54 protein-coding genes and 2 pseudogenes (2 of these 56 cut by a window edge) are annotated in these 57,011 nt (G+C 52.0%); 42 read left to right on the top strand and 14 right to left on the bottom strand.

Annotated elements, in window-relative coordinates:
* On the bottom strand, window positions 1–887 hold the 5' portion of the coding sequence (hmpA, locus tag ACX9GT_RS18590; protein ID WP_473188148.1) for an NO-inducible flavohemoprotein. Its footprint begins 304 nt before the window's first position; only the first 887 of its 1,191 coding nucleotides appear in the window; it begins with the start codon at window positions 885–887; its stop codon lies beyond the left edge, outside the window.
* Window positions 888–1,193: 306 nt separating this feature from the next.
* Here hmpA and glyA point away from each other — a divergent pair, with 306 nt between their 5' ends.
* Both glyA and ACX9GT_RS18580 read left to right on the top strand, forming a co-directional pair.
* Window positions 1,194–2,447 (top strand): serine hydroxymethyltransferase, encoded by a 1,254-nt coding sequence (gene glyA / locus ACX9GT_RS18585; protein WP_473188147.1) that lies wholly within the window; start codon window positions 1,194–1,196, stop codon window positions 2,445–2,447.
* A 160-nt stretch (window positions 2,448–2,607) separates the two neighbouring features.
* Window positions 2,608–3,750, top strand: coding sequence for a 3-phenylpropionate MFS transporter (locus ACX9GT_RS18580; RefSeq protein WP_473188146.1), 1,143 nt, complete (start codon window positions 2,608–2,610; stop codon window positions 3,748–3,750).
* Here the strand turns inward: ACX9GT_RS18580 and csiE are convergent.
* Window positions 3,747–5,000: a stationary phase inducible protein CsiE gene (gene csiE / locus ACX9GT_RS18575; RefSeq protein ID WP_473188145.1), complete on the bottom strand. Its 1,254-nt coding sequence runs from the start codon at window positions 4,998–5,000 to the stop codon at window positions 3,747–3,749. The genes ACX9GT_RS18580 and csiE overlap by 4 nt on opposite strands.
* Before the next feature lie 178 nt (window positions 5,001–5,178).
* Between csiE and ACX9GT_RS18570 the strand changes: the two genes are divergently transcribed.
* Both ACX9GT_RS18570 and ACX9GT_RS18565 read left to right on the top strand, forming a co-directional pair.
* Entirely contained in the window at window positions 5,179–5,814 is a 636-nt protein-coding gene (locus ACX9GT_RS18570) for a DUF1007 family protein (RefSeq protein WP_473188144.1), read from the top strand.
* Window positions 5,805–6,815, top strand: coding sequence for a nickel/cobalt transporter (locus ACX9GT_RS18565; RefSeq protein WP_473188143.1), 1,011 nt, complete (start codon window positions 5,805–5,807; stop codon window positions 6,813–6,815). The genes ACX9GT_RS18570 and ACX9GT_RS18565 overlap by 10 nt, the downstream gene beginning before the upstream one ends.
* Before the next feature lie 48 nt (window positions 6,816–6,863).
* Here the strand turns inward: ACX9GT_RS18565 and cnbZ are convergent, their stop codons facing one another.
* The 3 genes from cnbZ to suhB form a co-directional block, all read right to left on the bottom strand.
* Entirely contained in the window at window positions 6,864–7,628 is a 765-nt protein-coding gene (gene cnbZ, locus ACX9GT_RS18560; protein WP_473188142.1) for a 2-amino-5-chloromuconate deaminase CnbZ, read from the bottom strand.
* Window positions 7,629–7,665: 37 nt separating this feature from the next.
* Window positions 7,666–8,952, bottom strand: a complete 1,287-nt coding sequence (locus tag ACX9GT_RS18555) for an MFS transporter (protein WP_473188141.1) — start codon at window positions 8,950–8,952, stop codon at window positions 7,666–7,668.
* Between the two features lie 528 nt (window positions 8,953–9,480).
* Entirely contained in the window at window positions 9,481–10,284 is an 804-nt protein-coding gene (gene suhB, locus ACX9GT_RS18550; RefSeq protein ID WP_473188140.1) for an inositol-1-monophosphatase, read from the bottom strand.
* Between the two features lie 117 nt (window positions 10,285–10,401).
* On the opposite strand from suhB, the gene trmJ reads away from it, so the two are divergent.
* The 22 genes from trmJ to ACX9GT_RS18440 all read left to right on the top strand — a co-directional run bounded on the left by trmJ (window position 10,402) and on the right by ACX9GT_RS18440 (window position 30,729).
* Window positions 10,402–11,136 carry a tRNA (cytosine(32)/uridine(32)-2'-O)-methyltransferase TrmJ gene (gene trmJ, locus ACX9GT_RS18545; protein WP_473188139.1) on the top strand — a complete coding sequence of 245 codons (735 nt, stop codon included), beginning with the start codon at window positions 10,402–10,404 and terminating at the stop codon, window positions 11,134–11,136.
* Between the two features lie 195 nt (window positions 11,137–11,331).
* On the top strand, window positions 11,332–11,826 hold the full coding sequence (gene iscR, locus ACX9GT_RS18540; protein WP_473188138.1) for a Fe-S cluster assembly transcriptional regulator IscR: 495 nt from the start codon (window positions 11,332–11,334) through the stop codon (window positions 11,824–11,826).
* 55 nt (window positions 11,827–11,881) lie between these two features.
* On the top strand, window positions 11,882–13,096 hold the full coding sequence (locus ACX9GT_RS18535; protein WP_473188137.1) for an IscS subfamily cysteine desulfurase: 1,215 nt from the start codon (window positions 11,882–11,884) through the stop codon (window positions 13,094–13,096).
* A gap of 24 nt (window positions 13,097–13,120) precedes the next feature.
* Entirely contained in the window at window positions 13,121–13,507 is a 387-nt protein-coding gene (gene iscU / locus ACX9GT_RS18530; protein ID WP_004952090.1) for a Fe-S cluster assembly scaffold IscU, read from the top strand.
* Between the two features lie 88 nt (window positions 13,508–13,595).
* Window positions 13,596–13,919, top strand: coding sequence for an iron-sulfur cluster assembly protein IscA (gene iscA / locus ACX9GT_RS18525; protein WP_024913153.1), 324 nt, complete (start codon window positions 13,596–13,598; stop codon window positions 13,917–13,919).
* A 68-nt stretch (window positions 13,920–13,987) separates the two neighbouring features.
* On the top strand, window positions 13,988–14,509 hold the full coding sequence (hscB, locus tag ACX9GT_RS18520; protein ID WP_473188136.1) for a co-chaperone HscB: 522 nt from the start codon (window positions 13,988–13,990) through the stop codon (window positions 14,507–14,509).
* 28 nt (window positions 14,510–14,537) lie between these two features.
* A complete protein-coding gene (hscA, locus tag ACX9GT_RS18515; protein WP_473188135.1) occupies window positions 14,538–16,388 on the top strand; it encodes a Fe-S protein assembly chaperone HscA in 1,851 nt (616 codons plus the stop codon).
* 2 nt (window positions 16,389–16,390) lie between these two features.
* The gene (fdx, locus tag ACX9GT_RS18510) at window positions 16,391–16,726 is read left to right on the top strand and encodes an ISC system 2Fe-2S type ferredoxin (RefSeq protein ID WP_473188134.1); all 336 of its coding nucleotides are present in this window, start codon (window positions 16,391–16,393) and stop codon (window positions 16,724–16,726) included.
* A 157-nt stretch (window positions 16,727–16,883) separates the two neighbouring features.
* Entirely contained in the window at window positions 16,884–17,084 is a 201-nt protein-coding gene (gene iscX, locus ACX9GT_RS18505; protein ID WP_006327336.1) for a Fe-S cluster assembly protein IscX, read from the top strand.
* A gap of 85 nt (window positions 17,085–17,169) precedes the next feature.
* On the top strand, window positions 17,170–18,465 hold the full coding sequence (gene pepB, locus ACX9GT_RS18500; protein ID WP_473188133.1) for an aminopeptidase PepB: 1,296 nt from the start codon (window positions 17,170–17,172) through the stop codon (window positions 18,463–18,465).
* A gap of 71 nt (window positions 18,466–18,536) precedes the next feature.
* Complete coding sequence (sseB, locus tag ACX9GT_RS18495; RefSeq protein ID WP_473188132.1) at window positions 18,537–19,373, top strand: enhanced serine sensitivity protein SseB; 837 nt, start codon at window positions 18,537–18,539, stop codon at window positions 19,371–19,373.
* A 193-nt stretch (window positions 19,374–19,566) separates the two neighbouring features.
* On the top strand, window positions 19,567–19,992 hold the full coding sequence (gene ndk, locus ACX9GT_RS18490; protein WP_004952077.1) for a nucleoside-diphosphate kinase: 426 nt from the start codon (window positions 19,567–19,569) through the stop codon (window positions 19,990–19,992).
* 230 nt (window positions 19,993–20,222) lie between these two features.
* Window positions 20,223–21,404, top strand: coding sequence for a dual-specificity RNA methyltransferase RlmN (gene rlmN, locus ACX9GT_RS18485; RefSeq protein WP_473188131.1), 1,182 nt, complete (start codon window positions 20,223–20,225; stop codon window positions 21,402–21,404).
* 97 nt (window positions 21,405–21,501) lie between these two features.
* Complete coding sequence (gene pilW / locus ACX9GT_RS18480) at window positions 21,502–22,245, top strand: type IV pilus biogenesis/stability protein PilW (RefSeq protein WP_473188130.1); 744 nt, start codon at window positions 21,502–21,504, stop codon at window positions 22,243–22,245.
* A complete protein-coding gene (gene rodZ, locus ACX9GT_RS18475) occupies window positions 22,235–23,227 on the top strand; it encodes a cytoskeleton protein RodZ (RefSeq protein ID WP_473188129.1) in 993 nt (330 codons plus the stop codon). Before pilW ends, rodZ begins: the two co-directional genes overlap by 11 nt.
* 47 nt (window positions 23,228–23,274) lie before the next feature.
* On the top strand, window positions 23,275–24,396 hold the full coding sequence (gene ispG / locus ACX9GT_RS18470) for a flavodoxin-dependent (E)-4-hydroxy-3-methylbut-2-enyl-diphosphate synthase (protein ID WP_473188128.1): 1,122 nt from the start codon (window positions 23,275–23,277) through the stop codon (window positions 24,394–24,396).
* Window positions 24,397–24,536: 140 nt separating this feature from the next.
* Window positions 24,537–25,811, top strand: a complete 1,275-nt coding sequence (gene hisS / locus ACX9GT_RS18465; protein WP_473188127.1) for a histidine--tRNA ligase — start codon at window positions 24,537–24,539, stop codon at window positions 25,809–25,811.
* 13 nt (window positions 25,812–25,824) lie between these two features.
* Complete coding sequence (locus tag ACX9GT_RS18460; protein ID WP_473188126.1) at window positions 25,825–26,445, top strand: YfgM family protein; 621 nt, start codon at window positions 25,825–25,827, stop codon at window positions 26,443–26,445.
* Window positions 26,446–26,456: 11 nt separating this feature from the next.
* Entirely contained in the window at window positions 26,457–27,638 is a 1,182-nt protein-coding gene (bamB, locus tag ACX9GT_RS18455; protein ID WP_473188125.1) for an outer membrane protein assembly factor BamB, read from the top strand.
* A 200-nt stretch (window positions 27,639–27,838) separates the two neighbouring features.
* Window positions 27,839–29,329, top strand: coding sequence for a ribosome biogenesis GTPase Der (gene der, locus ACX9GT_RS18450; protein WP_473188124.1), 1,491 nt, complete (start codon window positions 27,839–27,841; stop codon window positions 29,327–29,329).
* 202 nt (window positions 29,330–29,531) lie between these two features.
* Window positions 29,532–30,488, top strand: a complete 957-nt coding sequence (locus tag ACX9GT_RS18445; RefSeq protein WP_473188123.1) for an AEC family transporter — start codon at window positions 29,532–29,534, stop codon at window positions 30,486–30,488.
* Window positions 30,489–30,504: 16 nt separating this feature from the next.
* Window positions 30,505–30,729: a zinc ribbon domain-containing protein gene (locus ACX9GT_RS18440; protein ID WP_473188122.1), complete on the top strand. Its 225-nt coding sequence runs from the start codon at window positions 30,505–30,507 to the stop codon at window positions 30,727–30,729.
* An 8-nt stretch (window positions 30,730–30,737) separates the two neighbouring features.
* Here the strand turns inward: ACX9GT_RS18440 and ACX9GT_RS18435 are convergent, their stop codons facing one another.
* A complete protein-coding gene (locus ACX9GT_RS18435; RefSeq protein ID WP_473188121.1) occupies window positions 30,738–31,820 on the bottom strand; it encodes a LacI family DNA-binding transcriptional regulator in 1,083 nt (360 codons plus the stop codon).
* A gap of 350 nt (window positions 31,821–32,170) precedes the next feature.
* On the opposite strand from ACX9GT_RS18435, the gene ACX9GT_RS18430 reads away from it, so the two are divergent.
* Together ACX9GT_RS18430 and ACX9GT_RS18425 are read left to right on the top strand one after the other, a co-directional pair.
* Window positions 32,171–33,478, top strand: a complete 1,308-nt coding sequence (locus tag ACX9GT_RS18430) for an MFS transporter (RefSeq protein ID WP_473188120.1) — start codon at window positions 32,171–32,173, stop codon at window positions 33,476–33,478.
* Window positions 33,479–33,489: 11 nt separating this feature from the next.
* Window positions 33,490–35,856: a glycoside hydrolase family 31 protein gene (locus tag ACX9GT_RS18425; protein ID WP_473188119.1), complete on the top strand. Its 2,367-nt coding sequence runs from the start codon at window positions 33,490–33,492 to the stop codon at window positions 35,854–35,856.
* A gap of 194 nt (window positions 35,857–36,050) precedes the next feature.
* On the opposite strand, the gene xseA is transcribed toward ACX9GT_RS18425, so the two are convergent.
* Complete coding sequence (xseA, locus tag ACX9GT_RS18420; protein WP_473188118.1) at window positions 36,051–37,427, bottom strand: exodeoxyribonuclease VII large subunit; 1,377 nt, start codon at window positions 37,425–37,427, stop codon at window positions 36,051–36,053.
* Between the two features lie 169 nt (window positions 37,428–37,596).
* Here xseA and guaB point away from each other — a divergent pair, with 169 nt between their 5' ends.
* From guaB to ACX9GT_RS18405, 3 genes and pseudogenes are all read left to right on the top strand, one after another.
* On the top strand, window positions 37,597–39,060 hold the full coding sequence (gene guaB / locus ACX9GT_RS18415; protein WP_473188117.1) for an IMP dehydrogenase: 1,464 nt from the start codon (window positions 37,597–37,599) through the stop codon (window positions 39,058–39,060).
* A 100-nt stretch (window positions 39,061–39,160) separates the two neighbouring features.
* On the top strand, window positions 39,161–40,738 hold the full coding sequence (gene guaA, locus ACX9GT_RS18410; protein WP_473188116.1) for a glutamine-hydrolyzing GMP synthase: 1,578 nt from the start codon (window positions 39,161–39,163) through the stop codon (window positions 40,736–40,738).
* A 168-nt stretch (window positions 40,739–40,906) separates the two neighbouring features.
* Window positions 40,907–41,068, top strand: a pseudogene (locus ACX9GT_RS18405) (Arm DNA-binding domain-containing protein); the annotation flags it as partial.
* Between the two features lie 80 nt (window positions 41,069–41,148).
* Here ACX9GT_RS18405 and ACX9GT_RS18400 read toward each other — a convergent pair.
* A pseudogene (locus tag ACX9GT_RS18400) lies at window positions 41,149–41,258 on the bottom strand (IS5/IS1182 family transposase); the annotation flags it as partial.
* A gap of 61 nt (window positions 41,259–41,319) precedes the next feature.
* Between ACX9GT_RS18400 and ACX9GT_RS18395 the strand changes: the two are divergent.
* Both ACX9GT_RS18395 and ACX9GT_RS18390 read left to right on the top strand, forming a co-directional pair.
* Window positions 41,320–41,616: a type II toxin-antitoxin system RelE/ParE family toxin gene (locus tag ACX9GT_RS18395; RefSeq protein WP_473188115.1), complete on the top strand. Its 297-nt coding sequence runs from the start codon at window positions 41,320–41,322 to the stop codon at window positions 41,614–41,616.
* Between the two features lie 3 nt (window positions 41,617–41,619).
* A complete protein-coding gene (locus tag ACX9GT_RS18390) occupies window positions 41,620–41,910 on the top strand; it encodes an addiction module antidote protein (protein WP_431225399.1) in 291 nt (96 codons plus the stop codon).
* Window positions 41,911–42,149: 239 nt separating this feature from the next.
* Here ACX9GT_RS18390 and ACX9GT_RS18385 read toward each other — a convergent pair whose 3' ends face one another.
* The gene (locus ACX9GT_RS18385) at window positions 42,150–43,409 is read right to left on the bottom strand and encodes a type II toxin-antitoxin system HipA family toxin (protein ID WP_473188114.1); all 1,260 of its coding nucleotides are present in this window, start codon (window positions 43,407–43,409) and stop codon (window positions 42,150–42,152) included.
* Window positions 43,402–43,719, bottom strand: coding sequence for a helix-turn-helix domain-containing protein (locus ACX9GT_RS18380; protein WP_473188113.1), 318 nt, complete (start codon window positions 43,717–43,719; stop codon window positions 43,402–43,404). The genes ACX9GT_RS18385 and ACX9GT_RS18380 overlap by 8 nt, the downstream gene beginning before the upstream one ends.
* 272 nt (window positions 43,720–43,991) lie before the next feature.
* Between ACX9GT_RS18380 and vapB the strand changes: the two genes are divergently transcribed.
* Both vapB and vapC read left to right on the top strand, forming a co-directional pair.
* Window positions 43,992–44,222: a type II toxin-antitoxin system VapB family antitoxin gene (gene vapB, locus ACX9GT_RS18375; protein ID WP_473191635.1), complete on the top strand. Its 231-nt coding sequence runs from the start codon at window positions 43,992–43,994 to the stop codon at window positions 44,220–44,222.
* On the top strand, window positions 44,222–44,626 hold the full coding sequence (vapC, locus tag ACX9GT_RS18370) for a type II toxin-antitoxin system tRNA(fMet)-specific endonuclease VapC (RefSeq protein ID WP_473188112.1): 405 nt from the start codon (window positions 44,222–44,224) through the stop codon (window positions 44,624–44,626). Before vapB ends, vapC begins: the two co-directional genes overlap by 1 nt.
* A 55-nt stretch (window positions 44,627–44,681) precedes the next feature.
* Here the strand turns inward: vapC and ACX9GT_RS18365 are convergent, their stop codons facing one another.
* Entirely contained in the window at window positions 44,682–45,890 is a 1,209-nt protein-coding gene (locus ACX9GT_RS18365; protein WP_473187481.1) for an IS256 family transposase, read from the bottom strand.
* A gap of 355 nt (window positions 45,891–46,245) precedes the next feature.
* Between ACX9GT_RS18365 and ACX9GT_RS18360 the strand changes: the two genes are divergently transcribed.
* From ACX9GT_RS18360 to ACX9GT_RS18350, 3 genes are read left to right on the top strand one after another with little or no spacing between them, the layout of a single operon-like run.
* Window positions 46,246–47,391 carry a transglutaminase-like domain-containing protein gene (locus tag ACX9GT_RS18360; RefSeq protein WP_473188111.1) on the top strand — a complete coding sequence of 382 codons (1,146 nt, stop codon included), beginning with the start codon at window positions 46,246–46,248 and terminating at the stop codon, window positions 47,389–47,391.
* Window positions 47,363–47,725: a mercuric transporter MerT family protein gene (locus ACX9GT_RS18355; RefSeq protein WP_473188110.1), complete on the top strand. Its 363-nt coding sequence runs from the start codon at window positions 47,363–47,365 to the stop codon at window positions 47,723–47,725. The genes ACX9GT_RS18360 and ACX9GT_RS18355 overlap by 29 nt, the downstream gene beginning before the upstream one ends.
* The gene (locus ACX9GT_RS18350; protein ID WP_473188109.1) at window positions 47,722–48,012 is read left to right on the top strand and encodes a heavy-metal-associated domain-containing protein; all 291 of its coding nucleotides are present in this window, start codon (window positions 47,722–47,724) and stop codon (window positions 48,010–48,012) included. Before ACX9GT_RS18355 ends, ACX9GT_RS18350 begins: the two co-directional genes overlap by 4 nt.
* On the opposite strand, the gene ACX9GT_RS18345 is transcribed toward ACX9GT_RS18350, so the two are convergent.
* Window positions 48,001–48,435, bottom strand: coding sequence for a GNAT family N-acetyltransferase (locus ACX9GT_RS18345; RefSeq protein WP_473188108.1), 435 nt, complete (start codon window positions 48,433–48,435; stop codon window positions 48,001–48,003). The genes ACX9GT_RS18350 and ACX9GT_RS18345 overlap by 12 nt on opposite strands.
* 444 nt (window positions 48,436–48,879) lie before the next feature.
* Here ACX9GT_RS18345 and ACX9GT_RS18340 point away from each other — a divergent pair, with 444 nt between their 5' ends.
* The gene (locus ACX9GT_RS18340) at window positions 48,880–49,893 is read left to right on the top strand and encodes a Fic family protein (protein WP_473188107.1); all 1,014 of its coding nucleotides are present in this window, start codon (window positions 48,880–48,882) and stop codon (window positions 49,891–49,893) included.
* 70 nt (window positions 49,894–49,963) lie between these two features.
* Here ACX9GT_RS18340 and yiaA read toward each other — a convergent pair whose 3' ends face one another.
* Together yiaA and ACX9GT_RS18330 are read right to left on the bottom strand one after the other, a co-directional pair.
* Window positions 49,964–50,413, bottom strand: a complete 450-nt coding sequence (yiaA, locus tag ACX9GT_RS18335; RefSeq protein ID WP_473188106.1) for an inner membrane protein YiaA — start codon at window positions 50,411–50,413, stop codon at window positions 49,964–49,966.
* Between the two features lie 974 nt (window positions 50,414–51,387).
* Window positions 51,388–52,104 carry a hypothetical protein gene (locus tag ACX9GT_RS18330; protein WP_473188105.1) on the bottom strand — a complete coding sequence of 239 codons (717 nt, stop codon included), beginning with the start codon at window positions 52,102–52,104 and terminating at the stop codon, window positions 51,388–51,390.
* Between the two features lie 232 nt (window positions 52,105–52,336).
* Between ACX9GT_RS18330 and ACX9GT_RS18325 the strand changes: the two genes are divergently transcribed.
* The 3 genes in view from ACX9GT_RS18325 to ACX9GT_RS18315 are tightly spaced (each overlapping or abutting the next) and all read left to right on the top strand, a layout consistent with a single transcriptional unit that may run on beyond the window.
* Entirely contained in the window at window positions 52,337–53,605 is a 1,269-nt protein-coding gene (locus tag ACX9GT_RS18325) for a DNA cytosine methyltransferase (RefSeq protein WP_473188104.1), read from the top strand.
* Window positions 53,602–56,574 carry an ATP-binding protein gene (locus ACX9GT_RS18320; RefSeq protein WP_473188103.1) on the top strand — a complete coding sequence of 991 codons (2,973 nt, stop codon included), beginning with the start codon at window positions 53,602–53,604 and terminating at the stop codon, window positions 56,572–56,574. Before ACX9GT_RS18325 ends, ACX9GT_RS18320 begins: the two co-directional genes overlap by 4 nt.
* Window positions 56,567–57,011: the 5' end (the start) of a response regulator receiver domain gene (locus ACX9GT_RS18315; RefSeq protein WP_473188102.1), read on the top strand. The gene runs 1,355 nt beyond the window's last position; 445 of the gene's 1,800 nt are visible here — the first part of the coding sequence; it begins with the start codon at window positions 56,567–56,569; the stop codon falls past the right edge of the window. Before ACX9GT_RS18320 ends, ACX9GT_RS18315 begins: the two co-directional genes overlap by 8 nt.

Raw genomic sequence — 57,011 nt, 5'->3', positions numbered from 1 at the left:
GCGGCATGCAGCCAATGAATCTCGCCCTGATGCTGATTTTTGTGCAGGCTATTGAGCATGCCCAGCATCGGGGTCTGGCCAACGCCAGCGGAAATCAGCGCCACCGGCGTGGTGGGCTCAACTTCCAGGAAGAAATCACCGTGTGGCGGCGCGATATGAATGATGTCACCTTCTTTGGCCTGCTGGTGCAGGAAGTTGGAAACCGCGCCCTGATCCTCACGTTTTACCGCGATACGGTAATATTCGCCGTTTGGCGCAGCGGTCAGTGAATACTGGCGTATTTCCTGATGTTCCAGGCTGGCATCGTTGATATACACCGCCAGATACTGACCCGGTTTGAAATCTGCCACCTTGCCACCGTCTACCGGTGCCAACATGAAGCTGCAAATCACCTCACTTTCCGGCTGCTTTTTGACGATGCGGAATGCACGCAGATCGCGCCAGCCGCCGTTGCTGTTTTCACTTTCCTGGTAGATCTGGCCTTCGCGCTGGATAAAAACGTTCGCCAATACGCCATAGGCTTTGCCCCAGGCGTCCAGCACTTCCTGGCCGGGGCTGAGCATTTCGTCCAACGTTGCCAGCAGATGGCTGCCGACAATCTGATACTGATCCGGCTGAATGTTGAAGCTGGCATGCTTCTGCGCAATGCGCTCTACCGCTGGCAGCAGTGCCGCCAGATTTTCCAGGTTGCTGGCGTAGGCGCAGATGGCATCAAACAAAGCCTGGCGCTGATCGCCGTTGCGCTGATTGCTCATATTGAAAATATCTTTCAATTCAGGGTGATGGGAGAACATACGATCGTAGAAGTGGGCGGTGAGTTTCGGGCCGGTTGCGACAAGTAGAGGGATGGTGGATTTTACGGTGGCGATGGTTTGGCTATCCAGCATGGAATCGCTCCTTGGGGTGATTTTAAATGATGCATTTTAAATGCATGTTATTGGTTTCAACCAGGCTTGTAAATACCCGTGTTTATCGGCGATTCACCGAACATGAAAAAACCGCACAATCATGATGAGTAAAAGTCCGTTGCCAATAAAGGGGTATTTAGTGGCGCAAAGCCTTGTGCCGCCTAAAGCCAATCGTTTGCGTAAAAACCTCTGTCAAGACCTATCCTCGGTGGGGGGAAACAGTTTACACTGTTGCCCAGAACCCAAACGGGTAGTTATTTGGTGATTTAAGTCAGGAGATGCCGGATGTTAAAGCGTGAAATGAACATTGCTGATTATGATGCCGAACTGTGGGCAGCCATGGAGCAGGAAGTGGTGCGTCAGGAAGAGCATATTGAGCTGATTGCGTCTGAGAACTACACCAGCCCGCGCGTGATGCAGGCTCAGGGTTCCCAACTGACCAACAAATACGCAGAAGGCTATCCGGGCAAGCGCTATTACGGCGGTTGCGAATATGTGGATATCGTTGAGCAACTGGCGATCGATCGTGCCAAAGCGCTGTTCGGCGCAGATTATGCCAACGTCCAGCCGCACTCCGGCTCACAAGCTAACTTTGCGGTTTACACCGCGCTGCTGCAACCGGGCGACACCATTCTGGGGATGAACCTGGCACACGGTGGCCACCTGACTCACGGTTCACCGGTTAACCTGTCCGGCAAACTGTATAACGTGGTGCCTTACGGCATCGACGAAAAAGGGCAGATCGACTATGACGATCTGGCCAAGCAGGCGCAGACTCACAAGCCAAAAATGATCATCGGTGGCTTCTCCGCGTTCTCCGGCATTGTTGACTGGGCAAAAATGCGTGAAATCGCCGACAGCATCGGTGCTTACCTGTTTGTGGATATGGCGCACGTTGCTGGCCTGATCGCGGCCGATGTCTACCCTAACCCGGTTCCTCACGCGCATGTTGTGACCACTACGACCCATAAAACCCTGGCGGGCCCGCGTGGCGGCCTGATCCTGGCGAAGGGCGGTGATGAAGAGTTCTACAAGAAGCTGAACTCTGCGGTGTTCCCTGGCGGCCAGGGCGGCCCGCTGATGCACGTGATCGCTGGTAAAGCGGTAGCGCTGAAAGAAGCGATGGAGCCTGAGTTCAAGGTGTACCAGCAGAAAGTGGCAACCAACGCTAAAGCGATGGTAGAAGTATTCCTGGCACGTGGCTACAAAGTGGTTTCCGGTGGTACCCATAACCACCTGTTCCTGCTGGATCTGGTGGACAAAAACCTGACCGGTAAAGAAGCCGATGCCGCGCTGGGCCGTGCCAATATCACCGTTAACAAAAACAGCGTGCCAAACGATCCGAAGAGCCCATTTGTGACTTCCGGTATCCGTATCGGTACTCCTGCGGTAACCCGCCGCGGCTTCCAAGAAGCCGATGTGCGTGAGTTGGCTGGTTGGATTTGCGACGTGCTGGACAATATCAACGACGAAGCCACCATCGAACGCACCAAGAAGAAAGTGCTCGATATCTGTGCGCGTCTGCCGGTTTACGCATAATTACGCTGAGCTGCATACTGAGAAACCCGCTGCGGCGGGTTTTTTTACGCTTATTGCCAGCAAACTGTGAACTACTTTGCACTCCAATCCTTTGAGGGTGAATGAGGATTGCTACAGTGTGTGAGCTCTGTCAAAGTATCGCCCTCACCCCGGAGGGAACATGGTTCTGCAATCAACGCGTTGGCTCGCTATCAGCTATTTCACTTATTTCTTCTCTTATGGCATTTTTCTTCCGTTCTGGAGTGTCTGGCTAAAAGGTGAGGGCATCCCGCCGGAAACTATCGGCATTTTGCTGGGGGCTGGGCTGGTGGCTCGTTTCCTGGGGAGCCTGCTGATTGCACCGCGCGTCAAGGATCCTTCCCATTTAGTCACCGCACTGCGCCTTTTAGCCCTGCTGACGCTGGCATTCGCCATTGGCTTCTGTTTTGGTAACGGCTGGGCCTGGCTGATGCTGGTGATTGCCGGTTTCAACCTGTTCTTCTCACCGCTGGTACCCTTGACCGATGCGCTGGCAGCTACCTGGCAGCGGCAGATCACGCTGGATTATGGTCGGGTGCGGCTGTGGGGATCGCTGGCCTTTGTGATCGGTTCGGCGCTGACCGGCAAGCTGGTGTCCGTTTGGGGTCATAATGCGATTTTGTACAGCTTGCTGCTCAGCCTGTTGGTAATGTTGCTGGGGATGCTGCTGAAACCCAGCGTGATGCCGCAGGGTGAGGTGCGTGCCCAGAATGAAACCAGCCGCTCCTGGCGTGAGTTGCTCAGTGAAGGGCCGGTATGGCGTTTTCTGCTATGTGTCACTCTGCTGCAAGGGGCGCATGCCGGTTACTACAGTTTTGCTTCTATCTATTGGCAGGAGGCGGGATATTCTGCCGCGACCATTGGTTACCTGTGGTCGCTGGGCGTAGTGGCCGAGGTGATTATCTTTGCCAGCAGTAATTTCCTGTTCCGCCGCTGGAACGCGCGCAACCTGCTGCTGCTTTCGGCAGTGTGCGGCCTGCTGCGCTGGAGCCTAATGGCGTCTACCACCGAACTTACCGGCTTGCTGTTGATGCAGGTGCTGCACTGCGGCACTTTCACCGTTTGCCATCTGGCGGCGATGCGCTTTATCGCTGCATGTCAGGGGGCGGAGGTGATCCGCTTGCAGGCGGTTTATTCTGGATTGGCGATGGGGGGCGGTATCGCGATCATGACCGTGTTGGCCGGTTTCCTGTTTGAGCATTTACAGGGTGGGGTATTCTGGGTAATGGCCGCAGTGGTGGTGCCCGCGCTATTTATTCGTCCACCGGCGGCTAGCAGTCGTTAAGGCTTTTCCAGCAGCGCACGAAGTGCCTTGCGCTGCTGGCGTGCCAACGGCAGTTCGATATAAATCAGCGATGGCTCTTCCGTTGCATAGGGGCTGAGCACCAGAGTGACTCCCGGTGGCGCGCCAGAGTGCAGATAATCCGCCAGCGGCAGGTACTTGATATTAAGCGGTAACAGCGTCAGTTCGCGGAGCTGATATTCTACTTCTTCTTCCAACTGTGGGTCATCCTGCGTTAGCAACAGCAGCTGTTTTTCCTGCAAGGTATTCCCCTGCATGAGCCAAGCGCCAAAGCTGATGGCGACCAATCCCGCTTCTTCTCGTGAAAACCGAAGGCCATATTCCCGTTCAAACGGCACCAGTGCTTCTTGCGTGGTGCGCATCAAACGTGGGTACTTACGTACCACCTCTTCCAGCAGCAGATTGTCGATGCCGATAGCAAAACGGCAGCGCTCAATGGCCGGAGCCAGATGGGCGAACAGTTGGCTGATGAGTTCTTCCCTGCTGCTGAAGTTCATGCCGGAGAGTTGTTGAAACCGTTCCACCATGCGCTCAATGGCGGCCATCAGACGCCGATCTTCCTCCGAGTCACTGCTGCTATAGCTGTGGTTTTTCATCATGACCAGCATCAGCACCAGAAAATCGCGTTCGCAAGTCTCTGCAGGCAGGTTGAACAACCGGCTCAGCGCTTGATGCAGTTCATGAGCGGCAGGTTGCTCCGGCTTGCACTGTAGCCACTCATGTTGGGTTCGGTCGAAATCGGGGTGATGCTGGTGTTGGCTATCCCAGGCGCAATAGCAGAGATAGTGCTGCAAGAGTTGCCTATCGCGTTGGTCGAAACAGCGGTTAAGCCATTGCTCACACTGGTTGAGGCACAATTCCAGCGCCGGTATTTGCTGGTGATTGAGAGAGATGGCCTGCTGAAGCTGCGGGCCAAAATGCTGTTCGACAAATTCCGGGCTGCAACGTAAAGCCCGCCGCAGCCAGTGCAGCAGGCAAAGGCGCTGGTTGAGCGTACTCCCTAGAATCTGGTAACCACTAGCAGGATTACCGCCGATTTCCAGGTGGTGGAAACGCTGGATTTCACTGGCAACCTCGGCTATATCTTGCCGGGCAGTGGGGAGGTCGACGCCATTGATTCGGCTGATAGTCTCCAGTTGTACCACAGGCACCGGCGTGTACAGCATCAGTAGCAGATTGCAGCGCCGTTGTTGACCGGAGAGCTCAGGCACAGAAGAAGTGTCTAGGCTCATATCACCTTCTGGAAGGTTATGTTTAAATTCTGCTTAAGCATAGCAAAAGGCATCGTGGCGGCACGGCTGTTGCCTCTGGTTTTATTTAGGCTTACAACTTTCGTCACAGTTCTTCTGTGCTTCACGGTTGGTTGAAGCGTGGTTTATGTTACTTTATAACAATAATGAGTATGATTTGATGATGAATCTACGTGGCCCGTTGGCCGGCTTATTAGGTTTGTTCTGCGTGGGGGCTAGTGCCCATCCACACAGTTTTATCGATATGAACACCACCTTTGTGGCGAAAGATCAGAAATTGATCGGTTTGAAAATGGTTTGGGTTATGGATGAAATGACCTCGGCAGATCTGCTGTATGACGCAGAGAATGCCAAAAGTGACTCGGAAATCTGGAAGAAATTGGCGGCGGAGGTGATGGCCAACGTGCTCGGGCAGCATTATTTCACCGATATTTATCGCGACGGCAAACCGGTGAAGTATCTGAATCTGCCAACTGAATATCATCTTTCTCGCCAGGGGCATAAAGCAGTGCTGGAATTTGTGATGCCACTGGCCGAACCGCAGGCGCTGGCCGGTAAGCCGTTTGAGATTTCTACTTACGATCCCACCTATTTTGTCGATATGGCCTATCAGGATAAAAAAGCGCTGCATCTGCCGCCAGAAATGGCGCAGCAATGCAAGTTCAGCCTGGTTACGCCGAAACCGGATTCATCATTGCAGGCTTATGCATTGTCTCTCGATAAAAATGATTCACCCGGCGAGGACATGGCGCTGGGGCAGCAGTTTGCACAGCGGGTAACGCTACAATGTCAGTAAACCTTGTGGGGAAGAGGCCTTGGCTATTCAGCCTGTGGCCATTGTTGCTGCTGTTTATCGCTTTGGCAGTGGGAGCGCAACTGGTGTGGCACTACTGGCCGCAGTTGTTGATGCAAAGCGTGCTGTGGCAAAAAGAGCTGCATCAGCAAATGGCTGCACTGCTGCAACAGGTCAAGGCTGCACCGCAACAAGCCGGGTTGGCCTTGATGCTGTTCAGCCTGAGTTACGGCGTGCTGCATGCGCTCGGGCCGGGCCACGGCAAGGTGGTGATCGCCACTTATCTGGCGACTCATCCGGCGCGGCTGAAAAGTAGTTTGCAACTGACGTTTGCCGCTTCGCTGCTGCAAGGGCTGGTGGCGATTGCTTTGGTCACGCTGGTATTGGTGGTGTTGCAGCTCTCTTCCCGCCAGTTGCATCAGAGCAGCTTCTGGCTGGAGAAGGGCAGTTTTGTTCTGGTGATGTTGCTTGGTGCATTGCTGACCTGGCGGGCGCTGAAACGTTTATATCAGGCAGTGAAAGCCATGCGGCCAACGCCGACGATGCGTATTAACCGTGTGCAACCGCTGCCAGCGGATCATGTTCACAGTGCCCACTGCGGTTGCGGGCATCGGCATTTGCCCAGCGATGCCGAATTGCAAGCAGGCAGTGATTGGCGCATCAGAACGGCGATCGTGCTGGCAATGGGCATGCGCCCCTGTTCTGGGGCGATTCTGGTGTTGCTGTTTGCCAAAGTGATTGGTGTGTTTACCTGGGGTGTTCTTTCAGCGCTGGCGATGGCATTGGGGACTTCGTTGACCATTTCTGCACTGGCGCTGTTTGTACATTACAGCCGCAAACTGGCGGTGCGCATCAGCCGCCAGCGTGCGCCAGCAGCCTGGAGCGGGCTGGCCTGGGGATCGCTGGCGTTGGTCGGGGGGCTTATCCTGTTGTTTGCCGGGGTACTGCTCTACGTTAGCGCACAGCCGGAATTGGGTGGTGGCATTCGTCCTTTTGCTCGCTAGTGGGCATAAAAAACGCTGCATTTGCAGCGTTCAGGCTGTCAACACACCCTACAGCGTTTTTAGCCATTGGCGGGAAACACGGCGTGCATCAATTTCGATTTCAATATCGATAATCGGCGGTGAAGCCCAGTGCCAGCGCAAGCCACTGCTCAACGCTCCGCGCATCAGTAACTCAGGGACAATGGTGTGAAACAGATTGTGCGTGCTGTAGAGGTGCATATCCGACACGTCTTGCCATTGCACATTCATCGTCTGGAGGCGGGATTGCAGATCGCCGATGGCAAATCTGATTTTTTCCTCCAATGCCGCAGGTGAAGTCTCCCCAAGTCTGACAATATATTGCCGGTAGTTGGGCCGATCGGGGCACTCTGCGGCGCCGGAGGTCACAAAGTCTGGTGGTGTTCCGGCGTTATCACAGGGAACCGTATAACAGAAGGCATAAAGGCTGGGGACGGTAGGCGGATCTAGCAGGGGAATGAGATTGCACCGGGCAACAGGATTAGTTTCATCCTTGAACAACCCCCATTCGGCCAGCGTGGCAACATAGTGACGATTGAAGGTAACAAATTCCGCTTCATTCACTGCTGCCGGGGAACGTAACTCACAGGCACAGAGGGCGGTGAGTGGCCGACCAATAGACTGAAGATGTTGGCGAATAAAGGCGAATCCTGCTGAGAGAGAGGGGAGATCGTGCAGCCTGACTCGTTCTATAACATAACCTGGTTTGGCCATTACGGCAGCCGAATATTGAAAGCCGCCGGGAATGAAGCTGTAGCCGCCCGGCAAGAAATCGACCAAAGGCTTTAATTCCATGATGTATTCTCCTGATATGTGGAAAGCGGTTGCTCATTTATTGCTGTGGGAGTGGCCGGGGATAGCGTGCAGAGCGCTCCAGCCACCAGAGGATTGAACCACCCGTTAATACAACCAGTTGTGTACCGATAAGCAGACTGAAGCCGAAGAAGAATCCTGCCGTTGCCCCCTCTGTGGCGGTCGTAAGAAGCGCAATAACCCATCCCATCAGCGCGGGCATCAGGCCCGAAACCAGTGCGCTGATGCCATTCACTACGCCATAGGCGCTTGCCGTGTGCTCTGGCCGAGAGTAGTACTGAATGGTGCTGGGAATGGCGACGCTCTGCGCGCCCCAGAAAAAATTAGCGGCAATCAGGCAATAGGCGGCAATAAAACGATGCGTTGTATTGATTGCCAGAAATATGAAAAGTGCGACAGCAATGCTGGCAACAACGAAAATCAGCGGCACATGGCGGCGTGGCAGCCGATCGTGTACCACACTGCCGAGTAAAACGGCGATGACGATGGCGTATTGCGGCAGTGAAGCAAGCCAACTCATTTCCTGAGTAGAGAATCCGCGCGCTTCTTTCAAATAGGCTGGCAGCCAATTGCTGGCTCCCCAGATATAAGAAAGAAAGGCGGAGGAAATGACCGTCATCAGCCAAAGATGGCGGGTTTGCAGTGCGCCACTAAAAAGTTCTTTGAGCTGCCTGCTCGCTTCTCCCAGTGAATGGGGTTTGAGTAGGAGTTTGCTATAGCTCGTGGGCATATGAATAAACGCCAGCACCAGCGGGATGCCGAGAGCGATATTAATGATGCCGAGTGTATAAAACGAGAACTGCCAGCTCTGGGCTAACAGAAGAAAACCGATAAACGGGTAGCCTATTGCCAAACCCAGCCCGGCTCCCATGCTGATGAACGCATTGGGTTTACCGTTAGCATGGCCGTCAAAATGCGCTTTGATATAAGAACCGGCAAGCGCTAATAGTGGCCCTTCGGAGATACCGAGTATCAAACGTGAGGAAAGCAGGAGTTCGTAGCTTTGCATATAGGGGGATAAGAACGTGATACCACCCCAGAAAATGAGCCCAAATAGCAGACTACGCCTCACGCCGAAGAGGGCGGAGCAGAATGGCGTCAGCACAAGTGAGGAAAAGCCATAACCCAGCATAAAGGCGGTGGCCAATATGCCCTGATGAGTACGATCCTCGGGGGCCAAGCCGATATGTTGCAGGAACTCATGGTCCGTTATCAGTACCGAAATATTGATACGATCAACATAGGAAATCATAACGATAATAAATAAAGTGATTACGCCATACCAACGTGCGTGATTTTTTCGCATACTCTCAATCCTTTTTGAATGAGATATCTTAATGAGCTAATGCGTACCTATTTAATGGTAGAGAATGTTTTCTGTATATAAGAGTGGGGAAATATTGCAATTAATTAACTGATAAAAATATCTGTATTATTATTAACGATTTCGATTAGTTGAATTTTATCTTCAGCCGATTGCTTCACTTTATTTGTTTCGCAGATGAAACTTTCTCATTTGCGATCAGCTGGTTAGGAGTGTTGTTGCAAACTGATTTTCTGTCAAGGTGATTTTATTATTCACGTTGCTATTTTTTTAAATTACTTGAGTTGTTTCAGTTTTTATATCGATATTTATTTTACTTAATGTAGAGATTGATATCGTTATATTTTCTCGAGATGGTATTTTTTATCAGGAATTTGGGAGTTTGCGTTTATAAAATACCGAGTGTGGTTCAGTATTATTATATTGGTTGGCATTGATGGTTTTTAACCAGAGAAAAGCGCTGCATGTGCAGCGCTTTTCCTGAAAGTTCAGCAGGTTGAATCGGTAATCTTAGCGCTTCAGCGCTTCACTCAACTCTTCACGCATGGCAGAAAGCAGAGATTTCACCACGCGCGGGTTACCGGCAACCACGTTACCTGAACTTAGGTGGTTGTGGCCGCCAACAAAGTCGGTCACCAGGCCGCCAGATTCACGCACCAGCAGTTCACCTGCGGCAAAATCCCAAGGCTTCAGGCCGATTTCAAAGAAACCGTCAACGCGGCCAGCAGCCACGTAAGCCAGATCCAGCGCAGCAGAGCCGGTGCGGCGGAAGTCGGCACACTGAGTGAACAGTTTACCCACCAGATTGATATAGGCCGGAGCATGCTGTTTGACTTTGAACGGGAAGCCGGTGGCCAGGATGGTGCCATCCAGATCTTTGGCATTAGTGCCACGCAGGCGGTAACCGTTGAGCTGTGCGCCCTGACCACGGGTAGCGGTGAACAGTTCGTTACGCATCGGATCGTAAACTACCGCAACTTCGGTGCGGCCTTTGATGCGCACGGCGATAGAAACCGAGAAGTGTGGAAAACGTTTGATGAAGTTAGAGGTGCCATCCAGCGGATCGATCACCCATTGTACGTCCTGATCAACGCCGACCAACTCACCACATTCTTCACCAATAATGGTGTGTTGTGGGTAAGATTTACGGATGATGTCGATGATCAGATGCTCTGCATCGCGATCGACGTTAGTGACAAAGTCGTTTGACCCTTTTTGTGTCGCTTCTACAGCGTCTGGGGTTTCGTAATTTTTGACAATCAGGTTACCGGCCTTGCGCGCAGCGCGCACGGCGATAGTCAGCATCGGATGCATGGGTATCTTCCACAGGATGTTAAAGAACAGGAAACGGCGCGGAGTATAGCAGGTATTCGGCAAAATGCCTATGGCTGTGTTAGAATGCTATGATTTTCCGCTACGTTCAGAGTTTGTATGCTGCACAATATCCGCATTGTCCTGGTCGAAACTTCCCATACCGGTAACATGGGCTCCACTGCCCGTGCCATGAAAACCATGGGGTTAACCAATCTTTACCTGGTTAATCCGTTGGTAAGGCCTGATTCACAGGCGATCGCTCTGGCAGCCGGTGCCAGTGATGTCATCGGTAATGCCACCATTGTTGATACCTTTGATGAAGCGATTGCCGGTTGTAGCCTGGTGGTGGGCACCAGTGCGCGTTCGCGTACTTTGCCTTGGCCGATGCTGGAACCCCGTGAATGTGGGATGCGTGCAATAGCGGAAGGGGAACAGGGGCCGGTTGCCTTGGTGTTTGGCCGCGAGCGCGTTGGTTTAACGAATGATGAATTGCAAAAATGTCATTATCATGTCGCCATTCCTGCCAACCCGGATTACAGCTCGCTGAATCTGGCGATGGCGGTGCAGATCCTGGCGTATGAAGTGCGCGTTGCCTATCTCGATCGCCAGCAAGAAGGCGTTCCGCCGCTGGAAGAAACACCTTATCCGCTGGTGGACGATCTCGAGCGTTTTTATCAGCATCTGGAGCAAACGCTGCTGCATACCGGCTTTATCCGTGCGGCACATCCGGGGCAGGTCATGAGCCGTTTGCGGCGTTTATTTACCCGGGCGCGCCCGGAAGCGCAAGAGCTGAATATCTTGCGTGGCATGCTGACGTCGATCGAAAAACAGGATAAACATCAAGGTAATTAATCGTGATGTTGTCTAGCGGTTACGGGCAATAGCATTATTTATCCGATAGTTATAAGATGTATTTTATATGCACTGGATGGGATAAAGCACGAAATGTGCTAATAGTTGAGTAAATTACTAGGTTAAATAGTTGACTGGATTACTCGGGAATGTCAAACTTTCGGCCATGTTTGACCAACAGGTAACCATTTAGCTATGAGACTGACATCCAAAGGCCGTTATGCCGTAACTGCTATGCTCGACGTAGCATTGCATTCCCAGGAAGGGCCAGTACCATTGGCGGATATTTCCGAACGCCAAGGTATCTCGCTCTCTTATCTGGAACAATTATTCTCCCGTCTGCGCAAGAATGGCCTGGTGGCCAGCGTGCGTGGGCCGGGCGGTGGTTATCTGCTGGGCAAAAACGCGGGTGAGATCGCGGTAGGTGCGGTGATCTCGGCCGTCGATGAGTCGGTAGACGCCACCCGTTGCCAGGGCAAAGAAGGCTGCCAGGGCGGCGATCGTTGTCTGACCCATACCCTGTGGCGCGATCTGAGCGAGCGCATCAGCGGGTTCCTGAATAACATTACGCTGGCTGAACTGGTCAACAACCAGGAAGTGCTGGACGTGGCGGATCGCCAAAATAGCGATACGCGCCGCACGGCCAATGGTCGAGTGCAAGAAACGATCAACGTTAATCTGCGTGCATAAGCAGCTGGCGATAAATTTATTCGTTTTTGGAAGTGATGTACGGAGCACAAGAGCAATGAAATTACCGATTTATCTGGACTACTCGGCAACGACTCCGGTCGATCCACGTGTTGCCGAGAGGATGATGCAGTTTTTGACCCTGGATGGTACTTTCGGCAACCCGGCTTCCCGTTCCCACCGTTTCGGGTGGCAAGCGGAAGAAGCGGTCGATATCGCCCGCAACCAGATCGCCGAACTGGTTGGCGCTGACCCGCGTGAAATCGTGTTCACTTCTGGGGCAACCGAATCTGACAACCTGGCGATCAAAGGCGCAGCCAATTTCTATCAGAAGAAAGGCAAGCACGTCATCACCAGCAAAACCGAACATAAAGCCGTGCTGGACACCTGTCGCCAGCTTGAGCGCGAAGGCTTTGAAGTCACCTACCTGGCACCACAGAGTAACGGGATTATCGGCCTCAAAGAACTCGAAGCCGCCATGCGCGAAGACACCATTCTGGTTTCTATCATGCATGTGAATAATGAAATCGGCGTGGTGCAGGATATCGAAGCGATCGGCGAAATGTGCCGTGCCCGCGGTATCATCTACCATGTGGATGCCACGCAGAGCGTGGGTAAATTACCGATCGACCTGAGCAAACTGAAAGTCGATCTGATGTCTTTCTCTGCCCACAAGATTTATGGCCCGAAAGGCATTGGTGCGATGTACGTGCGTCGTAAGCCGCGTATCCGTATCGAAGCCCAGATCCACGGTGGCGGCCATGAGCGCGGCATGCGTTCTGGTACTCTGCCGGTTCACCAGATCGTTGGCATGGGCGAAGCTTATCGCATTGCCAAAGAAGAAATGGCGAGCGAAATGGCACGTTTGCGTACTTTGCGCGATCGTCTGTGGAACGGCGTGAAAGATATGGAAGAAGTGTATCTGAACGGCGATCTGGAGCAGGGCGCTCCGAACATTCTCAACGTCAGCTTCAACTATGTTGAAGGCGAGTCGCTGATCATGGCGCTGAAAGATCTGGCGGTTTCTTCCGGTTCTGCCTGTACCTCTGCCAGCCTTGAACCTTCCTATGTGCTGCGCGCACTGGGGATGAGTGATGAGTTAGCGCATAGCTCGATCCGTTTCTCCCTGGGGCGTTTCACCACGGAAGAAGAGATCGATTACACCATTTCGCTGGTGCGTAAATCTATCGGTCGCTTGCGCGATCTTTCTCCGCTGTGGGAAATGTTCAAGCAGGGTGTAGATATCAGCAGCATCGAATGGGCACATCATTAATTCTCAGGATTTAGGAGCAACGTCATGGCTTACAGCGAAAAAGTAATCGATCACTACGAAAATCCACGTAATGTGGGATCCTTTGACAACGAAGATCCTACCGTCGGTAGCGGCATGGTGGGGGCTCCGGCCTGTGGCGACGTAATGAAGCTACAGATCAAGGTCAACAATGAAGGGATTATCGAAGATGCCCGCTTCAAGACCTACGGTTGTGGTTCTGCTATCGCGTCCAGCTCGTTGGTCACCGAGTGGATGAAAGGTAAATCGCTTGATCAGGCTGAAGCGATCAAAAATACCCAGATCGCCGAAGAGTTGGAATTGCCGCCGGTTAAAATTCACTGCTCGATCCTGGCCGAAGACGCCATTAAAGCAGCTATTGCCGACTATAAAAGCAAACACAGCGCCAAGTAATTTTTTGAGTGATACCCAATAGATTTCCAGCCACTGCCAACCGCGCCGTAGAGTGAAAGATAAAGGGTATATTGAGTGTGAGGTTGTTATGTCGATTACTATGAGCGACAGCGCTGCACAGCGTGTTCAGGCGTTTTTGAATCACCGTGGCAAAGGTCTTGGCTTGCGTTTGGGAGTGCGAACTTCCGGCTGTTCCGGGATGGCGTATGTGCTGGAATTTGTTGATGAAACAAACGATGATGACATCGTTTTTGAAGACAAAGGTGTCAAGGTGATCATTGACGGCAAGAGCCTGGTCTACCTTGATGGCACGGAGCTTGATTTCGTTAAGGAAGGCCTGAACGAAGGCTTCAAGTTCAACAACCCGAACGTCTCAAGCGAGTGTGGCTGCGGCGAAAGTTTTAACGTCTGACAGTCCATCGTGCTCCCCCGCAATGTGCGGGGGAAGCTTAACCATCACGATAACGCCCAGAGCACGCTATGGATTACTTTACTTTATTCGGGCTACCGGTTCGCTATAACGTGGACGGCAGCTTGCTTACCTCGCGCTATCAGGATTTGCAGCGCCAATTTCACCCCGATCGCCATGCTCTCCAGCCTGAACGTGAACGCCTGATGGCGTTGCAGCAGGCAGCCACCATCAATGAAGCCTATCAGTCGCTGAAGCACCCGTTAAAACGCGCGGAGTATATGCTATCTTTGCACGGTTTTGATTTGCGCAACGAGCAACACACCCTGCGCGACACCGCGTTCCTGATGGAACAGTTGGAGCTGCGCGAAGAACTGGATGCCATTGAACGCAAACCCGATGCAGAAAGCGCGCTTGCCGCTTTTGCCGCGCGCCTGAACAACATATTTAAGCAGCGCAGTGCGCAGATGGTGCAGGAACTGGATAACCAGCAGTGGCCGCAAGCTGCTGACACCGTGCGTAAATTACGTTTTTTGGACAAACTTCAGCAGCAAGTTGAACAACTCGAAGAAAAATTGCTGGGTTTTGAGTAATACATTTTGATTGTGGAAGCCCCTTAACATGGCCTTATTACAAATTAGTGAACCTGGTCTCAGCGCCGCGCCACACCAGCGCCGCCTGGCTGCCGGGATCGATTTAGGCACCACCAATTCGCTGGTTGCTACCGTGCGCAGCGGGCAGGCGGAAACGCTGGCCGACGAGCAGGGGCGCGAGCTGCTGCCTTCGGTCGTGCATTATCAGGCCGAAGAACATCACGTAGGCTGGGCCGCACGCGCGCAGGCAGCACAGGATCCGGCTAATACCATCAGTTCGGTCAAACGCCTGATGGGCCGTTCTCTGGCCGATGTGCAGCAGCGTTATCCGAACCTGCCATACCAGTTTCAGGCCAGCGATAACGGCTTGCCAATGATGGTTACCGCCGCTGGCCTGATGAATCCGATCGGGGTGTCTGCCGATATTCTCAAAGCACTTTCTGCACGGGCAACTGCGGCGTTAGAAGGCGAACTTGATGGTGTGGTGATCACCGTTCCGGCTTATTTCGACGATGCACAGCGCCAGGGCACCAAAGACGCCGCGCGTCTGGCTGGCCTGCACGTGTTGCGCCTGCTGAATGAACCTACCGCAGCAGCGATCGCCTACGGGCTGGATTCCGGTCAGGAAGGGGTGATTGCCGTTTACGATCTGGGTGGTGGCACCTTTGATATTTCCATTCTGCGCCTCAGCCGTGGCGTGTTTGAAGTGCTGGCGACCGGTGGTGATTCCGCGTTGGGCGGCGATGACTTCGATCATCTGCTGGCCGATTGGCTGCGTGAGCAAGCCGGTGTGGCCGACCGTAGCGACCACGGCGTTCAGCGCCAACTGCTGGATGCCGCGATTGCCGCCAAAATCGCCCTGAGCGATGCGCCAAGCACCAAGGTTGAGGTTGCTGGCTGGCAAGGCGAAGTGACCCGCGAACAATTCGAATCACTGATCGCTTCACTGGTGAAGCGCACCCTGATGGCCTGCCGTCGCACGCTGAAAGATGCTGGTGTCAGCGCCGACGAGGTGCTGGAAGTGGTGATGGTAGGGGGTTCTACACGTGTGCCGTTAGTGCGTGAGCAGGTGGGCGAGTTCTTTGGCCGCACGCCGCTGACCTCTATCGATCCCGATAAAGTGGTCGCCATCGGCGCTGCAATTCAGGCGGATATTCTGGTGGGCAATAAGCCGGACAGCGAAATGCTGCTGCTGGATGTGATCCCGCTGTCGCTGGGCCTGGAAACCATGGGCGGCCTGGTGGAAAAAGTGATCCCGCGTAACACCACCATTCCCGTGGCACGTGCGCAAGAGTTCACTACCTTTAAAGACGGCCAGAGCGCGATGATGATTCATGTGCTGCAAGGGGAACGCGAACTGGTGCCGGATTGCCGTTCTTTAGCACGTTTCACGCTGCGTGGTTTGCCGCCGTTGCCTGCGGGCGGGGCGCATATTCGTGTCACTTTCCAGGTGGATGCCGATGGCCTGTTGAGCGTGACGGCGATGGAAAAATCCACCGGCGTTGAAGCCTCTATTCAGGTGAAGCCTTCTTATGGGCTTTCTGATGCCGAAATTGCTGACATGATCAAAGACTCCATGGCTAACGCACAAGGCGATATCGGCGCGCGCATGCTGGCGGAACAGCGCGTGGATGCTTCACGCGTGCTGGAAAGTCTGCAAGGGGCGTTGGCGAGCGATGCCGCGCTGCTGAGCGATGAAGAAAGCCAGGCGATCAACGCTGCGGTAGCCAGCCTGCAACAGACGATGCAGGGCAACGATCCTGCCGCGATCGAAGCTGCCATAAAAATAGTCGATGCAACAACTCAAGATTTTGCCGCGCGCCGCATGGATGCCTCCATTCGCCGTGCGCTGGCTGGCCATTCTGTGGATGAGGTTTAACCATGCCAAAAATTGTTTTCCTGCCCCATCAAGATTTATGCCCAGAGGGAGCAGTACTGGAAGCGGAGAAAGGGGAAACCATTCTCGATGTTGCGCTGCGTAACGGAATTGAAATCGAACACGCCTGCGAGAAATCCTGCGCCTGTACCACTTGCCATTGTATCGTGCGTGAAGGGTTTGATTCACTGGCCGAAAGCAGCGAGCTGGAAGATGACATGCTGGACAAAGCTTGGGGGCTGGAGCCAGAAAGCCGCCTGAGCTGCCAAGTGCGCGTCACCGATGAAGATCTGGTGGTCGAGATGCCGCGCTATACCATTAATCACGCGCGCGAGCACTAATTTACCCTTCGTCTTTCAAGCCGCAGCGTTGTTGACTGCACTCGCTCACCCCAGTCACTTACTCAAGTAAGCTCCTGGGGATTCACGAGTTTGTCGCCTAGCTGCAACTTGAAATCCATTGGGTAAAATGAGGCACAATGTACTGCTGGAGATAATCATGGGACTAAAGTGGACCGACAGCCGTGAAATCGGCGAAGCCCTGTACGATCAATACCCGGACACCGATCCGAAAACCGTGCGTTTTACCGATATGCACCAATGGATCTGCGATCTGGAAGAATTCGATGATGACCCACAGGCTTCCAACGAAAAAATACTGGAAGCGATCCTGCTGGTCTGGTTAGATGAAGCGGAATAAATAGCGTAACGGGCTGCCATTGGTGGCCCGTTTATATTGTATCCAATACGATTAATAAAAGAATAATCCGGACTGGAGTAAGGCTATGACAACTGAAATCATGCAGATCACGCTGTCCCACGACGCCGCCGATGCGCGCTGGGGTGAAAAAGCGCTGCTGAGTACCAATAACGACGGCATGACTATCCATCTGCTCGGTAATGGCAAGTTGGGTGCGATCCAGCGTGCCGCGCGCAAGATTGACGGCCAGGGAATCAAAAAAGTGAAGTTGGCCGGTGAGGGTTGGGGTTTGGAACAAAGCTGGGCCTTCTGGCAAGGGTTCCGTGGGCCAAAAGGCCAACGCAGTGTCGAATGGGCAGAATTACCAGAAGCGGAACGTAACGAACTGGCTCAACGCCTGAAGATCGTCGATTGGGTGCGTGACACTATCAATCTGCCAGCAGAAGAACTCGGGCCAGAGCAATTGGCGACTCGCGCAGTCGATCTGATGTGTGACGTTGCCTGTGGTGCGGTCAATTACCGCATCACCAAAGGCGAAGATCTGCGTGAGCAAAACTATGCCGGTATCCACACCGTTGGCCGAGGTTCCGATCGTTCGCCGGTGCTGCTGGCGCTGGATTTCAACCCGACCGGCAATCCCGATGCTCCGGTGTTTGCCTGTCTGGTAGGCAAAGGCATTACTTTTGACTCCGGCGGTTACAGCCTGAAGCAAAGCGCATTTATGGATTCGATGAAGTCCGACATGGGCGGTGCGGCGACCATCACCGGTGCGCTGGCGTTGGCGGCGGCTCGCGGCCTGAAACAGCGCGTGAAACTGTTCCTGTGCTGTGCAGATAACATGGTCAGCGGCAACGCGTTTAAGCTGGGTGATATCATCCGCTACCGCAATGGCAAGACCGTTGAAGTGATGAATACCGATGCCGAAGGGCGGCTGGTGTTGGCCGATGGTCTGATCGACGCCAGTGCGCAAAACCCTGAACTGATTATCGATTGTGCTACCTTGACCGGTGCGGCAAAAACGGCGTTGGGTAACGATTATCACGCCCTGTTCAGTTTTGATGATGCTTTGGCGCAGGAACTGCTGGCCAGTGCCGACGATGAGCACGAGCCGTTCTGGCGCTTGCCGCTGGCAGAATTCCACCGCAGCCAGTTGCCATCGAACTTTGCTGAACTGAATAACGTCGCCGGTGCGGCTCATAGCGCGGGGGCCAGCACCGCCGCGGCATTCCTGTCGCATTTTGTGCAGAACTACCAGAAGGGTTGGCTGCATATCGATTGTTCTGCCACCTATCGCAAAGGTGCCGTGGAGCAGTGGTCAGCAGGCGCAACCGGCCTGGGCGTGCGCACGCTGGCTAATCTGCTGCTGAGCAAAGCCAAATAATTGCCTGGTTTTAAAATGACGTTTTCCCTAAGGGTTCAGCATGCTGAACCCTTAATACATTGGAGTAAGTAATGAGTTCCCACCACCATGATGACGATGCCGTTCCAGGCGAAAATGAACTTGAGCGCCTTCTGAAACTGGCGGTATCGGAACCGGCGCATCGTCCGGCATTTTTCCGTGAACTGCTGGATTCGACGGTTTACATTCTGGGCGACAGCGAGCAGGTGCAGCAGCAAGGTGACATCACGCTGAATGCCGAGACCCCGGTGAATATTCAGCATTGGGAAAAGCAGGATGGCAGCAGCGTTGTGCCGTTCTTTTCTTCGCTGGAAACGCTGCAAAAAGCGGTGGAAGATGAACAACCCTTTATCGCTATGCCAGCGCGCGTGCTGTTTGAAATCACTCAGGGCGCCGAGTTGTTCCTTAACCCGAAAGCGGAATACGGTAAAGAGTTTTTCCCAGATGAGATCGCCATGCTGTTAGCCACCGGCGGGGTAGTGAAACCGGCGGAGCACTACGTCGATAAAGACAGCCAAATCCTGCTGGGCCAGCCTGAAACCTATCCTTCGGCGATGGTGGATGCGTTAACTACGCTGTTCAGCCAGCGTAAACCGGTGCGCCGGGCGTTTCTGGCGCTGATGCACGATCGGGCGGTGGATGAGAAACCTAATCTGTTGATCGGCCTGGAAGTGGATGGCGAACCGGCTGAGATCGACGCCTTGATCAGTGAAGCAGGCAGCGTTGCCAGCGCCACTGCCCCGAATGACGATCCTGTCGATTTTTGCCTGGTATCGGAAAAGGAGCGTGGCGTCAGCCACTACCTAATCATCCATACACAGCCGTTCTATCAGCGCCGCTGGGGCAGTTGGCTGCGTAATCTCATTCCTTCGACGGATACCACACAATAAGCATCCTCTTGGGGAATTCGTTGGCTGCGACAGGAAGCGCCGTCACAGAACATGGGGAATTGAGAGATTTTTTTTAATGAAATGTTGATTTTCCCGTAGGCAAGCGTTAACGGCACACATATAATCTGCGCCACTTGAGAAGGCCGGCACCCCAATTTTCGTCCGGCCTGTTTTGGATCATATAGAGGCCACCATGACCGTAGAACGTACCTTTTCCATCATTAAACCAAACGCAGTCGCTAACAATGACATCGGCGCAATCTATGCTCGTTTCGAGCGCGCGGGTTTCAAAATCATTGCTTCCAAAATGCTGCGCCTGACTCGCGAACAAGCCGAAGGCTTCTACGCCGAGCACAAAGGCCGTCCTTTCTTCGATGGTCTGGTTGAGTTCATGACTTCTGGCCCGATCGTGGTTCAGGTGCTGGAAGCAGAAAACGCCGTACAGCGTAACCGTGACATCATGGGCGCAACCAACCCAGACAACGCGCTGGCTGGTACCCTGCGTGCTGATTATGCCGATAGCTTCACCGCTAACGCCGTGCACGGTTCTGATGCGGTAGAATCTGCCCAGCGTGAAATCGCCTACTTCTTCAACGAAAGCGAAATCTGCCCGCGCTAATGGCGGCCGTTTTGCTGCTGAAGCAGGCTATTTACCGGTAGATACAATAAAAATGCCGTGAAAGCCGTTCAAGCGTGGAAACCCGCTACTAAAATTTGTACAATGCCGCGCCCCAGGTAAGCCATCTTATCTGGGGCGTGTTTTTAGCGCCTCTCTCTGCGGCCTGAATGACACACTTACTTTCCATTCTTTCGAGCCATAACGTGTAACAACGAGGCCAAGAGATCATTATGTTAGAACCCATCGCGTCTGAAAATAATTCATTAACTGATTCTGCCGTTCAAACGGAACAACCGGCTGCGGCCAAAATTAACCTGCTGGATTTGAACCGCCAGCAAATGCGTGAGTTTTTCGCCAATATGGGGGAAAAACCGTTCCGTGCCGATCAGGTAATGAAGTGGATGTACCATTACTGCTGTGACGATTTTGAGCAGATGACCGACATCAATAAGGTTCTGCGCAATAAGCTGCAAAGCGTCGCTGAAATTCGTGCGCCGGAAGTAGCGGAAGAGCAGCGTTCGACGGATGGCACCATCAAGTGGGCGATCAAAGTCGGCGATCAGCAGGTTGAGACCGTGTATATCCCGGACGGCGATCGCGCCACCTTGTGCGTTTCTTCACAGGTGGGTTGCGCGCTGGAGTGTAAATTCTGTTCGACCGCGCAGCAGGGCTTTAACCGCAACCTGCGCGTGTCGGAAATCATTGGTCAGGTGTGGCGTGCGGCCAAAATCCTCGGCGCGATGAAAGTCACCGGCCAGCGCCCAATCACCAACGTGGTGATGATGGGGATGGGAGAGCCGTTGCTCAACCTGAACAACGTGGTGCCTGCAATGGAAATCATGTTGGATGACTTTGGTTTCGGCCTGTCAAAACGCCGTGTGACCCTGTCCACCTCTGGCGTGGTTCCGGCGTTGGATAAACTCGGTGATATGATCGACGTCGCGCTGGCGATCTCGCTGCATGCGCCGAATGACAAGATCCGCGATGAGATCGTGCCGATCAACCGTAAATACAATATCGAAACCTTCCTGGCGGCGGTGCGTCGTTACCTGGATAAATCCAATGCCAATCAGGGGCGCGTCACCGTTGAGTACGTGATGTTGGATCACATCAACGACAGCACCGACGATGCGCATCAGTTGGCGGAACTGCTGAAAGATACGCCTTGCAAGATCAACCTGATCCCATGGAACCCGTTCCCAGGTGCGCCTTATGGCCGCAGTTCCAACAGCCGCGTAGACCGTTTCTCTAAAGTATTGATGGAATACGGCTTTACGACTATTGTTCGTAAAACCCGCGGCGACGACATAGATGCTGCCTGTGGGCAGTTGGCGGGTGAAGTGATCGACCGTACTAAGCGTACCCTGAAAAAGAGAATGGCCGGGGAACCTATCAACGTACGGGCGGTCTGAACCTTATAGCATGATTTTTTTGTTATCTAACAGCCTGTTATGTGAGCAGCAATCCTTCAGGCGATCGGGTAACATCAGATAAGGAATGAGTGCAAGCATGAAGCTGAAACTGTGGGGTGTGTTATTGGCAGCCGGTTTGCTGGCGGGCTGCTCAAGTTCGGTGCCGGATAAAGGTGAACCGGCGGCGGGTCAAACGCGTTTGCAACTGGGTTTGGAATATCTCAATCAAGGTGATATGCAGGCCGCGAAGCAGAATCTGGAAAAAGCAGCAGACGCCGCCCCACAGGATTATCGTACTCAACTGGGTATGGCACTCTACCTTCAGCGGATCGGTGATAACGCCGCCGCTGAACAGCGTTATCAGCAAGCGCTCAAACTTGCGCCTGCCAATGGCACCGTACTGAATAATTACGGTGCGTTTCTCTGTAGTTTAGGGCAGTATGTACCGGCCCAACAGCAGTTTAGCGCTGCGGCACTGGCGCAAGATTACGGCCAGGTTGCCGACAGTCTGGAAAATGCAGGTTACTGTTTCCTCAAAGCCGGGCAAAACGATGAGGCACGCAAGTTGTTGTCGCGGGCGCTGAAGATTGATCCGGACAAGGGCGCTCCACTGTTAGTGGAGGCAGAAAAGCAATTTGGAGAAGGGAAACGCGCGCAGTCGCAACTTTTATTGGATAGTTATCAACATGTTCTGCCGGCCAGTGCCGACAGTTTATGGTTACAGATTCGTTTCGCCGCGTTAGCAGGCCGTCAGGATAGCGTTCAACGTTATGGCAAGCAGTTAGCGCGAAGTTTTCCACAATCCAAACAGTACCAGCAGTTCTTAGCTAATGAATACTGAAGACTCCCAAGATAAAACCGTATCTATGACGACAGGTCAACGTCTGCGTCAGGCCCGTGAACAGCTCGGGCTGAGTCAACAGGCCGTTGCAGAGCGCCTGTGTCTCAAAATGTCTACCGTGCGTGAGATCGAAAGTGACACTCTTTCTGCCGATCTGGCTTCGACCTTCGTGCGCGGTTATATCCGTTCCTACGCCAAACTGGTACATGTACCAGAAGATGAACTGTTGCCGATGTTGGCAAAACAGGCACCTGCCAGAGTGGCCAAAGTGGCTCAGATGCAGAGCTTCTCGCTGGGCAAACGCCGTAAAAAGCGTGATGGCTGGTTGATGAGCTTTACCTGGTTGATCGTGTTTGTGGTCGTTGGCCTGACCGGTGCCTGGTGGTGGCAAAACCACAAGGCGCAGCAGGAAGAGATTGCGACCATGGCTGACCAATCATCGGCCCAGCTTTCCCAGCATAATAATGATGGTGAGTCGGTTCCCTTGAACGATGGTGCTGCTTCTGCGGCTGATAACGGAACTGCGCCAGAAAGCAGCGTAGCTCCGGTAGCCAATAATGCGGCGGTGACTCCAGTTCCTCAGCAGGTTCCTCCAACTGCTACAGCGGCACAAACGGCTCCGCAGCTTGTTGTAGCGCCAAGTCAGGCGGCTATCCCAACGGCTACACCAGCGACTCCTGTCGCGCAGGCTCAGTTACCAACCGGTGAAGCTGCCGTTGGTGCACCTGCTGAAGAGGCTAACGGATTGGTGATGGATTTCTCCGCCGACTGCTGGTTGCAGGTGACGGATGCTACGGGTAAAAGCTTGTTCAGCGGTATCCAGAAAGGGGGAACCCGCTTGAATCTGGCAGGAACCGCGCCGTATAAACTGACCATTGGCGCACCGGCCGCAGTACAGATTCAATATCAAGGTAAGCCGGTTGATTTAAGCCGGTTTGTTAAGTCAAACCGTGTTGCTCGTCTGACCGTTGCCGCGCAGTAATTGCGCGGCCATTGTCGTTACGTCAGAGCAACAATGGAGAGTAAGTGATGCATAACCAAGCACCCATTAACCGCCGCAAATCAACACGTATTTACGTCGGCAAGGTGCCTATTGGCGATGGCGCACCGATTGCCGTGCAGTCGATGACCAACACACGTACCACCGATGTTGCAGCGACGGTGAATCAAATCAAAGCGTTGGAGCGGGTGGGTGTCGACATCGTCCGCGTCTCCGTTCCTACCATGGACGCCGCTGAAGCATTCCGGCTGATCAAGCAACAGGTTAATGTGCCGCTGGTGGCCGATATCCATTTCGATTACCGCATCGCGTTGCAGGTTGCCGAATACGGCGTGGATTGCCTGCGCATCAACCCTGGCAACATTGGTAACGAATCCCGTATCCGCTCGGTGGTTGACTGCGCGCGCGATAAAAATATCCCCATCCGCATTGGTGTCAACGGCGGTTCGCTGGAAAAAGATATTCAGGAAAAGTACGGCGAACCTACGCCGGAAGCACTGCTGGAATCGGCAATGCGCCACGTCGACATCCTCGATCGTCTGAACTTTGATCAGTTCAAGGTGAGCGTAAAGGCGTCTGACGTCTTCCTGGCGGTGCAATCTTACCGTTTGCTGGCCGCACGTATCGACCAACCGTTGCATCTGGGCATTACCGAAGCTGGTGGCGCGCGCAGCGGTTCCGTGAAGTCGGCGATTGGCCTGGGCATGCTGTTGTCGGAAGGCATTGGCGATACCTTGCGTATCTCGCTGGCCGCCGATCCGATAGAAGAAGTGAAAGTCGGTTTTGATATTCTGAAGTCGCTGCGCATCCGCGCACGCGGTATCAATTTTATCGCTTGCCCAACCTGTTCACGTCAGGAATTTGACGTGATCGGCACCGTCAACGCGCTGGAACAGCGCCTGGAAGATATCATCACGCCGATGGATGTTTCCATTATCGGTTGCGTGGTGAACGGGCCGGGTGAAGCGCTGGTGTCTACCTTAGGCGTAACCGGTGGGCACAATAAGAGCGGTTTTTACGAAGACGGCGTGCGTCAGAAAGAGCGTTTTGACAACGAGCAGATGATTGACCAACTGGAAGCGAAGATTCGCGCCAAAGCGGCGATGCTGGATCAATCCAATCGTATTGCGATCAATCTGCTGGAAAAGTAAGCAATAAAGTCGGTGTAGCGGGCATTTAGGCCCGCTTTTTGATGAGCCCTGTGGGCTTAAAAGCGTATCCACATTGAACCGTGGGTGGCAAAGTCCCTATAATCGGGTTCATTTTTATATAAAACGGACAGAGAACTCACGTGGCAAAAAACATTCAAGCCATTCGCGGCATGAACGATTACCTGCCGGAAGACACGGCATTATGGCAGCGAATTGAAGGCACTCTTAAGCAGGTGCTGAGCGGCTACGGTTACAGCGAAATCCGCTTGCCGATTGTAGAGCAGACCCCGTTATTTAAACGCGCCATTGGTGAAGTGACCGATGTCGTAGAAAAAGAGATGTATACCTTTGAGGATCGCAATGGCGAAAGCCTGACGCTGCGCCCGGAAGGGACGGCTGGCTGCGTTCGCGCCGGTATCGAACATGGTCTGCTGTACAATCAAGAGCAGCGTCTGTGGTACATCGGCCCGATGTTCCGCTATGAGCGTCCACAAAAAGGTCGTTATCGCCAGTTTCATCAGTTAGGGGCCGAAGTTTTTGGCTTGCAAGGGCCGGATATTGATGCAGAGCTCATCCTGCTGAGCGCCCGCTGGTGGAAAGCGCTGGGTATTGCCGAGCACGTCAAGCTGGAACTGAACTCAATTGGTTCGTTGGCAGCGCGTGCCAACTACCGTGATGCGCTGGTCGCTTTTCTGGAACAGCATCAGGAAAAGCTGGATGAAGACTGCAAACGCCGCATGTACAGCAACCCGTTGCGCGTATTGGACTCCAAAAATCCCGAGGTGCAGGCCCTGCTGAACGATGCGCCGCGCCTTTCCGATCATCTGGATGAAGAGTCCAGAGAGCACTTCAATGGCTTATGTGAACTTTTGACGCTGGCAGGTATCCCATATACCGTCAACGAACGTCTGGTTCGTGGTCTGGATTATTACAACCGCACGGTATTTGAGTGGGTGACCACCAGTCTTGGCGCGCAAGGCACCGTGTGTGCCGGTGGCCGCTACGACGGCCTGGTTGAGCAACTGGGCGGGCGTGCTACACCTGCCGTAGGTTTTGCCATGGGGTTGGAGCGTCTGGTGTTGCTGGTTCAGGCCGTTAATCCAGACTTCAAAGCTCCGGCCACCATTGATGTTTATGTTATCTCTTCCGGTGCAGGCGCGCAGAGTGCCGCTATGCAACTGGCAGAAAGCGTGCGTGATGCCGCACCGCAGATTAAATTGATGACCAACTATGGCGGCGGTAACTTTAAGAAGCAGATCACCCGGGCAGACAAATGGGGCGCTCGCATTGCCCTGATCCTGGGTGAAAATGAAGTTACGGCACAGCAGGTGGTGGTTAAAGACCTGCGCAGTGGTGAACAAGAAACGCTGGCGCAAAGCGAAGTCGCAACGCGTCTGGCCTTGATGTTAGGTTAAGGAGAAGGACACCGTGGAAGTCTATACCACTGAAAACGAACAACTTGATGCCGTGCGTAATTTCTTTATCGAAAACGGTAAAGCATTGGCCGTGGGCGTTGTGCTCGGTATTGGTGCCCTGCTGGGTTGGCGTTATTGGCAGAGCCACCAAAACGCCAACATGATGGCGGCTTCGGATGCTTACCAACAGGCCAGCGAACAGCTTGTAGCCGGAAAAGCGGATGACGTGGCTGCGGCTGAGAAATTTATCCAGGCCAACAGCAATAACTATGGCGTACTGGCAGCGTTGCAGTTGGCTAAGCACTTTGTTGAACAAAACGATTTCGCGAAAGCAGAACAGCAATTGGTGATGGCGCAGAGCCAGGCCAAAGATGAAAGCCTGCTGGCGATGATTAACCTGCGTCTGGCGCGTGTTCAGTTGCAGGAGAAAAAGCTGGATGAAGCGCTGAAAACGCTGGATGGTGTGAAAGGTGAAGGCTGGTTGGCCATGGTGCAAGACGTTCGCGGTGATGTACTGCTGGCGAAAGGCGATACCCAAGGTGCCCGTGATGCTTACAGTAAAGGCATCGAATCCAATGCTTCTCAGGCGCTTGCAGGGCTGATGCGCATGAAATTGAATAACTTGTCCAGCTAAGGGGAATTCCCATGCAATTGCGTAAAACACTCTTGGTCGGGCTGGTTTCCGTTGCCTTGCTGAGTGGTTGCTCGCTGTTTAGCAGCGAAGAAGACGTGGTTACCATGTCGCCGCTGCCAACAGTTGAAAATCAATTCACGCCAAATAAAGTGTGGAGCACGTCGGTCGGCGACGGTATCGGTGAATATTATTCCCACCTGCGCCCGGCGTTCCAGGACGGCACTGTGTATGCGGCCGATCGCCGTGGCATCGTGAAAGCGATGGATCTGCTGGAGGGCAAAGAGAAGTGGTCGGTCGATCTTTCAGAAAAGACCCGTTTCTTCTCCAGCAACCAACCGGCATTGCTGTCTGGTGGCCTGACGGTTTCTGGTTCCAACGTGTTCGTTGGTAGCGAGAAAGCGATCGTTTATGCGCTGAATACCGCAGACGGTAAAGTGACGTGGCAGACCAAAGTGGCGGGTGAGGCCATTTCCCGTCCGGTGGTTGCCGACGGCATGGTGCTGATCCATACCACTAACGGCCAGTTGCAGGCATTGAATGAGTCTGACGGTGCCATTAAGTGGACGGTCAACCTGGATATTCCTTCGTTGTCGCTGCGTGGTGAATCTGCGCCTGCTGTCGCGTTTGGTGCTGCGATTGTCGGTGGTGATAACGGCCGCGTCAGCGCCGTGCTGATGCAGCAGGGCCAGTTGATCTGGCAACAGCGTGTTACCCAGCCGAGCGGTGCGACCGAAATCGATCGCCTGAACGATGTGGATACCACCCCGGTGATTGTTGATAACGTGGTGTACGCATTGGGTTACAATGGTAACCTGACGGCGCTGGATCTGCGTTCTGGCCAGATCGTATGGAAGCGTGAGATGGGCTCAGTGAACGATTTCATTGTTGACGCTGGCCGTATCTACCTGGTTGATCAGGACGATCGTGTTGTGGCAATGAACACCGAAGGCGGTGCCAGCCTGTGGACTCAGAGCGATCTGTTACACCGTAATCTGACCGCACCAGCGCTGTATAATGGCTATCTGGTGGTTGGGGATGCCGAAGGTTACCTGCACTGGATCAACACGACCGATGGCCGTTTTGTGGCTCAGCAGAAAGTGGATAGCTCCGGCTTCCTGTCTGCACCGGTGGTCGCTGGCGATAAGCTGCTGATCCAGGCGCGCGGCGGTAAAGTTTACGCTTTCACCCGCTAACGTACCGGTTTGTCTACCCAATAAATTTCAAGCTGTAGCCAGGTGGTAAGCGAGTGTAGCCAACAGTACCGCAGCTTGAAAGAGTAAGGGGATAACGGCTCCTGATGTTCAGGGGCCGTTTCGTGTTTTTAAAACGACGCTGTCGCTGTCTATTGCGCGGCGTGGTTACGCATTGATTATCAAGTAATGAGGCTTCAACCATGATACCTGTCGTCGCGCTGGTCGGGCGCCCGAATGTGGGTAAATCCACCTTGTTTAACCGTTTAACACAGACGCGCGATGCGCTGGTGGCGGATTTCCCCGGGCTAACGCGAGACCGCAAGTATGGTCGTGCTGAAGTTGAGGGCAACGAATTTATTATCGTCGATACCGGGGGTATTGACGGCACGGAAGACGGTGTAGAAACCCGTATGGCGGGCCAATCGCTGCTGGCGATTGAGGAAGCGGACATTGTTCTGTTTATGGTGGATGCCCGTGCCGGGTTGATGCCTGCCGATCAGGGCATTGCCCAGCATCTGCGCAGCCGTCAAAAGGCCACTTTCCTGGTGGCTAACAAAACCGACGGTATGGATCCTGATACCGCCACCGCCGATTTCTATTCGCTGGGGCTGGGTGAAGTGTATGCGATCGCCGCTTCCCATGGGCGCGGTGTGGCACAGTTGATCGAACACGTGCTGGTGCCGTTCCTGCCAGAAAAGCCAGAAGAAGCAGAGCTGACCGAAGAAGAGGCTAACGCCGCTTATTGGGCGGAACAAGACGATGAAATGGCGGAAGACGGCGAAGGCGAAGAGCTGGAAGACGACTTCAACCCGCGGGATTTGCCGATCAAACTGGCGATTGTTGGCCGCCCTAACGTGGGTAAGTCCACACTGACTAACCGCATCCTCGGCGAGGAGCGTGTGGTGGTGTATGACATGCCGGGCACCACCCGTGACAGCATCTATATCCCGATGGTACGTGATGAACGCGAATATGTGCTGATCGATACCGCCGGGGTGCGTAAGCGTGGCAAAGTTACTGAAACCGTAGAAAAATTCTCGGTAATCAAAACGTTGCAGGCGATCGAAGACGCCAACGTCGTGCTGCTGGTGATCGACGCTCGTGAAGGCATTTCCGATCAGGATCTCTCGTTGCTAGGCTTTATTCTCAATAGTGGGCGCTCACTGGTGATTGCGGTCAACAAGTGGGATGGCATGAGCGAGGAAGATCGCGAGCATGTGAAAGAGATGCTCGATCTGCGCCTGGGCTTTGTCGATTTCGCGCGCGTGCACTTTATCTCTGCGCTGCACGGCAGCGGCGTTGGCAATCTGTTCGAGTCCGTATTGGAGGCTTACGACTGTTCGACCCGTCGTGTTAATACCTCGATGCTCACCAAGATCATGCAGATGGCCGCCGATGACCATCAGCCGCCGTTGGTGCGTGGTCGCCGCGTGAAGCTGAAATATGCCCATGCCGGTGGTTATAACCCGCCAATCGTGGTGATCCACGGTAACCAGGTGGCCGATCTGTCGGATTCGTACAAGCGTTACCTGATGAACTATTTCCGTCGTTCATTGAACGTGATGGGTACGCCGATCCGCATTCAGTTCAAAGAAGGGGATAACCCGTTTGCTGGCAAGCGCAATACCTTGACCCCGAATCAGATGCGTAAGCGTAAGCGCTTGATGAGCCATTTGAAGAAGTCAAAATAACAGCAACAAGGGCGTGGTAATGATACCGCGCCCCATTTTTATCTGCCTGAAAACGTTTTATTATCCCGGTATTATTGCCATCCTGCACGCCTAGCGGTAACCAATCCCCTCTCCCTCGGGGAGAGGGCTAGGGTGAGGGGATTAGGCATGGTATGCGTAAGTAAACGATGTTAGCCCCGACCGGCATTAGCGAAGGAACCTCATGTCCTGGGAAACCTGGAGTTTTGCATTCAACGTCACCGTCCCGAATCTGCTGATGATGCTGTTGGGGATCGTGCTGCGTCACACGCGGCTGATGGACGATCGTTTTATCGATGGTGCCAGCAAGCTGGTGTTCAACCTGGCTCTGCCCTGCCTGTTGTTTTTCAGCATTGCTACCAATCATCCGCAACTGCGGGATAACTTTCCGCTGGTGATTTATGGCGCGTTGGGCACTCTGGTTACCTTCTTATTGCTGGAAATAGCGGCCAAGTGGTTGGTGAAAGAACCCCGAGAGCGCGGTGTGTTTGTGCAGGGTGGCTTTCGTGCCAACACCGCGATCGTTGGCCTGGCCTATGCGATGACCGCCTACGGGGAGGAGGGCGTGGCCATCGGCTCGTTGTATCTGACCGTCACGGTGATCCTGTTTAATGTGTTGTCGGTGATTACCCTGACGCGTAGCCTACAGGGCGGGCAGGGCAAGAAGATCAAGCGCCTGTCGTTGCTGCGCAGTATTGTTACCAATCCGCTGATTATCGGCTTGCTGAGTGGCTTGGCCTATGCGCAAACCGGGTTGGGTATCCCGCAGGTGTTCAAACAGACCGGCAGCTATATCTCCGGGCTTTCGCTGCCGTTGGCGCTGCTGTGTACCGGTGCCAGCCTCGATTTACGCGCCATGTTCCGCTCGTCCAACGTCGCGGCGCTAGCGTCATCCGCTAAGCTGTTTCTGGTGCCGATGCTGATGACGTTGGGGGGATGGCTATTTGGTTTCCACGGTGCTGCGCTGGGGATCATCTTCCTGTTCTCGGCGACGCCGACGGCATCGGGCAGCTATGTTATGACCCGCGCGATGGGCGGCAATGCCACGTTGGCTGCCAATATTATTGCCATCACCACCGTGGGCTCATTTTTTACCACTGCGTTGGGGATTTATCTCCTGCGCTCGTGGGGCGTGATTTAACCTGAGGGAAAGAAAGATGGACGCACCTTGCCCTGATTGTGCTCAGCCGATGAGCTGGGTGAATGGTCACTATCACTGTGATACCTGCAACAGTAACTACCGGCAGCTTGCTGAGTGCCCCGACTGCGGGCAACCATTGCAGGAGTTGAAAGCCTGCGGCGCGGTGGATTATCTGTGCCAACATGGTCACGGACTGATCTCTAAAAAGCGCGTCAAGTTCAGTTATCAACCGCTTTCATAGCACCAGGCTTACACATCATAAAGGCGGTGATCGTGAGTGCTTACCGCCGGTGTCACTTTATTAGGGCTGATGCGCTTAACCGAAGCCCGCACCACCAACCGCCCGCACAGCAGCATATTGCACGGCGGCGCGTCCGGCCGCAGCATACGGCGCTGCAATAACCCAATGGCTTCCATCCCCAACTCATCGCGCGGTACGTGCACCGAGGTGAGTGGCACATCGTGAATTTCCGCCAGATTAAAACCGTCGGTGCTCATCACCGAAATATCCCCCGGCACGCTAAGTTGCAGTTTCTTCAGGGCGTTTACTGCGCCAACGGCCATATAGTCGCCGCCGATCAGGATGGCGCTGGGCAAGCGTGCCCTATCGTCAATGCTGTTGATAAAGGTGGTGAGTGCCTGCTCGGCCTCTTGGCTGCCAAAACCGGAGGTGGTGATCAGGTGCTGACCATCGTCGAAGGGAATATTATGCCGCACATAGGCCTGCCGGATGCCCGCCAGACGCAGCTCCATAGTGTTACGGCGCAGGCATTGCAGGTTGAGGATGCGGCTATGGCCTTGCTGGAACAGATAATTGGCGGAATATTCACCAATCAGTTGGTGATCGGGTGAAACGCTGTCCAGCCGCATCTGGCGATCCGTACAGTTAATCAGCACGCAGGGTTTATTCAGATCGGCCGCCAGCGTATGGATATGCTCGTCATCAATACCGATGATCAGCGCCGCTTCGGTTTGCGGATCGCTCATTTTTTCCATAAACAGTGCGCTGTCACTGTGGGTTTCTTCCAGCCCGCAGTAACGGATCCGCACTTCATGCTGTGCCAGAGCGGCAGTGATCCCCTGAATCACCTTGTAATAGAAGATATCGGTACGCACGTCGAAGGCGCGCTGTGGTGCAAACACCATCACATTGTTCAGCATCAGCCTACCGCTGGAAAGGCCTTGCAGAATGCCGTTCTGCTGTGCGCACTCCAACACCCGTTGCCGTGCTGCTTGGCTGGTATTGGCTTTCCCTGCCAACACGCGGGAAACGGTACTGATAGAAAGGCCGGTTTGGCGGGCAATTTCCTGTATTTTCAGCTTTCCGTTCATTCTGTGATCTCCTTCAAATTCGCCTGTGAGAATATTTTCACCGTATTTTCTGGCTTGTGAGCAGCTTCCGTCTGCCATTATGGCGATATTTTAACTTATCGATGAAAATTTTTGCAAAAAACGTCATTTCGCTCCCTCGCTTCACTGGTTAGTCTGCTTTGGCACACCAATTTTATCGATTTATCAGGCCAATTTATTGGGCTGGATTACAAGTAAAACAAATTAAATCATAGGGTTGTCATAATGGCGACGTTGTATTTGTGAGTGTTATCACAAGAGTTCGCTGTTAACACTTCCGATAGCAAAATGTGCTCTACCAAAAAGGTGCATCGTCACCACGGAGATTCGAGATGAGCGTAGAAATCGAACAAACTGCTGCGCGCAGCAGCGCCCGTAAATTTAAATCGTTGCGCTGGTGGATGCTGGCGCTATTCCTGTTGGGGGTGACGGTTAACTACATTACCCGTAACTCACTGGGGATTCTGGCGCCGGAACTGAAAACCAGCCTCAACATGACCACTGAGCAATATTCCTGGGTGGTAGCCTCGTTCCAGCTAGCTTATACCGTATTTCAGCCGATCTGCGGCTGGCTGATTGACGTTATCGGCCTGAAAATGGGCTTCCTGATCTGCGCCAGTATCTGGGCAGTGGTTTGTATGATGCACGCCGGGGCAGGCACTTGGCTGCAACTGGCGATCCTGCGTTTCTTCATGGGGGGAGCGGAAGCGGCCGCCACACCGGGCAACGCCAAAGCGATTTCCGACTGGTTCCCGAAAAAGGAACGGCCGATTGCCGCCGGTTGGGCGGGTGTCGGTTTCTCCATCGGTGCGATGCTGGCCCCGCCGATCATCGTCATTGCTCACGTTTCCTTTGGCTGGCAAGGGGCGTTCTTGTTCTCCGGCGCATTGGCGCTGGTGTGGGTGGTTCTGTGGTGGGTGTTTTACCATTCACCTAAAGATCACCCGAATCTGAGCCAGAAAGAATTTGATTTGATTCATGAAGATAACGAACCGGTGCTACCAAAGCTGCCGTTCTTCAAATCGCTGGCGATCCTGTGCAGAAACAAAAAATTCTACGGTATCGCTATCCCGGCGTTTCTGGCTGAACCGGCCTGGGCGGTATTCAGCTTCTGGGTTCCCCTCTATCTGGCTACTGAACGCGGCATGGATCTCAAGCAGATCGCCATGTTTGCCTGGTTGCCGTTTCTGGCGGCAGATATCGGTAGCGTTGCCAGTGGTTATCTCACCACGCTGTATCGCAAATGGTTTGGCTGTTCACGGGTGAACTCGGTGGTGGCAAGTTCGGTCACCGGGGCGTTCATGATGGTATCGCTGGCGTTTGTGGCGATCACTAAAGATCCCTATATCGCTATCGCTTTGATCTCCGTTGGCGGCTTTGGTCACCAGGTGATCTCCTGCATGTTGAGCGCACTGGTGGTGGAATCGTTCGATAAAAACCAGATGGCGACGGTTAACGGCATGCGCGGTTCCAGCGCCTGGATCGCCAGCTTCCTGTTTACGCTGCTGATCGGTGCGGTTTCCGACACCGTTGGCTTCAACCCGCTGTTCGTCGCCATGGGCTTCTTCGATTTGATCGGTGCCATGTTCCTGATTGGCCTGATCGCTGAACGCGGTAAGAAATCATCACCTACTGTTTAAGCTGGATATCTATGAAAACGTTAAAGAATTGGACATTGGCGGGGCAATACGCCGATCACATTGAGTTGCTGGTGGATGAGCGGCACCTGTTCCGCCTCTACGTCTTGGAAAACTCACTGTTCCGTGTGCTGATTAAACGTAATGGTGAGTTGGCGTTGAACCGCACCTGGAGTATTGCCCCGGAAGGGGATGTTCCGTGGGAAGGACGGGATCGCCTCAGCGTGGCCGGTTTTGGCCTGCCCGGTTATCAATTGCAACGCCATGGGGAAAGTTTGACGCTGAGCACCCCGCAACTGCGGGTAACGGTGCATCAACCGCTGTGGCTGGAGTGGGAATACTGTAGCGCAGAGGGTGAATGGCAGCCGCTGGCGGCGGATCGCCCCACCAGTGCTTATCTGCTCAATGCGCATGGCGACGGGGTGGCGCATTATCAGCGCCGCTTTGCCAGCGAGCGTTACTATGGCTTGGGGGAAAAGACTGGCGATCTGGAACGCAGCGGCCGCCGTTTTGAGATGCGTAATCTGGATGCGATGGGCTACAACGCCGCCAGTACCGATCCGCTCTACAAGCATATTCCGTTTACCATTACGCGCCGGGCAGACGTCAGCTTTGGGCTGTTTTACGATAATTTGAGCAGTTGCTGGTTGGATCTCGGCAATGAGATCGACAACTACCATCTGGCCTACCGCCGTTATCAGGCCGAGGCGGGGGATCTGGATTATTATCTGTTCCTCGGGCCAAAAGTGTTGGATGTCACCAAGGCGTTTGTCCGCCTGACGGGTAAAACGCACTTCGGGCCGAAATGGAGCCTGGGCTACAGCGGTTCCACCATGCATTACACCGATGCACCGGACGCCCAGCAGCAGTTGCAGCAGTTTATCCAACTGTGCAGGCAACACGATATTCCCTGTGATTCGTTCCAGCTCTCTTCCGGTTACACCTCGATTGGCAATAAACGCTACGTGTTCAACTGGAACTACGACAAAGTGCCGCAGCCTAAACAGCTCAGTAAAGCCTTTCACGATGCCGGGCTGAAGCTGGCGGCGAATATCAAGCCTTGCCTGTTGCAGGATCACCCACAGTATCAGCAGGTGGCAGAGCAGGGGTTGTTTATCCGTGATTCCGAGAGCAACAGCCCGGAGCGCTCAAGTTTCTGGGATGATGAGGGTTCGCACCTCGATTTCACCAACCCGGCCACGGTGCGCTGGTGGCAACAGGGCGTTACCGAGCAACTGCTGGCTATGGGCATTGATGCCACCTGGAATGACAACAACGAATATGAAGTCTGGGACGGCGAAGCGCGTTGCCACGGTTTTGGTCAGCCGATCGCCATCAAGCATATCCGCCCGGTGATGCCGTTGCTGATGATGCGCGCCTCGCTGGAGGCCCAGCAACGTTTTGCGCCGCATTTGCGCCCTTACCTGATCTCCCGTTCCGGCTGTGCAGGTATGCAGCGCTATGTGCAAACCTGGAGCGGTGATAACCGCACCAGTTGGCAGACCCTGCGCTACAACACCCGTATGGGATTGGGCATGAGTCTTTCGGGGTTGTTTAACGTCGGGCATGACGTCGGCGGTTTTTCCGGTGATAAACCAGATGCCGAGCTGTTTGTGCGCTGGGTACAGAATGGCGTGATGCATCCGCGTTTTACCATCCATTCATGGAATGATGACGCGACCGTCAACGAACCTTGGATGTATCCGGCCGCCACGCCGATGATCCGCGAAGCGATCAACCTGCGTTATCGCCTGATGCCTTACTTCTACACCTTGCTATGGCTGGCGAGCACCGATGATGAACCGATGCTGCGGCCAACCTTCCTCGATCACGAGCATGATGAACGAACCTGGCGCGAAACCGATGACTTCCTGATTGGCCGCGACTTGCTGGTGGCCAGCGTGGTAGAGCAGGGGCAGCGTCAGCGTGAGGTTTATCTGCCGGACAACGGCGATGGCTGGTACTGCTTCTACAGCGGCCAGTGGTACAGCGGCGGCCAGACTATTGTGTTGGATGCTCCGTTGGAACGTTTACCACTGCTGGTGCGTGCCGGTGCTGCGTTGCCGCTGTCGCAACGCTTGGGCCATGTGGATATCGCCGCAGACGATCGCCGTGAATTGCAATTATTCCCCACCAAAGGCTGTGGGCGATCTGCCGGGCTGTTGTTTGAAGATGATGGTGAAAGCTATGGTTGGCAGCAGGATAACGCGCTGTGGTTACTCTGGCAGGCGGTGAGCGATAACGCGCGTATTGAGCTGACTATCACTACCGAAGGGCACTTTAAACCGGCCTGGAAAACGCTGGATATCACGCTACCCGCCGGTGAAACCCGCGAGCTATGGGTGAATGGGTTGTGCTGTAATAGTTATGCGTTGAGTTAAATATGATGCCAAAGGCCTGACGAACTTGGCCGCCATTGAACCGATCCCCAAGGGCTTACTTTATATTGCTCTTGGGGATAATTTTTTGCTTTCGATTTGAATACTGCCGACTACGACATTCTCTTTCATATTGTGGCTGTATCCGGCAAAAGAGCGGGATACAGCCCAGTTTTACTACCGCAAGATCAAAGCCACTACTCCGCCGCACGCTGCTTGCGCGCTTTTTTCGCCACGGTGATGGTTTTTACTTCGCTTTCCACCCAGCCATCTTGCAGGCGGGTCTTCAGCATTTCCCCGATCTGCGCCTGCTTGGTGGTTTTCAACAGTTCGCCGCGCGGCGTTTGTGTCACGCTATAACCGCGCGCCAGAGTGGCTAATGGGCTGACGGCTTCCAACTGACTGCAAGCCACGCCAAAACGCTGGCGATAGCCGTTGAGCTGCCGTTCCAGCCCTTGTTGCAAGCGGTATTCTTGCTGTTGCAGGCGCTGCTGCAAACGGTGGATCCGGCCCATTGGCTGAACTTGACCCAAACGTTGCTGAATGCGTTCACTGCGGCGTGAGGAGAGCCGCAATTGCTGCTGCATTCCCTCTTCCAGGCGGCGTTGTAGCTTGAACAACAGCGTTTGCTGCCGCGCCAGGCGCAAGTGTGGATGCTGCTGTTGCAGACGGTGGTTGATACGGGTGAACTGCTGTTGCCGCTGCGCCAGATAATAATCCATCGCCATTTCCAGCCGCTGCTGCTGCGACTGTAATTGGCGCAACAGCTCAAGCTGGTTGCGGCTGATCAGCTCGGCGGCAGCGGAAGGCGTCGGCGCGCGCAGATCGGCAACGAAATCGGCGATGGTAACGTCGGTTTCATGGCCGATGGCGCTGACGATCGGAATATGGCTGGCGAAAATCGCCCGCGCCACGCGTTCGTCGTTAAAGCTCCACAAGTCTTCTAGCGAACCCCCGCCACGGCCGACGATCAGCACATCACACTCATCACGGCGGTTGGCGGTTTCGATGGCGCGCACGATCTGCAACGGCGCTTCTGCACCCTGCACAGAAGTAGGATAAATCACGATCGGCAGGGAAGGATCGCGCCGTTGCAATACTTGCAGAATGTCATGCAGCGCCGCACCGCTGGCGGAAGTGATCACACCGACGCATTGGGCAGGGCTAGGGAGCGGTTGCTTGAACTGCTGATCGAACAACCCTTCGGCGGCCAGACGCTGCTTCAACTGTTCGAATTGCTGTTGCAGCAGGCCATCACCGGCGGGTTGCATGCTTTCGGCAATCAGCTGATAGTCGCCACGTGGTTCATACAGCGTGATGCTGGCGCGTACCAAAACCTGCTGGCCATTTTGCGGGCGGAAGGTGGTGCGGCGGTTGCTGTTGCGGAACATCGCACAACGCACCTGCGCACGATCGTCTTTCAGCGTGAAATACCAGTGGCCGGAAGAGGGTTGGGAGAAGTTGGAGATCTCGGCAGAGAGCCAAATCTGCCCCATTTCCATTTCCAACAGCTGTCGGACCGTCTGATTCAGGCGGCTTACGGTAAAAATGGACGGTGAAGTAGGTAGCGACATGTGACCCAGATCAAATTTCAAAACAAGCACTTAATTGGTCGATACTACAGCGCCGTAACAAGTAATCAAGAGTTTTTGTGAGAAAGTGCTGGAGGCAATCGATTACGCCCTGTAGAATGCCACGGCAATATTTTATCCTTTCCGCATCCACCTTGGTGAGATATTGCCCATGCTACGTATCGCTAAAGAAGCTCTAACGTTTGACGACGTTCTCCTGGTTCCAGCCCACTCCACAGTTCTGCCTAATACCGCAGATCTTGGCACCCAACTGACCAAATCTATCCGCCTGAATATCCCTATGCTGTCCGCAGCCATGGATACCGTCACCGAATCCGGCCTGGCGATTGCGCTGGCGCAGGAAGGCGGCCTGGGCTTCATTCACAAAAACATGTCTATCGAGCGCCAGGCGGAAGAAGTTCGCCGGGTGAAGAAACATGAAAGCGGCGTGGTCACGGATCCACAAACCGTTACGCCTTGCACCACGCTGGCCGAAGTCAAAGAACTGACCGCCCGTAACGGTTTTGCCGGTTACCCGGTAGTGGCCGAAGACAACGAACTGGTGGGGATCATTACCGGTCGTGACGTGCGTTTTGTCACCGATCTGAACCAGCCGGTCACTGCGGTGATGACGCCGAAAGAGCGCTTGGTTACCGTCAAGGAAGGCGAAGCGCGTGAAGTTGTGCTGCAAAAAATGCACGAAAAACGCGTTGAGAAAGCGCTGGTGGTGGATGATAACTTCCATCTGATCGGCATGATCACCGTAAAAGACTTCCAGAAAGCCGAACGTAAACCTAACGCCTGTAAAGACGAACACGGTCGCCTGCGTGTTGGCGCGGCGGTAGGGGCCGGGGCCGGTAATGAAGAACGTGTTGATGCGCTGGTGGCTGCCGGTGTTGACGTGCTGCTGATTGACTCTTCGCACGGCCATTCCGAAGGTGTGTTACAGCGCATTCGTGAAACCCGTGCCAAATACCCGGATCTGCAAATCCTTGGCGGCAACGTTGCTACTGCATCGGGTGCCAAAGCCTTGGTGGAAGCCGGTGTCAGCGCGGTGAAAGTGGGGATTGGCCCAGGTTCTATCTGTACCACCCGTATCGTGACCGGCGTTGGCGTGCCGCAGATCACCGCGATTGCCGATGCAGTAGAAGCGCTGGAAGGCACCGGGATCCCGGTGATCGCCGATGGTGGCATCCGCTTCTCGGGTGATATCGCCAAAGCGATTGCTGCTGGCGCATCCTGCGTAATGGTGGGTTCGATGCTGGCCGGTACGGAAGAATCTCCGGGCGAAATTGAGCTGTATCAGGGCCGTTCGTTCAAATCTTACCGCGGCATGGGTTCTCTGGGCGCGATGTCCAAAGGCTCTTCAGACCGTTACTTCCAGACCGATAACGCCGCTGATAAACTGGTGCCTGAAGGTATTGAAGGCCGCGTGGCTTACAAAGGCATGCTGAAAGCCATCGTGCACCAGCAGATGGGTGGCCTGCGCTCCTGCATGGGCTTGACCGGTTGCGGCACCATTGATGAACTGCGTACCAAGGCTGAATTTGTGCGTATCAGCAGTGCCGGTATTCAAGAAAGCCACGTGCATGACGTGACCATTACTAAAGAGTCACCAAACTACCGTATGGGCTAATGTTTTGTTCTCTCCCTAGGGAGAGGAGTGGGTGAGGGGAAATCCTTCACCCCAAATACATTTTTTTGCATTTTTTCTTTGTTGCTGGAATTTGCCTCACATGTCAAAAAATATTCATAAGCATCGCATCCTCATTCTGGACTTTGGTTCGCAATATACCCAACTGGTTGCCCGCCGCGTGCGTGAGATCGGCGTTTACTGCGAACTGTGGGCCTGGGACGTCAGCGAAGAGCAGATCCGCGAATTCAACCCAAGCGGCATTATTCTTTCCGGTGGCCCGGAAAGCACCACCGAGCACAACAGCCCGCGCGCGCCAGAATACGTCTTCACCGCCGGTGTACCGGTATTGGGCGTGTGCTACGGCATGCAGACCATGGCGATGCAGTTGGGTGGCCAGGTTCAAGGCTCCAACGAGCGTGAGTTCGGCTATGCGCAGGTAGAAATCACCACCAAAAGCGCGCTGGTGCGCGACATTGAAGACGCCGTCAGCCCGGCGGGCAAACCGCTACTGGATGTGTGGATGAGCCACGGTGACAAAGTGACCGCCATCCCGGCCGATTTCGTGACCGTAGCCAGCACCGATACCTGCCCGTTCGCCATTATGGCTAACGAAGAAAAACGCTTCTATGGCGTGCAGTTCCACCCGGAAGTGACGCATACCCGCCAGGGCCAGCGCATGCTGGAGCGCTTCGTGTTGGACATTTGTGGCTGTGAGGCCCTGTGGACGCCAGCCACCATCATCGAAGACGCCATTGAGCGGCTGCGTGAGCAGATAGGTGAAGATCACGTGATCCTCGGCCTGTCCGGCGGCGTGGATTCATCCGTTACCGCGATGCTGTTGCACCGCGCGATCGGCAAACGCCTGACCTGCGTGTTTGTCGACAACGGCCTGCTGCGCCTGAACGAAGCCGGTCAGGTGCTGGAAATGTTCGGCGATCACTTCGGCCTGAACATTGTGCACGTTGCGGCAGAGAACCGCTTCCTGAGCGCGCTGGCGGGGGTTGATGAGCCAGAAGCCAAGCGTAAAATCATTGGCCGCGTATTTGTCGAAGTATTCGACGAAGAAGCCTGCAAGCAAAGCGAAGTGAAATGGCTGGCGCAGGGCACTATCTACCCGGACGTGATCGAATCCGCCGCTTCTGCTACTGGCAAAGCACACGTGATTAAATCGCATCACAACGTGGGTGGCCTGCCGAAAGAGATGAAGCTGGGCCTAGTTGAACCGCTGAAAGAGTTGTTCAAAGACGAAGTGCGCAAGATCGGTTTGGAACTGGGCCTGCCGTACGACATGCTGTATCGTCATCCGTTCCCAGGGCCCGGTTTGGGCGTGCGCGTGCTGGGCGAAGTGAAGAAAGAGTACTGCGACCTGCTGCGCCGTGCCGATGCGATCTTCATCGAAGAGCTGCACAAAGCGGATTTGTACAACAAGGTCAGCCAGGCGTTCACCGTGTTCCTGCCGGTGCGTTCCGTCGGCGTGATGGGCGATGGCCGTAAATACGATTGGGTCGTTTCACTGCGTGCGGTAGAAACCATCGACTTTATGACCGCGCACTGGGCGCACTTGCCGTACGAGTTCCTCGGCCGCGTGTCCAACCGCATCATCAACGAAGTGAACGGCATTTCCCGCGTGGTTTATGATATCAGCGGTAAGCCGCCAGCGACGATTGAGTGGGAATAAGTCTTTAGCGTCTTCTGAAGGCCATTAATGCCTTAAAAAGCCAGTTGAATCAATTGATTGACTGGCTTTTTTTGTTTTCTGAAGGCTGCTGAGTTCCATGCTATTCTCTTGATTTTTACCGTTCAGCGCAACGGTAAAAATATAACGGGCTATCAGAAGGGAAACAGTATGCTGACTGAAACGAAACTGAGATCTTTGAAACCAGGCGATAAGGTCTACAAAGTGGCTGATCGTGACGGGCATGTCACCGTTTCTAAGTCGGGCCTCATCACTTTCAGGTACGACTACAAAATCAATGAGCGTCGTGAAACGCTGACAATGGGTAAGTACCCGGCTATTTTTACGACGGATATGTAATTGAGGGACACAGCCTGGCTCGCGTTTGAACCTGTTCACGATCTTTTGGAAAGCTAAGTGAATTGCAAGGTGGTGTTGAGTTTTCATTCGCAGTTTTCCAGAATTGTAGACATTTCTTAATCCAGGCAAATGAACGCTCCACGACCCAGCGTTGAGGCATCACTTAGAATCTCCCAAATACAATTTTTTTGATATTTTGTAATCGTTCGATTACAATGATTCCTATGTATACGATAAAAACCACTCACAAATTCACCGAATGGTTGTCCAGCATCAAGGACGGTATGACCAAGCGTCGCCTTGCGCGACGCATCGAAAAGGCCCAGTTCGGGAACCTTGGCGACTGTAAGCCTGTCGGTGAAGGAGTATGGGAAATGCGTGAACACTTTGGTGCTGGATGGCGTATGTACTATATCCAGCGTGGAACCGTATTGATTGTGATGCTGGGCGGTGGAGATAAATCCTCGCAGTCGAAAGACATCGCTGAAGCCATTGCCCTTGCTGCAACCCTTAAGGAGTGAACCATGAAAATTTCCAACCTGCCCGAATTCGATGTTACGGAATACCTGGACAGCCCCGAGGCACTTGCCGAATACCTGACCATTGTGATGGAAGAAAATGACCCCGCTGCATTGGCCCAGGCTCTCGGTACAATTGCCCGTGCCCGTGGAATGAGCGACATTGCCAACGCATCCGGGATTTCCCGTGAAGCGCTCTACAAAGCATTGCGCCCGGATGCCCATCCGCGATTCGACACTATTAACCGTGTCTGTGCTGCTCTTGGGGTTAAGCTGGTTGCCCAGGCAACTCACTGAACATCATTCAGTAGGGGTAAAATCGGGAGAGAGTCGTTGCCACGAAGTGGTTTTTTCCTGCTATGGTAGATTTGACGGTATTAATATTTTTAGTTAGTTTAAACTGATTAAAAATCAATTTGTTGCATGAACTTTCAACTATCGAGTGGGAGTGAGTTAACGTCTGGCACAACTACGTACAACCCCCCGTTTAAGTCCGCATAATTGCGGGCTTTTTTGTTTCTGCAACCGGTGTAACCCTAGCGCAGCAGAGCAAGGTTTTGATCGATGCGGCCTTGGATCATGTGCAGAGTGTCTCGGGTGATAACCTGTGGAAGCCGGTTATCGGCGATCGTGGCAAACTGACCTGCGACATCGCAAGTGCGGTCAATGATGCGGTTTGCGGCCTCCGCTGAAACCTCGGCCTCTTCAGCAAGTTGGAGCATCGCTGAGCTGCCGATCGCCAATGCCTCACCCATCACGTCCATCTGGTGGTACCCAGAGGGCCCCTCGCAGAAAGTCACGTCGTAAGCTGGTGCCAGCTTCCACTCGCCGGTTGGTGACATGAGGTAGGCGAAGTTCTTGGGGTGATCGTCCCGATTGTTGAACGCGACATTGAACACGGCGCGTTCGAAGGCTAATGCCTTCTCGCGCACGTCGTTGGTGCACATCTGCGTCGCACGCAGGAAGTTAACGTAGTCCAAAACTCCCGAAACCTGGTAGTCGGCACCGGTAAAAGCAGCGAGGCTTTGCATGGGGACGCGTAGATCGTTTTGGCGGTCAAAGCGTTTACTGGCGAACGCTGCCATTCCTTTTGGCAGACTGAAATATTGCGTGTCCGGGGTTTGGATGCCACACATACGCAAACATTCGGCATAGACCATTTCGATAGCGCACACTTCTGCATGTTCCTCTTTGGCCGGGAACTTGACCAGCCAGGCTTCGAAGCCCGGTGTGGCAGCGGTTGTAAATTTTCCGGTTTGAGGATCGCGATAGATCAAAGCCTTTGGTCTGGCACCTTGAGGCGAGCCCCCCACCTGCAACAAACGCTGTAGGAATGCCCCATCGTTACCATGGAGCACCTCCTGCACTTCGGCGGCAAGCAGGTCGAGTGGGATATGCACTTGCGATTCCTGCCCCTCGGGTACCACAGGCTCGAACGACAGAGCACCCATAGCATTGCTGCCAATGTAAGTCAGCCGTTCCAAGGGGCCGATGCGTGCAGTGGTGAGCCCGCGGCGCCGGAACAATCGGTCCATCAATAGCATGCCCCAACCGTCAGGCAACGAGTCATAGACCGGCCCTGGCAGGCCCAACTGGTGGGACGGGAAGCCTCGGCGCAACTGAGTTCCTTCTAGCGGCAGGGTGTAGGACGATAGCTCCAAGCCCCTTTGCCTTGCCTCATTGCTGTACTCAAACATAATCTGCGGGCGGCCGGTGAGGGCTGTCGTAGACATCAGCGTGCCCCAGAGCCATCGTTCACCCCAACCTTCGTAGTACACACTCACTTGCTCAACCATTGTTGGGTTTCCTCTTACTACGGTGACGATTGGCACTGTTTTCGTAGCGGCGAATATCTTCGAGGCTTTCTAACTTAGGCAGGAACAGACCTTCGAGTTCCTTGGTTCTGCCAAGAACCATCGCCACGCGGATCACGTTCTCGAACCCGACATTGCGCCCTGCCTCCAGGTTGGAAACGGTATTGGTGCCGATGCCAGCGCGGCCAGCCACATCCGCTTGAGTCATCTGCTGCGCCAACCGCTCCGTGCGCAGGCGTTCGCATAATCGCTTGACGATTTCACTCGGTTTGCTGAAGCCTAAATCCAACATATTGTGAGAACCTATCAAATAAAGCGAGTTAATACCCAAAATTATAGAATTAACTAGAAATCTGAGCAAGTTCCATAATTCTCTTAATTAGTGTTTAAACTCGGAAAACGAATTTAAAGCATGATTTATTGGATTTATCCAGAAAAGAGAAACTCCATCAGATTCAATCCGTAATGCTGTAACTCATTTATTCTAGATGTATATCCCATTGACATATCCCTTGATTTCCCTATGCTGATGATCGGTACAAAACATCACCACAGGGGGTAATGATGGAGAAAACGACGGTGTTTAAAAGCAACCGCAGCCAGGCGGTACGCTTGCCAAAAGCAGTGGCCTTACCTGAGGATGTCAAACATGTGGACATCGTTGCGGTTGGCCGGGCGCGTATTATTACGCCAGCGGGCGAGGGGTGGGACAGTTGGTTTGATGGCGATAGTGTGACACCAGATTTTATGGTGGCGCGTGAACAGCCGGGAGAACAGGATAGGGAAGCGTTCTGATGCTCAAATACATGCTGGATACCAATATCTGTATCTACACAATTAAAAACAAGCCTCAGGCGGTACGTGAAGCATTTAATCAGCACTATGGCCGCATGTGTATCAGTTCTGTAACGCTGATGGAGCTAATCTACGGCGCGGAGAAATCCAGCAACCCAGAGAAGAACCTGAGGGTGGTGGAAGGTTTTACCGCCAGGCTTGAGGTGCTGAGCTATGGTAATGATGCCGCCATCCATACCGGGCAGGTGCGCGCCGAACTGGCGAAGGTTGGTACGCCCGTTGGCCCGTATGACTGCATGATTGCGGCTCATGCCCGCTCGCAGGGGTTTATTTTGGTAACCAATAACACACGTGAGTTTGTTCGCATCAATGGCCTGCGTCTTGAGGACTGGAGCCTTTACTGAACCCCTGGTTGCGATTCAGGGAGCCTGTCCATAATTCTGTGTAACTGCCAACGTATTAAAGGTGACCGTCTAAGCGGTCACCGAATTCGATAATAAAACGACTCATCGCCAACCGCCAGTTCTTGATCGGCATACTCCATTTTTTCGACGCCGCCTGGATCGCCAGATAAATCACTTTTCTCACCGAGTCATCTGTCGGGAACACTTTACGCTTTTTAATCGCCTGCCGGATCACGCTGTTCAGCGACTCGATTGCGTTGGTCGTGTAGATCGCCTTGCGGATATCCGCTGGATAGCCGAAGAACGTGTTGAGATTTTCCCAGTGAGTACGCCAGCTTTTGCTGATTTGCGGGTATTTCTCATCCCAGACGCCTGCGAACTTGTCCAGCGCCATCAGGGCCGCCTCCTCTGTCGGGGCCTGGTACACTGTTTTCAACCCGCTGGTGACCGCTTTGTAGTCTTTCCACGACACGTACTTCAGGCTGTTGCGTACCATGTGGATAATGCACAGTTGGATGTGGGTTTGCGGATAGACGCTGTTTATCGCATCGGGGAAGCCTTTCAGGCCATCGACGCAGGCAATCAGGATATCCTGAAGACCCCGATTTTTCAGCTCAGTCAATACGTTGAGCCAAAACTTCGCCCCTTCATTTTCTGCCAGCCACATACCCAGAAGTTCTTTCTGACCCTCGGTGTTGATGCCCAGGGCAAGGAACACGGCCTTGTTGATGACGCTGCCATTTTGACGCACCTTCACCACGATACAGTCAAGGTAAACAATGGGATACAGTGAGTCCAGTGGCCGGTTTTGCCACTCGGTAACCTGCTCTTTAACGGCATCGGTGACTTTGGATATCAGCGTGGGTGACACGTCGGCATCGTACATCTCCTTGAACGTGGAGACGATTTCCCTCGTCGTCATCCCTTTGGCATATAAGGATAAAATCTGGCTGTCCATCTGCGTGATACGCGTCTGGTTTTTCTTTATCAGTTGGGGCTCAAAGGAGCCTTCACGGTCACGGGGTGTATTCAGCTCGAACTCACCATCATCAGTGAGCAGCGTTTTAGACGAGTAACCGTTACGGGCATTCGAGCCTTTTTTAGGGGTGTTTTTTTCATGGCCGAGGTGGTCAGTCAGCTCGGCATTCAAGGCGGTTTCGACGGTGAGCTTGGTCAACATACGAGAAAACGCATTGAGATCGGCTTCGGTTTTAATGCCTTTGGCCAGCTCAGCAGCGAGTGCCTTAAGTTTCTTTTCGTCCATAATTTGCCTGTCTCCATTGTCAGGAAGAACATATCAAAAACAGGCAATTACACAAATTAAATTACAGTCTCGATTCAGGCAAAGAGTATTTTAAAGCGCAGGAGCAGTTCTTTACCTTCCAGTGTAGTACCTTACTTGAGCGGCTCTGTTGCAGAATACTGATGCAGGGTTTTAGTTATTCTTGATGAGTCTCCACTTTCTCCCATGGTGTTTACCGTATATTTCCCCTTTATATCCCGATGCCTGATCAGGCGGCAAGTGTGTTGTTTTGTGCTGTCAGGATGCGTACTATCTTCCCTCGCCACAGGCGGTGGATAAGGCTTTGGCGTTATCTGATAATAAAAAAGGAAATGTGATGGAAAGGCGTAATTTTCTTAAAGGTGCTGCTGCGTTATCTTCTTTTGGTCTGATTAGCCCTGCCTGGTCAGAGTCGCGTAAAACTGACATCCCGCCAGCAAACTGCGTGGATAGAAGAAGACGTTTTGTGATGACGCAGACTTATCGACTGAAAGCGCCAGCAGGCTCCGAAGGTAAGGCCAATCTGTGGATCCCGGTACTGGAAGACACCGCCTTTCAGCAACTGAAGCACATTTCTTTTTCAGGTAACTATCAGCAGGCTTATCTAACGGCCAATAACCGTTACGCGGCCAAAACGTTGTTTGCATCCTGGCCGGATTCAAAAGGCCCGATGGAAATGAAAGTGGAAATGCTGATTGAAACCTTGGACTGGGAACCGTTAAAGAACAATCAACTGTCCGCATGGCATCTTCCTGATACCGATCTGGTGTTCCCCGCAGAGGTGCAACCCTATCTCAACGCCACGCCTCATATCCCGGTGGATGGGTTGGTGAAAGAAACGGCGCTGAAGATCGTCGGTAGCGAGAAATCACCTCTGAAGCAGGCGCGGTTAATCCATGATTGGGTCAGAACCCATATGCATCGCGACGATTCGGTGATTGGCTGCGGCAGCGGCGACGTGGGCCAAATTCTCAAAACTGGTAATCTGGGCGGGAAATGTACCGATATCAACTCCGTTTTTGTCGCTCTGTGCCGTTCCTGCGGCATCCCGGCGCGCGAGATGTTTGGTATTCGCCTGGGGGCAACCCGCAAGCTCGTCAACTATTCGAAGAAGGCGTTCGGTAGCGCTGACGAACAGGGCGTGGCGAAAATCAGCGGTGGGCAGCACTGCCGGGCGATGTTCTGGCTGGCGGGTTTCGGCTGGCTACCGGCCGATCCGGCTGATGTCACTAAAATGCGTCTGACGGAGAAAAAAGAAAATGGCGATCCGGCCGTTGAAGCCGTCAGCGATTATCTGTTCGGTAACTGGGAAATGAACTGGGTGGGCTTTAACTATGCCCGTGACTTTGCGCTTTCGCCGGTGGCAGAACAAGGTGATCTCAATAACTTTGGTTATCCTTATGCTGAAGTGGATGGCGATCCGTTGAACTTCTACGATCCGGCTGAATTTAGTTATGACTACGTCTCTGTCGAACAGCCTTAAAGGCAGCGTGGTGACGTTGTTGGCGGCTCTGCTTGCCGCCGCCGCATCGACACTTTGCTGCCTCGGCCCGCTGCTCTATCTGGTGTTCGGTATTTCGGCTGCCGGGTTGACGGGGATCCCGGCTTTATCCTGGCTGCAACTGCCGATGGTGGTTCTCTCTGTCGGCTTGATGCTGAGAGGATTCTGGCGGCTTTATCTGTCGCCACGTCCTGTCTGCGTGAATGTCGTTAGCCGTCGCACATTGCTTTGGCTTTATTGGTTATCGGTGCCGCTGCTTTTGGCCTTGATCACCTATCCGTATGTATTACCCTGGTTGTGGGAGTTGATGGAATGAAGAAGCGCTTTTTTCTGCTGCTGGCTCTGGTGTTAATGGCACCGCAGGCCTGGGCTGAAAACCAAAAGGTCACTATCGATATCAAAGATATGACCTGCTCGCTCTGCGTTATTTCCATCAATAAAGCGCTGCGTGCTACTGACGGCGTTATCAAGGCTAAAGCCTCTCTGAAAACGCATCAGGCAGAGGTGATTGTGCCAGAAGGCTTTGATAATCAGACATTGCTGACGGCGATTTCCCGCACCGGATATACCGGTGAAATCCAAGGTGTGGCTTCAGCTCCGTAGTATTTTTGGGCAGTGCAGCAGATAATATTCCTCACCACCGTCACAACCGGCTGCAATATTCTGCCAGCCATGCTTGTGGTAAAACACCAGAGCCTTTTGGTTTTTCACCAGGCATTTCAGCGAACCGGTCGACGTAAAGGTGCGTTCGGCCGCATGCAGCAATGCGCTGCCGACGCCCTGCGGTGGTAGATCGGGGTCGACGTACAGGTGATGAATGAAGTTGTCGGCGCGGTGAATCGATACAAATCCCAATAGTTTTCCTGCCTTTTCTGCTATCCATATTTCTTCACCCTGCGTTGAGCGATCGAAATCTTCTAACCGGTAATGGCGAGTATCGCGCCAGGTGAAGGCTGCTCGGCGTGCGGTCAGGTACAGAACGCGCAATAATGGGCGATCTGCCTCTTGGTAGGGTCTTATCTGCATGGTGTTTCCTTTGCATGGCTTGGGGATGTCGTAGGCTTGATCGCTATCAGCATCAATCCATTTCAACGCGAGTTCCTAATTTACGTGCCAGCCCTCTAGCCCTTCGTGCATTACTGCATAATGATTCCAGCGGAATAATGGAGCTGTCAGCGGTGCCAGGCAGTTCATCCACAATGCATTGGTTCGGATATGCCAATGGTAACTCTGATTGATCCACTTGGTGGCTGTTCTGATCGCGTATCAACGAGTTTGTTGGTGAAAGATTGAGTACTGGGAATTGATGTAGGCTGAACGGCTATAGGCGAACCGTGCTGCTAGTGGAATAGGTGAGGCTAAGCGAAACCAGTCAACTGCTTGATATTTGGCACTCAACACACCATGATTCGTAGTGCGAGGGCCGGCAAGGCGATTCTGGGCCTGTTTTTTGATGACGAGGGGAGCAAGATGGCAGGTTATCAACCGCCTTATACCATAACACCAAACATTCTGAATCAGGTGGTTGAGGTGGGGGAGCTATTAGGCCGTTGGGCTGCGCAGGCTGAGCAGTCTTCCCCTTTGCTACGCAAAGAGAACCGTATCCGCACTATCCAGGCATCATTGGCTATTGAGCACAACAGCCTGTCTACCGAGCAGGTTACTGCGATCGTGGATGGTAAACGGGTATTGGCACCGGCAAAAGATATTCAGGAAGTTCGTAACGCAATCCTTGCCTATGAAAAATTGCCTGACTGGCAGAGCCATCGGTTCGATGACTTACTGGCAGCGCATCGTTTATTGATGGCCGGCCTAGTAGATGCACCAGGTCAGTTGCGCAGTGGCAATGTTGGCGTGTATCGGGAAAAACAGCTTATCCATATGGCACCGCCTGCCAATCAATTGCCTCGTTTAGTCAGCGACCTGCTGACATGGTTACAGTACACCGATATTCACCCGTTAATTGCCAGTTCCATATTCCATTATGAATTTGAATTCATCCATCCGTTTGCCGATGGCAACGGGCGTATGGGCCGCTTATGGCAAACGTTGATCCTCGGTGAATGGCGCTCAGAACTGGCCTGGTTGCCGGTAGAAACCTTAATCCATAATCAGCAGCAGGAATATTACCGCGTATTGGGTGAGTGCGACCGGGCCAGCGACTGTACGCCATTTATCGCATTTATGCTGGAAAAACTGCTTGGCGCATTAGCCGAAGGTATAGATGCGCAGAAAGGGTATCCTGTCGCGATGTCGGTAGAAGTGTCGGTACAAATGTCGGTAGAAAATCCACAGCCTTTAGGCCGAACAGCAGAACGCATCTTAGCCGCCGTCACCGCTAATCCCTCTATGACTATTGTGCAACTTGCTGGTGAGTTGAAGGTAAGTAGCCGTACGGTCGAGCGTACTATCAAGGTATTGCAGGAGGAAAAACGATTGGCGAGAGTTGGGTCGACTAAGAGCGGTTACTGGCAGGTTGTTTAAACTTATTATACGGTAAAGATGATATTTATATGGGGTAATAAGCAGGGGGCTAAACCCCCTGTGCAATATATTATTCTACCGTTACATCTTTATCTACACTGTATTCAGCTTCGCTGCCGTAGTTTTTTGCCGCATCTCGGGTATTCTTCTGCACCGCAATGGCGCCAAACAGACTAAGAAAGAAGGAGACGCCGTAGAAACCTTTCTCGCTTAATAACAATTTGGCATTCCATAAACCGATGCATAACAGGCTAACGGCAATCGCAAAAGCCACCCAGCAAGTAATGCTATAAATATGAGTCACCGGAATACCATCCTGCTGATCGCGGACGGTCTTTTGAATGGTTATGGCGGTAAACAGGCCCAATATCAATACGGCGAAATAATAGCCTTTTTCATTCAACTGCATTTCTGCATTCCACAGGCCCAGCAGAAACACGCCAAAACCGCCGAGGAGTGCAGCCCAAGAGGCGAGAACGAAAGCAAACGAGGTAGTGTTTTGTTGTGGTATAGAACTCATTATGTGTATCCCTAAATGACAAGACGAACTCCTTTCTCCCAAGCCAGCATAACGGCGGCTTGTGAGGTTGGGGGCAATCTACCCGATCTCTGTTTATTAATGCAATAGAATAAGTTTCAGATAATGAGTATGTCTGAGTACTCCTATTGGAGAATCATGTTGGCATTAATTTTTAAGTATTAATCGCAGAAAGTTTTCTGGCCTTTGCCAAGTTTCAATGTTGGTGTTGATGCATAATATACACGTAACATAGAAAATAATGTCATTTTAATATAAAAAATGAATGCGTTACTTTATGTGATTTATCCTGAGAATATATTCCTGTCATTAAGCTAAATAGGTTCAATCCGGAATCTTCCCTAAAATGGGTTTACAGCCCCAGGTTTGGCGATTATCCTGATCGACGTTGGCAAGGCAGCCAACAAAAATTTAATGATTTTTCAATGACTCGGGGTGCCGATGTAATCGGCTGAGAATTTACCCGTATTACCTGATCTGGATTATGCTTTAGTTAGAGACTGCAAGGGGGGTGAGATCTATGTACCCACCTGCGTACCCAGAGCGATTTTATACAGATTAACCTGCATGTTTTGCTTTTTTCCCAGCCACTTACCCAGTAAAAATGTCTCTTTGGTTTTGTCATGAACCTTCCAAGCGACTGCTGTATGCTGAATGTTGACCCGAAAGACTGCAAATGCGTGGCTTTGCTGGTGAATATATAGCCAGCCCTGAGTGCGAAGTGGTTGCATGTGCTAGCAGATGATTTGCTTTCTTTAGTGTTAAGGTTAGACGTTGAACCGTGATTTATGTTTTATGAAATTGATTTAATTGAAATTTGTTTTAGTATTCTTAATTTCATACTCATTCCTGTACTCACGTTCGCAAAGATGAAGGTTTACTATCCCGAAATATTCGTTTTTTGACCTGATGGTGAATAAAAGATATTCATTGCTCATGATACGAGTGTTGTACCTTCATTCCCATACGACCTCTGTTGCGAGATAGTTATGAATGACTGAGCGGACGGTCAGTAGGCCTTGTTGAAATACTATGTACCGATAAATGTTATCTTGAACATTAATCCAGCCATCATCATCTAAGTCTTGACCTGTCATAACACGAGTCATCATTCTACTACCGACTTCAGGCCATCCAGTAAAGGAGCTACCAGCTTCTTCAAAATCGTTGCGTTGATCGTGATTCATAGATATCAGCGGAATTGCACTGATAGAGATCGGATCGCCCAACATTGGCTCTCCGTACTCGTAGAAAGCATGGCCTCTGGCATTCTTCAAAATAACTCGATGTATACGATCTATCTCAGGTTGCCAGATAATTTGCGGTTCGCCAGTTTCGTCGATTTGAAATTGCTTAGCTGCTTCTAGCCGAGCCACTAACGATGGGTTGCGAACTAGTGCCCTCTCGATTTTTGGGTTTCTCTGCGCTGAAGGCTCTGTGGTTCCTGATTGTACGCAACTCAGGAAAGTAACGAAGTATTCTTCATCTAATGAGAAGCCTGTATTACATTCCTTGCATATTTCGACTTGTGGTACATGAGGGGGCAGAGGTCTGTCTAGTAACCCTTTCGTTGGAACGTGATCCCTGTTGGTCTGAAGACTACTAATGGGGGAACTGCAATGAATACACCAGGATTTGTGTCGATCGTCGGTAAAATGTTCAATATTCTCCATATATCCTCATTAGAGCTACTGGTCAGTATTTTTCATGTCATACATGAAAGGTGACATTTCAGTTACGCCTAGTTTACAGTCAACTTCCATCATTGCTGCCTCCAATTCTGCTAACTTCAGGGCAAGGATAAACAGTGGGGCTTTTCATCAACCTAGGGCGTTCATATCACACTGTTTCTGACAAATAGATTAGGATTTCTGGTTAGGATCGCATCAACCGAGGACATTTGCCATGAATGTCACGTATAATGTTAAGATCAAAACTTTAAAAATTATAAACATGTGTAAACTGAAAGCGATTGATTTGTTTGCAGGAGCGGGTGGTCTTTCTCTTGCTGCCTTTAAGGCTGGCATCGATGTTCAGGCTGCAATTGAACTCGATAAACTAGCCTCTGAGACATATTACCGCAACCTTGTTGGCAGGCTTGGTGCACAGACTCAGGTGTTCTCACAAGATATCAATGATGTCGATATCAATTCCCTGATGAAGTACCAGTGTATCAAACAGGGTGAGCTTGATATTTTGCTGGGTGGCCCTCCATGTCAGGGGTTTTCGACGCATCGTATTAATGATGCAGGAAAAGATGACCCAAGAAATGCTCTGTTGATACGCTACTTTGATTTCGTTAAGAATCTAAGACCGAAAATTTTCTTAGTTGAAAATGTGCCTGGTCTTCTTTGGCCTCGCCATGCGGAGTATTTGAACAAGTTTATCGCTCTTACGAGAGCGCATGACTACCGTCTCGTTGGCGATAAACCTTTTATTCTGAATGCAAGAGATTATGGTGTGCCACAGAACCGTAAGCGTGCTTTCATACTCGCAGTTAGAAAGGACATATGCACCGACGGTTTTGAATGGCCTCCAAAAGCAACGCATACTAAGTCAGGCTCGAAATCTTGGGTGACGTCCTCAACCGTATTTGAACGCCCCTCTCAATCAGTGTTGATTGAGTTTAAAGAAAGGCTGATTGAGAAATTTAACTTTACAGTTGAAATCGCAGAAAACTGTATCAGTCAGTTGGTATGGGGTGCGCCTATTGCATCCAATGATCCAGGCAATGCTCATATGATGCATTCGGCAGAAATGACAGCTCTTTTTGAGAACACACCTCTCCTTGGTGACAGAACTGAATCAGGGAGAATGTTGGATTGCCATAAAAATTACAGCGGGCACTTGGATGTATATGGAAGGATTTACCCTCATATACCTTCAAATACAGTTACGACAGGGTGTAATAACCCATCGAAAGGCCGTTTTGTTCACCCTTGGTTACCTCAGGGTATTTCGTTAAGGCACGCAGCTCGATTACAGACTTTTCCTGATGACTATGTTTTTCAGGGCGGGTCAATGGCCGTTGCGAAACAAATTGGAAATGCGGTTCCAGTGAAGCTTGGCGAGATACTGCTGGTTTCAATAATTCAACTATTATTGACGCAACCTTCCCCAAGGATTGAAAGTAGTATTAGGGAAGTGGAATGTGATAAGGAATGTACACTATGACTCAACATGTTACGTTTCAGACTCGAGCTAGAACGATTGACCACCTTGGACGGGAACAAATAGCTGACTGTCCGACGGCCATATCGGAACTGTGGAAGAATGCTTATGATGCTTATGCCCGACAGGTTAGCCTTCATATTTTTGATGGAGAGATGAATATCTCAGCCATTGTGGATGATGGACACGGTATGAACCGTGATGAATTTGAATCTAAATGGTTGATAGTCGGTACAGAATCTAAAACTAATGGTTTCTCGATCCCTGAAATCGACCGTGATGGTCTTCTTGAGCGTCCCAAGCAAGGTCAAAAAGGTATTGGACGATTATCCTCTGCTGCACTTGGCCCGCTTCTATTACTAATTTCGAAACGTCAAAACAGTGATTTTGTTGTGGCGCTTATAGACTGGCGGTTATTTGAAAATCCGTTTTTGTATCTGAGCGATGTCAGAATACCGGTCAGAGAGTTTAGCCATAAAAATGACCTATCAGAAGCTCTTCCATTGCTGTTTGACCAAATGATGGGGAACATCTGGGGAGAATCGGACGATCCAGAACGTACAAAGAGGATTGCTGATGCTTGGAATGCATTTAGTAAACAAGAAATCGAAGATGGGTTGGAAAGTACGACGCAGGAAAAAATTGAACATACGCTGATTCAGGACGTATTCAAAGATGAGCACTTTAGTAAATGGTCAGTATGGTCGGGTGATTCCCGACATGGGACTGCCATGTTTATTGCTGATGTACAGTATGACCTCTACATCCAATTGTCTAACACGCCACTTAATCAAGCTGATGATACAGAGAAAAGTACTCGTGAACGATTTTTTCAAACACTCTCGAATTTCACAGATCCCTTCTCTCGCCGTGAAGGTGAATCGCTGATAGATGATTTTGCATACAGCGTCACTGGTTGGGTTAACAGTGCACCGAAGATAATTATCGGTGAGGATCGAGAGTTTGATCTACGTAACCTTGAAAATTTAGAACATATTATTGAGGGGCAGATTGATGCCGAAGGGTATTTCAAGGGAAGGATAAGAGTATTTGGAGAATGGATTGAAGACTATATAATAAAACCAAAACAGGTATATAAGACTCGTAAAGATAGTGCATTTGGCCCTTTTCACTTGCGCATAGGTACGTTTGAGATGAACGTTAATAGCTCTTCTCTAGACGCTACTCAGCACGCACATTTTATAGAACAATCAGAAAAATATGGTGGATTCAGGGTTTATCGCGACGGTTTACGTGTAATGCCATACGGAAGGGTTGACAGCGATTATTTTTCAATTGAAGAACGTCGTTCTAAGAATGCAGGTCGATACTTCTGGTCTAGTCGTCGTATGTTTGGGCGTATTGCTATTACTCGAGAGAATAATCCGAACTTGAAAGATAAGGCTGGTCGAGAGGGCTTCATTGAAAATCGTGCATCGAAACTATTTCGTGAAATTGTTGAAAAAATATTATTGGATTCTGCTGATAAATATTTTGGGAGCAATTCCAAAGAAAGAAAAAGTACGATTGACGATATAAAAGAAAAGAAAGCGGTATTAAAGGCTGAGGAAGATAGAAATAAGCTACTCAGCAAAGAGCGCAAACGTATACGTACTTCAATGAAACGTAACATGAGTTCACTCACCACGTTGGTATCAACGCTATCTGAATTCAGTGAAAGCCTTGCGGGAAGACTCAGCCTGGACTCTATCGATGAGCTTCATGCTCTTAAGAAAACAACTGACGATTTCTCTGAAACAGTTCAAGGTTATTCATTAAGTCCTTTGCCTACAAATCTAGGGCGTTTGGAGGATGAATACCGTGCTTATAGGAAAGAGGAATTACGATGCAAAGAGATCATTAAAGATCTGACTTATGTGATAAACAAAGCGATTGCAGATTCTACCCAGAAAAGTGACTACGAAAAGGCATATGAGGTCTATCGCAGTAAGCTTTCCAGTATCAATAATGCCATTACCCGTTATGCTGCCCGTGGCAAAGAGATGCTCCTTAAACAACAGGTTGAACTGGAGGAAATTATCCGGCACTGCCGCGAGCAGTATAAGCTTATTATGGAGGAAAGTCTTGAAGACTTGAAGCTCGCTAATATTACATTGCCTATCGTGCTTGATAAGTTGGATGCAGAACAACAAAGAATAGAAATCGAAAATGCTCAGAAGTTATCTCCGTATGTAACAGCCCTTGAACGTATCAATGAACAAATAGACTTAGAAAGTTTAGCCATTCATAGCATGAACGAGACTGTCCGTTATCGAGATGAGTTAGCGCGTTTGCACTCACTAGCCCAACTTGGCATAACGGTTGAAATTATCGGACATGAACTTGATGGTTTAGATCAGGAACTGACACACGCTCTGAAAGTTATTAGTGATGGTGAGCTAACACTATCTCAGCAGAAAAATATTGAGAGAGCTTTACATTGCCATAGTTCTCTAATGGATAAACTTAACTTTCTATCACCACTCAAGCTATCTGGAAAAAAAGAGATTCAGAGAATAACTGGTGCAGGAATTGAAGAATACATTATTGGGTATTTTTCAAAGCAACTTGCGTCAGCAGGTATTCAGCTTTCATGTACACCTGCATTCAGAGAGATGTCCCTCATGGATTTGCAATCACGCATATATCCGGTGTTCATAAATATAATTAATAATTCAATATATTGGGTGCAGCGGCGAGATGATAATAAAAGAGAGATTCTCCTGACATTTGATAATAATGAAGTTTCTATATGTGATGATGGCCCTGGCGTGGATAGCGATGATCTAGACAGTCTATTTACGTTGTTCTTCACACGTAAACAAAAAGGTGGTAGGGGCGTAGGGCTTTATCTTTGCAAACAGAATCTGATGGCTGGCGGACATAGTATTCGTTATGAAGCTAGAGATGACTTTAAGGTGCTTAGTGGTGCTAATTTTGTGATTGCTTTTAAAGGATTAACCAATGACTGAAATGACACTGACCTATCCTGATCTGATAAAGGAAGCTTTTATAAATCCGATTCGTAACGTCACAGTTATTGACGATGAATATCCTACGCTGATCTCATTGATTGAGTCGCAAAGTCAACGTATTGTTGGCGATGAAGAAACTGTTGCATCAATAGGTGCAAATACAGAGAGGCTCAAGAAAATAATTGCCATGTGTCACTCTACCTATAAGTGGAGCATAGATGTTTTCAACGGTGGAACACCAAATTTTGGTGGGACTGAAGAAATTCCACCACATATTCATCACAGTGATCTGATTGTATTAGACTATCATCTGGATGGTGATGAGGCTGTAGATAAAGGAATTCGCGCTCGTAAAATTATTCAATCGCTTGATCAGAATAATCACTATAATATAACTCTGGTGCATACAAAAGGGTATGTAGGTGATATAGAGG

Source organism: Serratia sp. YWN4, assembly GCF_055790845.1.
Note: the sequence above shows the minus strand (reverse complement) of the source record. Positions and strands in the feature narration are given on the sequence as shown.

Bases quoted from the DNA above. Each gene is read 5' to 3' on its own strand.
- sseB (WP_473188132.1), top strand. From the start codon at position 18,537: ATGAGTTCCCACCACCATGATGACGATGCCGTTCCAGGCGAAAATGAA.
- ACX9GT_RS18350 (WP_473188109.1), top strand. From the start codon at position 47,722: ATGAAGAAGCGCTTTTTTCTGCTGCTGGCTCTGGTGTTAATGGCACCG.
- guaB (WP_473188117.1), top strand. From the start codon at position 37,597: ATGCTACGTATCGCTAAAGAAGCTCTAACGTTTGACGACGTTCTCCTG.
- ACX9GT_RS18320 (WP_473188103.1), top strand. From the start codon at position 53,602: ATGACTCAACATGTTACGTTTCAGACTCGAGCTAGAACGATTGACCAC.
- glyA (WP_473188147.1), top strand. From the start codon at position 1,194: ATGTTAAAGCGTGAAATGAACATTGCTGATTATGATGCCGAACTGTGG.
- csiE (WP_473188145.1), bottom strand. From the start codon at position 5,000: ATGAGCCTAGACACTTCTTCTGTGCCTGAGCTCTCCGGTCAACAACGG.
- iscU (WP_004952090.1), top strand. From the start codon at position 13,121: ATGGCTTACAGCGAAAAAGTAATCGATCACTACGAAAATCCACGTAAT.
- bamB (WP_473188125.1), top strand. From the start codon at position 26,457: ATGCAATTGCGTAAAACACTCTTGGTCGGGCTGGTTTCCGTTGCCTTG.
- hscA (WP_473188135.1), top strand. From the start codon at position 14,538: ATGGCCTTATTACAAATTAGTGAACCTGGTCTCAGCGCCGCGCCACAC.
- yiaA (WP_473188106.1), bottom strand. From the start codon at position 50,413: ATGAGTTCTATACCACAACAAAACACTACCTCGTTTGCTTTCGTTCTC.
- pepB (WP_473188133.1), top strand. From the start codon at position 17,170: ATGACAACTGAAATCATGCAGATCACGCTGTCCCACGACGCCGCCGAT.
- ACX9GT_RS18580 (WP_473188146.1), top strand. From the start codon at position 2,608: ATGGTTCTGCAATCAACGCGTTGGCTCGCTATCAGCTATTTCACTTAT.
- ACX9GT_RS18360 (WP_473188111.1), top strand. From the start codon at position 46,246: ATGGAAAGGCGTAATTTTCTTAAAGGTGCTGCTGCGTTATCTTCTTTT.
- suhB (WP_473188140.1), bottom strand. From the start codon at position 10,284: ATGCATCCGATGCTGACTATCGCCGTGCGCGCTGCGCGCAAGGCCGGT.
- ispG (WP_473188128.1), top strand. From the start codon at position 23,275: ATGCATAACCAAGCACCCATTAACCGCCGCAAATCAACACGTATTTAC.
- iscX (WP_006327336.1), top strand. From the start codon at position 16,884: ATGGGACTAAAGTGGACCGACAGCCGTGAAATCGGCGAAGCCCTGTAC.
- ACX9GT_RS18440 (WP_473188122.1), top strand. From the start codon at position 30,505: ATGGACGCACCTTGCCCTGATTGTGCTCAGCCGATGAGCTGGGTGAAT.
- ACX9GT_RS18345 (WP_473188108.1), bottom strand. From the start codon at position 48,435: ATGCAGATAAGACCCTACCAAGAGGCAGATCGCCCATTATTGCGCGTT.
- rodZ (WP_473188129.1), top strand. From the start codon at position 22,235: ATGAATACTGAAGACTCCCAAGATAAAACCGTATCTATGACGACAGGT.
- ACX9GT_RS18365 (WP_473187481.1), bottom strand. From the start codon at position 45,890: ATGGACGAAAAGAAACTTAAGGCACTCGCTGCTGAGCTGGCCAAAGGC.
- ACX9GT_RS18555 (WP_473188141.1), bottom strand. From the start codon at position 8,952: ATGCGAAAAAATCACGCACGTTGGTATGGCGTAATCACTTTATTTATT.
- ACX9GT_RS18330 (WP_473188105.1), bottom strand. From the start codon at position 52,104: ATGGAGAATATTGAACATTTTACCGACGATCGACACAAATCCTGGTGT.
- ACX9GT_RS18385 (WP_473188114.1), bottom strand. From the start codon at position 43,409: ATGGTTGAGCAAGTGAGTGTGTACTACGAAGGTTGGGGTGAACGATGG.
- der (WP_473188124.1), top strand. From the start codon at position 27,839: ATGATACCTGTCGTCGCGCTGGTCGGGCGCCCGAATGTGGGTAAATCC.
- ACX9GT_RS18430 (WP_473188120.1), top strand. From the start codon at position 32,171: ATGAGCGTAGAAATCGAACAAACTGCTGCGCGCAGCAGCGCCCGTAAA.
- ACX9GT_RS18340 (WP_473188107.1), top strand. From the start codon at position 48,880: ATGGCAGGTTATCAACCGCCTTATACCATAACACCAAACATTCTGAAT.
- vapB (WP_473191635.1), top strand. From the start codon at position 43,992: ATGGAGAAAACGACGGTGTTTAAAAGCAACCGCAGCCAGGCGGTACGC.
- pilW (WP_473188130.1), top strand. From the start codon at position 21,502: ATGAAGCTGAAACTGTGGGGTGTGTTATTGGCAGCCGGTTTGCTGGCG.
- ndk (WP_004952077.1), top strand. From the start codon at position 19,567: ATGACCGTAGAACGTACCTTTTCCATCATTAAACCAAACGCAGTCGCT.
- ACX9GT_RS18390 (WP_431225399.1), top strand. From the start codon at position 41,620: ATGAAAATTTCCAACCTGCCCGAATTCGATGTTACGGAATACCTGGAC.
- vapC (WP_473188112.1), top strand. From the start codon at position 44,222: ATGCTCAAATACATGCTGGATACCAATATCTGTATCTACACAATTAAA.
- ACX9GT_RS18565 (WP_473188143.1), top strand. From the start codon at position 5,805: ATGTCAGTAAACCTTGTGGGGAAGAGGCCTTGGCTATTCAGCCTGTGG.
- ACX9GT_RS18435 (WP_473188121.1), bottom strand. From the start codon at position 31,820: ATGAACGGAAAGCTGAAAATACAGGAAATTGCCCGCCAAACCGGCCTT.
- ACX9GT_RS18425 (WP_473188119.1), top strand. From the start codon at position 33,490: ATGAAAACGTTAAAGAATTGGACATTGGCGGGGCAATACGCCGATCAC.
- trmJ (WP_473188139.1), top strand. From the start codon at position 10,402: ATGCTGCACAATATCCGCATTGTCCTGGTCGAAACTTCCCATACCGGT.
- ACX9GT_RS18535 (WP_473188137.1), top strand. From the start codon at position 11,882: ATGAAATTACCGATTTATCTGGACTACTCGGCAACGACTCCGGTCGAT.
- ACX9GT_RS18445 (WP_473188123.1), top strand. From the start codon at position 29,532: ATGTCCTGGGAAACCTGGAGTTTTGCATTCAACGTCACCGTCCCGAAT.
- ACX9GT_RS18570 (WP_473188144.1), top strand. From the start codon at position 5,179: ATGATGAATCTACGTGGCCCGTTGGCCGGCTTATTAGGTTTGTTCTGC.
- ACX9GT_RS18395 (WP_473188115.1), top strand. From the start codon at position 41,320: ATGTATACGATAAAAACCACTCACAAATTCACCGAATGGTTGTCCAGC.
- rlmN (WP_473188131.1), top strand. From the start codon at position 20,223: ATGTTAGAACCCATCGCGTCTGAAAATAATTCATTAACTGATTCTGCC.
- ACX9GT_RS18380 (WP_473188113.1), bottom strand. From the start codon at position 43,719: ATGTTGGATTTAGGCTTCAGCAAACCGAGTGAAATCGTCAAGCGATTA.
- fdx (WP_473188134.1), top strand. From the start codon at position 16,391: ATGCCAAAAATTGTTTTCCTGCCCCATCAAGATTTATGCCCAGAGGGA.
- guaA (WP_473188116.1), top strand. From the start codon at position 39,161: ATGTCAAAAAATATTCATAAGCATCGCATCCTCATTCTGGACTTTGGT.
- iscA (WP_024913153.1), top strand. From the start codon at position 13,596: ATGTCGATTACTATGAGCGACAGCGCTGCACAGCGTGTTCAGGCGTTT.
- xseA (WP_473188118.1), bottom strand. From the start codon at position 37,427: ATGTCGCTACCTACTTCACCGTCCATTTTTACCGTAAGCCGCCTGAAT.
- iscR (WP_473188138.1), top strand. From the start codon at position 11,332: ATGAGACTGACATCCAAAGGCCGTTATGCCGTAACTGCTATGCTCGAC.
- ACX9GT_RS18325 (WP_473188104.1), top strand. From the start codon at position 52,337: ATGAATGTCACGTATAATGTTAAGATCAAAACTTTAAAAATTATAAAC.
- hscB (WP_473188136.1), top strand. From the start codon at position 13,988: ATGGATTACTTTACTTTATTCGGGCTACCGGTTCGCTATAACGTGGAC.
- cnbZ (WP_473188142.1), bottom strand. From the start codon at position 7,628: ATGGAATTAAAGCCTTTGGTCGATTTCTTGCCGGGCGGCTACAGCTTC.
- ACX9GT_RS18355 (WP_473188110.1), top strand. From the start codon at position 47,363: ATGACTACGTCTCTGTCGAACAGCCTTAAAGGCAGCGTGGTGACGTTG.